Raw genomic sequence first — 56225 nt, forward strand, 5'->3', positions numbered from 1 at the left:
GGCTTGGTGGTCAGGGGAATGGCGTCGCCCTTGTTCACGGCGCCGGAGATGGTGACCTTCTGGCTACCGAACTTCAGCACGCTGACGTCGACCTGGGGATTGTCGATGAAGGTGGCCAGACGACGGGAAATGTCGGTACGGATCTCTTCCAGGGTCTTGCCGGCGGCGCGCACGGTGCCGACGTAGGGATAGAAGAGGGTGCCATCCGGACGTACCAGGCGACCGTTGGCTTCCAGCTGCTGCTGGGCGCCGGACGGAGCGGTCAGTTCGGGGTGATCCCAGACGGTGATGTAGAGCAGGTCGCTCGCACCGACGCGGTAAGCCTGCGGCTTGTAGTCCAGCAGGGGCTTGAGGTCGGGAGCCTTGGTCAGGGCCGCGGAATCCTGACTCATCAGCAGCGAGCTGGTGATCGGGATCAGCTGGACCTTGGTACCCTGGATGCTTGGATCGCTCTTGAGGTCGTCCTGGTCCAGGTACTGACCCGGGGAGTAGGCACAACCCTGCAGGACGATGCCAGACAGCAAGGCCAGAGCGGTAAATTTGGTTTTCATGTCATTCGTCCTTGATTGCTGATTGAGTGTGAGCAAGAGGAATAAATCGGAAGGTAGAAGCAACGAGCCGGTTATTCATGGTGTTCCTTCGCGAGACGAGGCACTTCTCGACAGTGGACCGGTTTCCATGCGGCTAGCCTGCCCAGCGTGCGAGAGAACTCGAGGTCTCAGCTTTTAGTTGTACGAGCACCTGAGTCTGCTGGTCTAGGACTGGCCTTTAGCCATCGAGTTCAGCGACCCCGGAGCGGAAAAAGGTGACGCCGTTCGAAATCTGTCACATCTCCCTCAACGAGGTCCTATGACCTGGCAGTCATGCCGGTTCAGGTGTTTTTCCAGCAGCGCCGTCTGGGGCTTTTCCACGCCGTTCTTCGGTTCGATGGCCAGGGGATAGTCGCCCCAGCCCGGACCGGCCGCCCAATAGGCGCTAGGTACGCACTGCTCGCCCAGATAGCTCAGCAGATTGTCCATGGCTTCCAGCCACTGTGGGTGTGCAGGTATCCCATATTCGCCAATGAAGCCGCGCAAATTGTGCTTTTTCAGCCACTCGATGAAGGGCCGGGTTCTTTCCACGCCGATCATGGGATGGACACCCTTGGTGCCGGAGGCATAGTTGCCGCTGGAGTCCTCGTCGAAGTAGATGTGGGCTTCGTAGATCAGGTTGTCCGCCGGATCCTTGATCAGCAGATCGCCGTTCGCCTGGGGCCAGCGCTGGGCGCTGGACCAGCTGTCACCGGCGATGAAGATCGGCGTCTTCATGTCGACGCTGCGGATGCTGTCCACCGCCGTCTGCGCGGCCTGAGGCCAGAGGCCTTGGGTGTCATGGGGTTCGTTCATGACGTCGTAGCCGTACAGCGCCGGATGCTTCTGGAAGGTGGTGGCCAGGCGCTTCCAGGCATCGGCATAGCTGGCATAGGGCACCTGCGGCGAGCCGATCAGCTGACCGCGATAGCGCGCGTAGTTGTGCATGTCCAGGATCACCCGGATGCCGTACTTGTCGGCGAAATCCAGAGTGCGCTGCAGCAGGGCGACCTGGGCCTGGTCCAGCTCACCGCCCAGCTGGGGCTGCACCCGTTCCCAGAGGAAGGGGAAGCGGATGAAGCGGAAGCCCTTGGCCGCGTAGCGGCGGAAGTAATCCTCGGTGGGATAGAAGTAGTTGGTGCCTTCCACGCCCGGCAGGACCTGACCCGCGAAGCCGGCGGCCGACATGTTGATGCCGATCAGATCCACCTTGGCTGTCGCCGGCGCTGCCTGCGCCTGGCCATAAAGCGCCGCGGACAGTAATACGGTGGCCAGCAGGCCACCACCGATACGACGTTTCACTCGTGACACGGACAGCACCTCTCGTGTATTGCGGACGTTCGTCTAAGCAGAGCGCCCTCAGGGACTCTGCTGATAGACGGGTGTGGGTTGCAGCGGCGGCGTGCGCCGAGCGAAGTATTCCAGCGCCAGGTAGTCCACGGTTACCCGGATGGTCCAGGCAATGGCGGCGCCCATGATGGAAAAATGCTGGATGCACACCACCAGCAGGCCCAGATAGGGCAACAGCTCGGCGAGATGGATCATCGCGGTGGTCCGCGAATGGCCCCGGGCCTGAATCTTGGCGAAGGGAATCTGCGCCAGGGCGTTGAAGATGAAGCCTACCACCAGAATACGCAGGATCTGCGCGGCATCGCCGCCGTACTCCGGACCCATCCACACCGTCATGATCCAGGGCGCCAGCACCAGGATCGGCAACACCATCGCCAGGCTGATCAGCAGCAGACCCCAGAACGCCTTGTTGGCCTGGCGCGCGGCGTCTTCGCCGCTCTTGCTCAGGAGTGGGAACACCACCCGGGCCACGGCATTGGGGATGATCAGCATCCGCGACACGGCCTCGGCAGGAGCGGTGTAGAAGGACACCCGGCTGGCGCCGACCATGTGCGACAGCACGAAGCGGTCGAAATAGACCATCAGCGGACTGATGATGTTGCTCACCGTCATCCAGCTGCCGAATTTCAGCAGTTCCTTGAACACCTCGACCTTGAAGGTGCGGATGCCTTCCGGGAAGTCCTTGTGCAGCGGCCAGTAGGCCAGCGCCATGGACACCACCCGGGCCAGCACCAGGCCGATCACGGTGGCGGAAAAGCTCGGTTCGATCAGCACCGCGATCAGCGGCGCGATCGCCAGCAGACTGTTGGAGAAGGTCCGCAGGATGTTGAATTCCCCAAAGCGCTCGTTGCCCTCCAGGTAGGCGAACCAGACCGTCGCCAGCAGGAAGGGCGGTACGCACAGGCTCAGCCAGCGAAAGCCGGCCACGGCATTGTCGAAATGCTCGGGCGAGACGTGCAGCAGACTCACCACCTTGCCCGCGCCGAACCAAAGCAGCAGCGTCGCCAGCAGACTCAGACCGATGACGGCGCCGGTGGCCGTGCCCATGACCAGTCGATTGAGCCCCTTGTCGCCGTGGTGCATGGCGACGGCGCGGATCACCGCACGCGACAGGCCGGCATCGAACAGGGTGGCATAGCCGACGATGGCGAAGGCCAGGGTGAACAGGCCGAACTGCTCGACACCGAGCAGACGCGACAGCACGCCCATGGTGGGCAGCGCGATGGCACTGGGAATGACGACACCCAGGATGTTCCAGGTGCTGTTTTTGATCATCGACATCGTGGGGGTGAAAACTCCTTGGGGCCGCCCGGCGGACGCCGGGCGGCACGAGGGATCAGACCGAACGAGCCAGCTGGCTGCTCGGACGCGGGTAGGGGCTGCTGACGTAGGTCTCCTGGACAGGTGCGGAGCTGTAGTGATGCAGGGCGCGTAGCGCCTGGATCACCATCAGGTAGCAGATGGTGGCCTGGAGATACTCGAAGAAACCGGCCAGCGGCCAGATCACCAGCTGGGCCAGGGTGGCGGTCACCACGAAACCGGTATCGGGGTGCAGCATCTTCGCCCAGCGATAGTAGAGGAACAGCGACACCGGGATGATGATGAAGGCCAGGAAGCCAAAGCGGAACACGGTGCCGAACACGCCTACGTCGGACAGGAAGAAATACTCGCCGAAGTAGGGAATGAAGCCGTTGTTCCACATCAGCGACAGCGAGCCGCTGGGCAGCCAGTGGTTCTGGCTGAGGTGGGAGAAGATGTAACCGATGGTCTGCTCGCGCACGCCATCGGTGGGGCCGTCTTCCACCGACTGAGCGTAGAAGTCCAGATTCAGCCCCAGCACCTTCATCAGGTCCGGGAAGATGAAGAAGGGCGACAGCAGCAGGGCGGAGACGCAGATCCAGACGATCGACTTGCTCTTCAGGCAGAACACGGTGAAGCAGAGTGCCAGCACGATGAGCTGCCGGGTCTGGGTGCCGAACACCAGGGTCAGCAGGAAGAACATGGCCAGCACGATGTGCACGGTCTTGCTGCGCGCCGAGCCGTCGATCGGCGAGATGCCCTTGTTCCAGGTCTGGATACAGTAGAAGTAGGCCAGGCACAGGGCCGGAGCGCCGATGGAAGAACGGTCCGGACGGTCGAAGGAGGACTGCTTGTCACGCAGATCCGGCAGCGCGCCGAACTTGAACATCCAGGCCATGACCGCTGCCAGCAGCGCCGTGATCAGCAGGGCTTTCTCGAATTGCGAGGCGCTCATGTTGCGCCCGAGGAACATCAGGGTGGCGAAACCGAAGCTGAACAGGATCCGCCGCTCTTCGATCAGGCCGTAGAAGATCGGCTGACCGTAGAACAGAAAGGAAAAGATCGCCGGCAACCCGATGAAAACCGCCGACGAATAGACGGCGTAGGTCATCAGGATCTTGAATTCGCGCTGCTGGGTGCCAATGCTGGTCAGCAGGTAGAAGAAGGTGAAGGCCATGCAGATGGCCAGATACAACTCGTTCAGATAGAGGATGCCGACCGGGTTGTGCGGGCTTTCGCCGAACACGTCCAGGTGCAGGATCAGCAACGGGATCAGGAGAACGAAGGAAACGGTACTTTTACGGAGAATGCTCATAGACCTACCCATCCAGACGGGACCACCGGACTGCTTGTCCGGTGGTCATCTTCCTTGCGGCTGAGAATGCTGCGGGGGCAGCGCCTCAGGTGCGTCGACTGCTGCGTTCCTTGAGATAGATGGGCAGGATGCTCAGGGCATCGTGCACGTAACGCTTGGCCAGCCGCTTGGGCTCCGAACACATCCGGTGCAGCCATTCCAGCTTGGCCTTCTGCATCCAGCGCGGGGCACGCTTGACGGTGCCGACGGCGAACAGGATGGAGGCGCCAATGCACAGGCCGACGCCGGTACGCTTGCTGCTGTCGATCTGCCGTGCGAGCTTTTCCTGGCGCGGCGCGCCGACGGCATAGAGGATGAACTCGGAAGGGTTCTGCATCACGAAGTCGACGCATTTCTGCGTCTCCAGCGGATCGTTGATGAAACCCATCGGCGGGTTGTAGTGCGCCAGCTGGATGTGCGGATACATCCGGCGCAGCTTGCCCACGTCATTCTCGCTCGAACCGATCAGCACCACCGACAGGCGCTCGTCGTTGGCCTTGCGCAGAATGCTCAGGGTGAGATCGCTGCCGGTGATGACCTCGGGCACGGCGACGCCCAGCGACTTGAGGATGGGCATCAGGATCCGGCTGTCGCAGATGCGTTTGCCGGCGCGCTGATAGGACTCGCGCATGTCCGGATTGCTCTGCAGCTGCACGACATGGTCGATGTTCGGTGTGACGATGTAGCTGTAGGGACGATGGATGTCCTGGCTGATCGAGCTCATCAGCTCGTCCTTGGTACCGGTGAAGAAGTCGATACCGAAGGCTTGGTTGCTTAGGTTAGACATGCATCGTCGCTCCCTTGAAGGCACCCTTGACGCCGGACCAGGCCAATTTCGGATTCTTGAATTCCTTGAGCACGGTGATGCCGGACAGGAGCACGGCGGACACCAACGCATAGGGAGTGCCATGGAATTTACGATTGAAGCGGGTCGCCGCACGATTACGGAAGTAGTGATAGAAGGCGCTGCGACCGCCCGAGCTCATGGAGCCGTAGTGATAGAGCTGGCTCTCGCGTGAGACCTTGAGCACGACGCCCTTGCGTTTGGCCTGGTGCTGCCAGTCCACTTCCTCGGAATACATGAAGTAGGCTTCGTCCATGAAGCCGATCTCGGTCAGCAGGCTGGCGCAGAAGGCCATGCTGCAACCCATGATGTAATCGGGTTCACGGTCCAGCTGGGAAATCTCGCTGACGTCGATGTCCTTGCCCAGCAGCTTGGACTTGCCCAGCAGTGGATAGAGGATGCCGCCGCCATAGCATTCCAGGCGCCCGGTCTGGGAGCTCAGGATCACCGAGCCGACGATGGTCTTGGGCGCGCGCTGCAGCTCGGCCAGCAGCGGGGCGAAGGCATCGTCCTTGACGTAGGCGTCGTTGTTGACGACCCAGAAATGCTTGACCGCCAGATTGTCCAGCGCCCAGCGCATGCCGTAGTTGTTGCCGCCGGCATAGCCGTCGTTGCGCGGGCTGGCGAGCACGGTGACCTGGCTCAGGGCGTTGTCGGCCTGCCAGCGTTGCAGGACGTCGATGGAGCCGTCCTGGGAATCGTTGTCCACCACCACCGCGTGATCGATGGACGGGCAGTGCTTGAGGATGCTCTCCACGCAACTGATGGTTTCGTTGGGGGCCTTGTAGTTGAGCACCATGACTACGTTCATTGGCGTGTTCCTATTCTTCAGAATCATCAATCCGGTACAGCGTCGAGATGCAAGGCTGCCAAGCGTGGCCGGGTTCAGGAGGAAACCCTTCGAAATCGCTGTGTGAGGTAGTTTCTTGTTCGATGCGCCTGTACGAATACTGCCGCGATCCCTGAAGGGATCGGCTGGACGGCGATCAGGCCGTCCAGCCGGGGTAGTGCATCAGCTCTTGGCGTTCTGCTCGTAGGAGTAGTGGTAATTGCCATAGGAGCCGTAGTTACTGGCCTTGCGCTCCACGGCGTTGAAGATCACGCCCTTGAGCGGAATGCCGTTGAGGTCGAAGCGGCGCTTGGTCGCCTCAAGCTCCTTGACACTGTTCACGCCGAAACGTGCGACGATCAGGCTGGTACCGGCGTGACTGCCGATGATGCCGGCCTCGGTCACCGCCAGGATCGGCGGGGTGTCGATGATCACGATGTCGTACAGCTCGCTGAATTTCTTCAGCACGGTGGTGAAGCGGAGGCTCATCAACAGTTCCGACGGATTCGGCGGGAACTGGCCGCAGGAGACGAAATCCAGGCTGCCGACTTCGGTCTTCTTGATGGCATCGTTCAGGGCGATACGACCACTGAGCAGATCGGACAGACCGTCCTGCTGCTTGGTGTTCATCAGCTTGTGCAGATAGCCCTTGCGCATGTCGCCGTCGATCAGCAGCACGCGTTGGCCGGACTCGGCGATCACCGCGGCCAGGTTCGAGGACACGAAGGACTTGCCGACGCCCGGGCTGGGACCGGAGATCATCAGGATGTTGTTCTTGGCCTCGATCATGGCGAAGTGCAGGCTGGTACGCAGGCTGCGCAGCGCCTCGGTGCTCAGATCGGTCGGGTGGGTGAGAGCGGTCAGCGAGGATTCGCCCGGCTGCTTGGTGCCCAGTACCTTGGTGGTGTCCGCCTGGTTCTTGCTGTAGGGGATCGAGGCGTAGACCGGCAGACCGATCTGCTCGATGGCTTCCGGCGTCTCGACACCGCGACGCAGGGTGTGACGGGTGTAGACGATGGCCAGGCCGACGATGCCGCCCAGGATGATGGCGACGGCGATGATCAGCGGCTTGTTGGGGGCGGACGGGTCATCGACGTTGGCGTTGGCGTTGTCGATGATGCGCACGCTACCCACGGTACCGGCGCGAATGACTTCCAGCTCCTGAGCCTTGTTCAGCATCAGCGCATAGGTCTGGCCGGTCACTTCGATGTCGCGGTTCAGGCGCAGCAGTTCCTGCTGGGTTTCCGGCAGTACTTCGACGCGCTTCTGCAGCTTGGCCCGCTCAGCTTGCAGCTGACCCAGCTGGCTCATCAGCGCCTGGTAGGCCGGGTGCTGACGAGTGAACTTGCGATCCATCTCGGTGCGCTTGAGGTTCAGCTCGGAGATCTGGTTGTCCAGCGCAACGGTCTGCTCCAGGACGCCCTTGGTCTCGCTGTCGATATCGACCGACTTCTTGTTGGTCTGGTAGTAGTTCAGCGCGGACTGGGCCTTTTCCAGATCGGATTTCACGACCGGGATCTGGGCGCGCAGGAATTCCAGGCTCTGGGTGGACTCGGCGGCGTTGCGATCGATGTTCTGCTGAACATAGATGTCCGCGACTTCCTGGACGATGGCCTGGGCCTTCAGCGGATCCGGATCCTGCAGGCCGACACCGATGATGCCCGACATCTTGCCGCGCTCACCGGCGACGATGCGACCCTGGTATTCCTGGATGGTCTTGGAGAAACGCTTCTTCATGATGGTGAATTCGGTGCCCGGGCGAGCCTGCAGCGTGGCGACCTTGATCTGGTAGCCCGCATTGCTCACCGGCTGGCCGAGGCCACCGTGCAGCACCACTTCGTCATCGGCATTGAAGACGGTGAAATTCTGGTTGTCCTCGACTTTCAGCTTCATCGGCTTGTCGAGGTTGCTGTCAGGCACTTCCAGCTGGTCGAGGACCAGTTTCTCACCGCCCCAGGCAAAGCTGTTCAGACCCAGCAGGGGCGAGGCCACGTCGGTCTCATTCTGCGGCTCGAAACGACGCGCGACGAAGTTGCCAATCAGCGGGAAATAGCGCGGCTTGACCTCGATATCCAGCTTGAGGTTCTCGATCGCCTTGCCGATCACGGAGCGCGACTTGAGCAGCTCGATCTCGGTCACCGCCTCGGGCATGGGCGGCGGCATGCCGCTGGTCTGATCGGTCAGTCGGGTAACGCCCTTCTTCTCCATTTCGATCTGGATCATGGCGTTGGACGAATACATGGGCGTGGCCAGGATGGCGTAGCCAATACCGAGCGCGGCGAAAATACCGATTACCGACAGGAGTTGCCATTTGTAATCGATCAACATACCGAAGAGTGCGGAAAAGTTGATATCCGACTCATTCTTAACTTCGGGAGTAAAGCGAGGCATCGTGGTCATGAAATTCCTTCTTCCCTATTTGATGTATGGAAGCCAACTGTTTACACAGCGCGTCAAAAGTATGTGGACATTTTGAAACATCTCTTTAGAAAGGCGATAAGGGTCTGGTACTTCTTGATTGCTCAACCATTTCCCGATCAGAAAAACCTTACCCCTGACTTCAGGAGCAATACTTTCGACGGAGCGTGAGTGAAACTCTTCCATGGTCAAAATCAAATCCGCCTTGCGCAGCATCTCTGCATCCGCTTGGCGAGCTTGGTGGGTGGTGAAATCTATGCCGTTTTGCCGTAGTACCTCTTGTGCGTTCTTCTCGATGCCATGGCCAACCAGTGCCCTGATGCCAGCGGAACCGACCTGGACGTCACGGCCTTCCAGCGCCTTGGCCAGTAGTGCTTCTGCGACCGGGCTGCGGCAGATGTTCCCTTCGCATACAACCAATATCGACTTGATCATTCTTCAAAACCTTCCTGTTGTCCGGACAACAGGTATCGACGGCAGATAGCCAGCGATGCCTGTCTCCAGGGATCGCTTGCTGCCGATGTAATTAGGGTCGGGAGTCCAGGCTCCAGATCGTCGTGCTGAGGGGCGGGCCAATGGCCCCGGCCGGTCTCAGTATGCGTTCTTATTGATGAAGCCTTTGAACAGCGTGAGGAAGATGATCTTGACGTCCCACCAGAAAGACCAGTGGTGGATATAGTCCAGATCGAACTCGACCCGCTTCTGCATCTTGTCCAGGGTATCGGTCTCGCCGCGCCAGCCATTGACCTGAGCCCAACCGGTAATACCGGGCTTCATCTTGTGGCGGAGCATGTAGCCCTGCACCAGCTTGCGGTATTGCTCGTTGTGAGCGACGGCATGGGGTCGGGGACCGACGATGGACATTTCGCCGCGGAGTACATTAATGAATTGAGGCAATTCATCGAGAGACGTACGTCGTAAAAATGCACCAAACGGGGTGATGCGGGTGTCATTCTTGGTCGCCTGGGTGACCTTGGCGCCATTTTCCATGACCTTCATGCTGCGGAATTTCCACACTTCGATCGGCTTGCCATCCATGCCGTAGCGCTTCTGCTTGAAGAAGATCGGACCGGGCGAGGTGATCTTGATGCCGATGGCGATGGCCAGCATGGGCAGGGAGATCATGGCCAGGATGATGGAAGACAACACGATGTCCTCGATCCGCTTGACGATGTGGCTGGCGCCATCCATCGGGGTATCGAAGATGCTGATGCTGGGCAGGCCATCGAGGCTTTCGCTGCGGGCATGCAGCAGGTGGAACATGAAGATGTCCGGGATGATGTAGACGGACGCCGTGGTGTCGCTCAGCTCCTGGACCAGCCAATTGATCTTGCTCTGATCGGCCATGCCGAGCGTGATGTAGACCTTGTCGACCTGGCCGGAGCGGACGTCCTGCATGAGCCGGTCGAGACCGCCATTCAGCACTGGGCTGGGCACGCCTTCTTCACCGGTGTCCTGGTTGTCGCTGTAGAACCCGGCGATGCGCAGGCCCATCCAGGGCGCGGTGCTGATGGTGTGCGCCAGGCGCTGGGCGACCATGCCGTTGCCGGCGATGGCAACGTTGCGGGTGTTGATGCCGGCCTTACGCAGGGAGTGCATGATCGAGCGCAGCAGCACGCGATAGCCGCACAGCGTACCCAGCGTCAGGCCCAGCCAGCCCTGCATCACGCCAGGCGAGAGGTAGGACTGGTCGAAGAAGAAGTAATCGACCATGAACACGGTCGCGAAGGTCAGCACCCAGTAGGTGGCGATCTTGAGCAGTTCATCGGTGATGCGTTCACCGCGCCAGGAACCATAGACGTGGTTCAGCTCGGTGAGGAAATGGAAGATCAGCAAGGACAGGAAGATGACGACCCAATGCTCGGGACGCATGCCGGTTTCCGACGCCCAGGTACCTGCCACGTAGGCGCTCAGCGTGATCACGGCGAGGTCGAGCAGGCGGTGTGCGAGCGAGATTGCCGAGGAATTCGTATGCAAAATGCCGCGTTCTTTCAAATTCATGGTTCCATCCTTGTGCGTATACCGTGCACGAACTTTCAACTGGGCGAGGCAGCTACCAGCGTCTGAAATGTTCACTATGGCGCTCTAGGACCGATGACTGGCCACCGATCGCTAAATGCCATGATGGCTGTAGCGACGTTAGGACTCGGCACTGATTAAGAGGTTCACACGGTAGAAAGGCGGGGAGGCGCTGTCGAGCAAGCCCAAATCAGGGCAAATAGCACGCCAGACGAGGTGCGGCAGGAGAGGGGATGTAAAGAAGGAGGGAGTGCGTCACAGTGCGGGCGGACGGCCGGCACACTTCTCTCGTCGCAGGGTGCGATGAGCGGTTTGTCCGGGCAGCAGAAGGGAGGAAAACGTTCCGTCGGACTTTAATGCGGGATACGGGATTTGTGCGCTGCTTCACCAAACAATGAGACAGCCAGACCCGTCAGGTTGGGTGTAGGCCAGTCCCTGGCCTGGAGCACGCCTCAATGGCGATGATGGGACTGAAAGCTCAAGGGGGAATTGACGGGGAGGGTGGAGATCTTGGAATGCCAGGCTGAATTCCTTGCGTTGTCGTGCGAGAACAGCAAGAAGGACCAGCTGACGAGGAGGGAGGCCACCGCAAGCCAGGGCAGCTGGGCTTGGGCGAAGACGAGGCAACCGGCAACGCCGGTCCAAACGGGCAGGTAGTAGCGCATTTTTGTTATTCCTGCTTTTTTTGCGAGATTGCAATCTAACTATTGTGCAGACTTTGTGAGAAGTCCATCACCAAAAGGTATTTTTTACATTTCGTCGCGCAGATTCCGACAAACGTGCAGGATAGAGCGGCTGTGAGCCTAGGCCGAGTGGGGTTTTTCCGCCGTCAGCAGCAGGTTGCGCGGTGTCAGGTGGGCTGGACAGAAGGTCCCCAGCGTCACTCTGTAACCTTGCTCCTGTAGGAACAGCGCCTGATCCAATACCAGCCAGAGCTCCAGGGGGCGGCGGAACAGGCCGCGCAACAGCTCGAGATTACGAACTTCCGCCAGCCGCTGGAAGCCTCGCCTTTCCCAGAGCGGCCAGTCGATTCCGTTCGGCAGCAGCAGATCCTTGCGTCTTGCCAGCTCTTCACCGAAGGCGGCGAAGGGCTGGCGCAGCCAGTGGCTGGGCAGTGGCGGCGTATTGAGATAGACATCGTGCCCCGTGACCTCGCGTTGCAGCAGATCGAAGCCCAGCCGTCGCGCCATGGACAGGTCTCTATCCCGGCGTACCCGTTGCCCGCCGGTGATGGTTTCACAGAGGGCCAGACGCAGGGCTTCCCGGTCCAGCCGCAGTGCCGAGGCCTTCGCCGGCGCGGACAAGGGGCCATACACTTCGGCGGAGATGCGGTCATAGCAACAGGGCGCCAGGGCCAGTTGCTGACAGCCGCGCGCTGCCGTCACCCTGAGCAGCTGGGTGTGCAGGTCGCCGCAGGCATGCAGGGCGACGGGTGTGTCGCGGCTGCCAAGCTGGTCGCCTGCCAGCCTTTGGAGCACATCGGCCTGATAATGGTGCACGGAGGCCCGGGCCCGGTGGCTGAGCCTTGCGCCTTCCGCGACGAGAGCCGCATCGACCTCCAGGCAGACCGCTGGTGCACCCTGATAGGTCAGGTGCCTGGCGAGATGGCCCTTGCCCGCGCACCAATCGACCCAGCGCCGCACCGGTCGCTGGAAGTCCAGCTTGCGGCTGAAGGCCTCGATCTGCAGCCACTTGCGCCCCGGTACGTCGACGTCTTGCCTGCCGGACAGATTGCGGCCAGGAGCGTCTTGGTATTCGGGGACCTGAGTGAGCGCCAGCGAGGTCTTGGCCAGGGAGTGGAAGGGTTCAGGTGCAGCCAGGAGCTGAGGGGTATTATGGGCCGCCTCCGCCGCTTCCAGGCTGCGGGCGCGCAACCAATCGGCCAGTTCCGGGCAGCTCGACTCCCAGGGCAGCTCACGTTCGACGAAGGGTCTGGGCCGCCACAGGTGCTGATGCCGAGTCAGGAAAAGATCCAGGGCGGTGAAGCGGTCTAGAAAATCGGCAGCAAGCATGATGGCATTGGGCAATGACGGGATTGGCAGAAAGGCTGAGCCTGGCCACTATTGTCACTTTGCCCGGGCATGCTTGGGTATCGAAATCTCCAGCGTCTGGCCAAGCGGCGGGTTACCCGGGCTGATCCGTTCTCCGCGAGTTTCGACCTGTGGCTTGCGGCGCCTGAGCGGCGAGGCCGAACGGCGACCGTGGGTCAGTTGGATGAATCGATTTATCTCAAAGCCGGACATCTGGTCGTGTGACCACTACTTGTCGCGCTAACATTGTCTGTTCGGTTTATCCCAGAAGGAAAATTCTATGAAGCCAACCTCCCCGCACAAGCTGCGCTTAGCGTTCAGAGCCCTGCTGAAATCGGACAGCTGCTACCACACGGCGTCCGTCTTCGATCCCATGTCGGCGCGCATCGCCAACGACCTCGGTTTCGAAATGGGCATCCTCGGCGGGTCGGTGGCTTCCCTGCAGGTGCTCGCCGCTCCGGACTTCGCCCTGATCACCCTGAGCGAATTCGTCGAACAGGCCACGCGCATCGGCCGGGTCGCCCGGCTGCCCATCATCGCCGACGCCGATCACGGCTACGGCAATGCCCTGAACGTCATGCGTACCATCACCGAGCTCGAGCGCGCCGGGGTGGCTGCCCTGACCATCGAGGACACCGTGCTACCGGCCGGCTATGGCCGCAAGTCCACCGACCTGGTGAGCGTCGAAGAAGGCATCGGCAAGATCAAGGGCGCGCTGGAAGCCCGTATCGACGAAGCCCTGAGCATCTTTGCCCGCACCAACGCCACCGAACTGAGCACCGCAGAGGTCATCTCCCGTACCAAGGCCTATGAGGCGGCGGGCGCGGACGGCATCTGCATGGTCGGGATTCGTGACTTCGATCATCTGGAAGAGATCACCCAGCACTTGAGCGTGCCGGTGATGCTGGTGACCTACGGCAATCCCCAGCTGCGCGACAACGCCCGTCTGGCCAAGGCCGGGGTGCGGGTGGTGGTGAATGGTCATGCCGCCTACTTCGCGGCGATCAAGGCGACCTACGATTGCCTGAGAGAGCAGCGCGACATCACCGCGTCCGACCTGTCCGCGTCCGAGCTGTCCACCAAGTACTCGACACTGCAGGAGTATCGAGTCTGGGCGCGGGAATTCATGGACGTGAAGGAGTAACGATCAGGCGGTGCTCAGCGAACTCGGCTGCAGACCCTTGCTGGGAAAGGGCGTGACGATCTCCAGATCCAGGTCGGCGGGCAGATGCAGCGCGGCAACCCGGGCTTCGACGAAGGCACGCATTTCCTGACGGAAACGCTTGGTGGCGAAGCGCTCGGCATTCTGCCGGCACGCCTGCTGGCTGATCGGCGTTTCCAGGGCTTCGAACTGGCGCACGGCGGCGCACAGCGAGGCGACGCTCTGCTCCGGATAGAAGACGCCGGTGGGATGGGGCGCATCCAGGCCGCGTACGGTTTCCAGCACGCCACCCCGGCCATAGGCGATGACGGGGGTCCCGCAGGCCTGGGCTTCGATGGGGGTGATGCCGAAGTCTTCCTCGGCGGCGAAGACGAAGGCCCGCGCTCGGCGCATGTGGTCGAGCAGGCAGTCGAAGTCCTGGTAACCCAGCAGGGTGACGTTGGGACCGGCGACCTCCTTGGCCTTCTCGAATTCGGGGCCGGCGCCGATCACCATCAGTTTCTTGTCGGGCATCGAGCTGAAGGCTTCGACGATCATGGGCATGCGCTTGTAGGGCACCATGCGCGAGGCCGTCAGGTAGAAGTCGTCCTTGCCGCCGCTGGGCGTGAAGCGACTGATGTCGACCGGCGGATAGATGACCTTGGCTTCGCGGCGATAGGCCTTGCTGATGCGCCGGGCGATGAAGTGGGAGTTGGCGACGAAGGCATCCACGCCGGCGGCGGTGCGCTGATCCCAGATGCGCACATAGTGCAGGATGACGCGTGCCAGCTTGCCCTTCAGGCCGCGATCGAGCCCGGCTTCCTTGAGGTACTGGTGCTGCAGGTCCCAGGCGTAGCGGATGGGCGAGTGGACATAGCTGATGTGCAGCTGGTCCGGACCGGTCAGGACGCCCTTGGCCACCGCATGGCTGCTGGAGATGATCAGGTCGTAGCCGGACAGGTCGAGTTGCTCGATAGCGTGCGGCATCAGCGGCAGATAGGTCTGATAGCGCTTCTTGGCCTGCGGCAGGCGCTGGATGAAGGTGGTCGTCGCCTGCTTGCCCTGCAGCTGCGCCCGATCTTCGTCCGAAAGGAAGTCGATCACGCTGAACAGGTCCGCCTCCGGCCAGATATCGAGGAGTTCAGCAAGCACGCGTTCGGCGCCAGCAAAGGTTACCAACCAATCGTGAACGATGGCGATTTTCATGTCGTCTTCCTTAAGCGTGAAATGAAATCAAGTGCTGGTGCTGAATCATGGAGTGCGGGTCTTTCTGGTCACTGCATATCCCCAGGGCAGCCGGGTGATCTCGATGTCGTCCGAAGCGCTGTCGAGTTCGTGCAACTTGATGGTTGGGCTTTTTGCAAAGACGGCGTCTGTTGCAGGCGTTTCGAAACATTCAGCGCTCTCTGGGCGCTCCGCGGTCTCTGCCGCGGTGTCGTCCGAGCTGCTGCGCAGAAGGTGGCAATCAGCGACCTGAAGGACGCGCCCGGACACGTTCGATTCGTCGAGTGTCAGGGGTACAGAGGAACGGCGCTGGCCAGCCATGGCTTTGCTTGTCTCTTCCATGAGTTCTTGATCGCTGAATTGTTGTTGTGGGGTCGTTTCAGGCGGCCCTGGCCGCGGACTTCGTGGTGGTCGCCAGGGCGCTGTCCAGCAGGTCGGAGACCTTTCTCGCGGAGGTCTGCCAGTTGAAGCGCTGGATGTTGGCCAGGCCCTTGGCGCGGAGCGCCTCCCTGAGCGGTGCGTCCTGCAGGATGGTGCGCATCGCCTGGGTGATGCTGGCCGTCTCGTAGGGGTCGAAATAGAGGACGCTGTCCTGCAGCACTTCCGGCATGGAGGCGGTATTGGCCGAGATCACCGGGCAGCCGCAGGCCTGGGCTTCCAGGGGCGGGATGCCGAACCCCTCGTAGAGCGACGGAAAGACGAAGGCGGTGGCCTGGCGATACTGGCGCGCCAGTTCGGCATCGTCGATGCGGCCGAGCAGCTTGACCCGCGAATCCCGGGCGGCCAGGGTCGCCAGGTCGCTCTGGCCGAACACGGCGTGGCTGTCGCCGACGATGCGCAATTCGACCTTGAGGTCCCGCGGCAGGGCGGCGAAGGCTTCCAGCATCCGTGAGAAGTTCTTGTGGTAGCTGGGCGAGGACACCGCCAGCAGATAGGGGGTGTCGACGCTGTCGATCCGCGGCGCCAGGGTGAAGGCGTCGGCCACGGCGTTGGGCACGACAGTGATCGAGTCGCTCGGGTAGCGATAGAAGCGCGAGATCTCGTCGCGGGAGAATTCACTCACGGTGATCAGGGCGTTCGAGCGCTTGAGCAGCATGGGAATCAGGCAGCGGTACGAGGTGCGGAATTTCCACGAGTAACTCTCGGGAAAGCGCACGTAGTTGATGTCGTGGTGGGTGGCGATCTGGTTGCTGTAGAGCAGCGGCGCCGTGCTGCACAGTGACAGCAGTAGCGGACTGCCCTGGCTCTTCAGCCAGTTCGGCAGGTCCCATTGCTCCCAGCGCTGGCCCTGGCGGGTGCCGATGACTTCGATGCCCAGCCGTTTGGCCACCTCGGGCCTGACGGCGCCGGGCGGCGCGACGAAGCGCAGGTCGGATCTCAGCTTCGCCAGCTCCAGCGAGATGCATTCCGCGAAGCGCTGGACGCCGCGAAGATCCTGGGTGATGAAGCGGGAATTGACGATGATCATGATTCTGCCCGTTGCCGTGACCTGGGTGGATCAGTTGGAAAGCTGTGTGTGAGGGACGTGAAGCTGCTTGGTGGCGCCGTGCTGCGCCTTGCCCAGCACGTCCTCGAAGAGCGCCTGGTACTGGTCGAGCATGGTGTCCATGCTCAGCAGATCGATCACCGCGGTGCGGCTCAGCAGACTCAGCCGCTGGCGCAGCTCGGCATCGTCATGCAGGCATTGCAGGGCGCGGCCCAGGGAGTCGCGGTCGTCGGCGTTGCAGAGCAGGCCGTTGACACCATCCCGGACGATCTCCGGCAGGCCGCCCATGCGGGTGGCGATGACCGGCTTCTGGAAGGCGCAGGCCTCGACGGCGACCATGCCGAAGGGCTCGGCCCACAGCGACGGCGCCACGAAGACGTCGATGTTCCGGTAGAAGTCCTCGGGCTTCTGATAGCCGACGAAGCTGACCTTGTGCGGATCGGCCATGGCCTTGAGCTGGGTTTCGTAGTCCAGCTGGCCCTTGCCGGCGATGGTCAGGGTCGCGTTGAGCGACAGCCGCTGGAACTGCTCGATCAACCAGCCCACCCCCTTGTTTTCCGACAGGGTGCCCATGTAGCCGAAGCGGACGACACCGTCCGGATTGGGGGTCGCTGTCTCGGCATTGCTACCGGCGATCAGGCTGGCGTTGTGGATCACCTGGCGCGGCACGCCGCCGAAGTAGCCCTTGTTGACGATGGTGTCCAGCAGATAGCGGCTGACGCCGACGACGGCATCCACCTTGGCGGACTGCTCGGCGTGGGGCCGGCGCAGGGCGGCGCAGCTGCCACAGAGTTTCTGGCAGCTCTGGCCCTTCTTGAACAGGGTGTTCTTCGGGCACAGCAGATACATGTCGTGCAGCACCTGCACGATGGGGACGCCGCTGGCGCGGATCTCGTCCCAGGCCGCTACCGACCAGCCGGACAGGTTGTGGCATACCACCAGATCCGGCTTTTCCCGTTGCAGGACCTGGCGCAGGGGGGGCCGCATCGCGCTGTTGTACTGGTCGCGAAAGTGCCAGCCGAAGCGCGCCAGCGGACCGGGGCGCTGCTGGGTCAGGGGCCAGTAGAAGTTCTTCAGCCTGGCGCGATAGACGCGGACGTCGTTCACCGTCTCCTCATGCACACCCTGCTCGGGACCGGTCACCAGCACGGCGACGTCGTGGCCACGCTGCTGGAAGCCTTCCACGCTGCGTTGCAGGATGAGCTCCGCACCACCGCCCACATGGGGCGGATAGAAGCTGTTGAGAAAGAGCAGTTTCATAGCGGATAGCTGCGGTTTATCCCCAGCGCGCCGGTTTCGCCGTCCTGGACCGCCTGCCGGATCAGCGCCAGGCGCTGGCGACTCTTGTCATCACGGGCGAACCACTTGAGCAGGGTGTGGAAGACGTAGCGGTTGAGGTTGTACATCGGCCGCGAGCTGGCCCAGACGTTCTTGTCGAACCAGGCCTGGTTGCGCGCGGCGTAGTAGGCGCGGAAGTCCGAGCCGGCCTGCAGGTAGTTCTGGTAGACGTTGCTGGTGCCTTCCTTGATGTTCCAGGAGTGCTCCAGCTCTTCGAGTTCCGCCTCGGTGACCATGAACAGCTTTCCGCCGGCCTGGGTGATGCGGTAGGTGTACTCGGTGTCGTCGGAATAGAGCACCAGCTCGCGCAGGGGCAGGCCGATGCGCTCATAGAGGCTGCGGTGGGCGAGCATGCCGCCATAGGGGGCGAAGGGCAGCTCGACCAGGGCTTCCGGCTGGCCACCGCGCGGACGGCCCCAGGGCAGGCGGCGCCAGATCTTGTAGGGAATGCGCGCCACGTGGAAGCCGAAGTAGCTCGAACGCGGCTGGGTGATCATCTTGGTCGGGATGCACTGGGCGATGTCGGCCTGCTGGGTCGGCCGATAGCCGAGCACGGCGACCTTGTCGCGGCCATGGACGGCGCCGAGTTCGTCGAGGCGGCGGTGCAGCACGTCGAGGGCATCGCCCAGGGGGGCGTTGTCGTCGTCCATCATCCAGATATGGGTGGTGTCGCTGGCCAGAGCGGCTTCCAGGGCCACGGCGTAACCGTTGGCGGAGCCGGTGTTCTCGCTCAGGGCGATCACCTTGACCTGACCGGGCCAGCGGGTTTCGAGGCTATCCAGCGATACCGTCGCCGCATTGCTCACCACGACGACCTGGTGGATGGTGCGTTCGGCCAGGGCGCGGGTGACCAGCTGCTCCAGATAGCCGAGGCGATTGCCGTAGGTGACGGTCACGACCGTGGTCTTGCATTGCATGAATAGACTCCTCCAAAGGGTCTTACAGTTCTTGGTCAGGCGCGCAGCCGTTGGTTGACGGGAGCCGCTGCCGACAATTGATCAAGAGCGACGCTGACCCGTTGTTCGCGTTGCAGGATGCGCAGCAGGATGATGGCCCGCTCGTTGCCATCGGCACTCAGGAACACCGCGTCCATTTCCAGCTCCTGGCTGTACTGCACCCGCACGGTCGCGCCGGGCTGGTGGGCGGGCGCAGGTTCCGCCAGGGCGGCGAGTCGCTGGCGGATGTCGTCGATGATGCCTTCGCTCACCGCCGTCGGCTGGGTGCCGAAGCTGACGATCCGATTGACGCCGCGCGTCGAGCGGATGGGGTACCAGTTGTCGTTCACGTCATTGAGCTGAATGAACAGATACCCCGGGAACAGCGACTCGCTGCCAACCGCACGACTTCTGCCGGACGCCTTGCGCTCGCGCTGGGGCCGGAAGCAGACATAGCCCTGTCTGCTCAGGTTTTCTTCGGCCCTGGCTTCCTGATTGGGCTTGGTCTGCACCAGATACCAGTGACCGGTGGGAGGGGCGAGCGTCATGGGCGAGTTCCTTCTCTAGGGGCGATCTGTTGCGGCGTATCAGGTACGGGGGCCGTATTCGTAGTAGCCGTAGACGCCATCGTCTTCCATGGACGTCGAGGCCTTGCGCTGCACGCCGTTGAGGATGGCGCCCTTGATGGTGATGCCGTTCTGGGCGAAGCGCCGGCGGGAGTTCTCCACCGCCTTGAGGGTGCTCTGGCCGAAACGGGTGACCAGCAGCGTGGTGCCGGCGAGACGACCCACCAGGGCGGCATCGGTCACCGCCAGGATCGGCGGGGTATCGATGATCACCAGGTCATAAAGGCCGCCCACTTCGTCCAGCAGACGGGAGAAGTTGGCGTGCATCAGCAGCTCTGAGGGATTCGGCGCGGACTGACCACAGCTGATGATGTCCAGTTGGGCGATACCGCTCGGGACGATGGCTTCACGCAGCTTGCTGCGACCGGTCAGCAGCTCGGACAGGCCGGCTTGCGGCTGCAGGCCGAACACGCGGTGCAGATAGCCCTTGCGCATGTCGGCGTCGATCAGCAGCACGCGCTGACCCGACTGGGCGACCACCGCGGCGAGGTTGCTGGAGACGAAGGATTTGCCGACGCCCGGGGTCGGGCTGGAAATCATGATCACCCGGTTCTTGGCTTCCAGCATGGCGAAGTGCAGGCTGGATCTCAGGCTGCGCAGGGACTCCACCGCCAGGTTGGCCGGCTGCACCACGCTCAGCAGATTGGGTTCGCCGGTACGGGTCTTTTTCTTCAGGCGACGGTTCAGGCGCTCCTGGTCCTTGGTGAAGGGCAGGGTGGAATAGACCGGCAGGCCGATCTGCTCGACGGTGTCGGGATTCTCGATGCCCTTCTGGAAGGCCTGGCGGACAAAGACCACCACCACGGAGGTCACCAGACCCAGCAGCAGCGACAGGATCAGCGCGATCTTGCGGTTGGTGGCCGGCTCGTCGAGGTTGACGTCGGCGTTGTCGACCAGGCGCACGTTGCCGATGGTGCCGGCGCGGATGATGTCCTGTTCCTGGGCCTGGTTGAGCAGCAGCTGATAGGTCTGGTTGGTGACCTTCATGTCGCGATTCAGACGCAGCAGTTCCTGCTGGGTGCTGGGCAGGGCTTCCACCTTGCGCTGCAGGCTGCGCTTTTCCACTTCCAGCTGGGCGAGCTGGTTCAGCAGGGTCTTGTAGCTGGGGTGATCGCGGGTATAGAGGCGATCGTATTCGGCCTGCTTGAGCTTGAGCTGGGAGATGTTGGTGTCGAGGGTGACGATCTTGTCCAGGACCGCCTTGGTTTCCAGGCTGATGTCCACGGAGCGGCTGTTGGTCTGATAGCTGTTCAGGGCCGCTTCGGCGCTTTCCAGGTCCTTGCGCACCGCCGGCAGCTGGCCACGCAGGAAGTCCAGGCGCTGGGCCGCTTCGGCCGAGCTGCGCTCGACGTTCTGCAGCACGTACAGGCGGCTGATCTCGGACAGCACGCTCTTGGCCAGGTCGGGATTCTCGTCCGCCAGGGACAGATAGATGATGCCCGATTCCTTGCCCGCTTCGCTGGTCTTGATGCGGTTCTGATAGAGCTGTGCGGTGGTGATGACGCGGTTGCGGGTCACCTTGAATTCGGTGCCGGGGCGCGCGGTCAGGGTCTTGATCTGCATGCGGTAGCCGTTACCGCTGGCCATCTGGCCGACCTGGCCATCCAGCAGCGGCTGCTTGTCCTTGTCCAGCAGGCGATAGCGACCGTTGCTGCCGGCGACCACCGTCAGGGTCTCGCCGTACATGTCGTCTGGGACATCGAACTGGAAGACGTCGATCTTTTCGCCGCCCCAGGCGAAGCCGCGCAGTTGCGGCCAGCTGTCCGCCAGCTGACCCGGCTTGTCGGCTTCGTAGGTGCGCCACAGGTAGTGACCGATCAGCGGGAAGAAGCGTGGCTTGGCCTCGATGTCCAGGCGCAGGTTCTCCACGGTCTTGGCCAGCACCGCGCGGGATTTCAGCAGCTCGATCTCGGCCACGGCCGGCGAGGCCGAGTTGGGGCGCACCACGGTCTCGGCGACCGCCGTGAGCGCATTCTTCTTGGGTTCGATCTGGATCATCGCCCCGGCGATGTACTGCGGGGTGGACAGCACGGCATAGGTGATGCCCACGGCGAGAAAGCCCGCGGTGATGCCCGCGATCAGCTTCTTGTGATCAAGAAGCGTGAGGGCCATCGTCTTGAGGTCCAGGTGTTGTTCTTCGTGTTGTTCGAACGAAGAGCGCTGCATGACGGTCATTGGGGTCCCTTCCTTTTAGCTGGATACAGCGCAGCCGGAAAACTGCTCTGTGTACGTTCAGTAGGTGACGCGTTTGGGGGCGAAGCGTCGGCCGATGTTGAGGGTGATGTTGCTTACCGCCCGCAAGAGCGCCTTGACCTTCTGGGTCGGCGGAATCGAGGACAGCGAAAGACTCAGGACCTGGCGCAGGAAGAAGACATGCAGGTCACGCTCGCCCAGCCGGTAGTAATAGTTGGCGAGGCAGTACTGGGTGTGGAGATCCATCTGCAGGCGCTTCTGGCTGGCGCGCATGGAAAAGATCCCGTTCTCGTGCACGCGGTAGGCGGCGGGGCGGATCTCGTCCATGAACTTGCCCTTGCCGTGGGCACCCAGCAGCGACCACCAGACGATGTCCATGAGCGCAGCGGTTTCCAGCTCCGGCGGCAGTTCCCGTAGGACATTGCGGAAGCAGGCGGTCAGGGTGGACAGCGGCAGGGCCTTCTTCAGCTCGGTTTCGCTGCGGTCGTAGTGATCCTGGCCACTGAAACGCTGCGGATTGACGATCCCCTTGCTGTTGAAGGCATAGGAGGCGTGGAAGGTCAGGGCGTAGTCCCGATTGCGCTCCAGGAAATCCACCTGCAGCTGCAACTTGCGCGGGTCGTTCCAGTAGTCGTCACCTTCGCAATAGGCGATGTAGTCGCCGCGGGCGTGCTGGAACACCGGCATGCCATAGGGCTTGCCCTGGCTGTACTGGTTTTCCTTCTGCAGGATCAGACGGATCAGCCGGGGATAGCGGCGCTCGTAGTCCTGGAGGATTTCCCGGGTGCCATCGGTCGAAGCGTCATCGTTGATGATGATTTCGAAGGGAAAATCGGTCTGCTGGCGCAGAAAGCCATCGATGGCCTGGCCGATGTAGTCGCGATGGTTGAAGGTCAGGCAGACGATGCTGGCGACCGGCCGACTGCAATCCGTCGGCCAGTTCTTCATGATCTCTGCTTCGGTCCGAGCGTCCATGTCAGATACCTGCTTTGTAGAGTTGGGAAAACAGGCGCGAGCGGGTCTGTTTCGGAGAACAGAGCACATAGCTCAGCGCCATCAGCACCAGGGTCAGGCCACCGCTCAGGGCAAGGGTGGCGAGAATGGCAAACCGCTCCTGCGGTTGAATCTCTTGGTACAGCAACTTGCTCAGGCCCACGCCGATGGCGGTCACCACCACGGCCACCAGCAGGTCCTGGTTCCAGTAGCGCTGCAGATTCGGCGCGAAGCGGCCGTGGACGATCATCGGCCAGATCACGAAGGGGATCAGGCGCATGAAGAACCAGGCCAGCGCCGCGCCGTAGGCGCCGTAATGCAGGACCACCAGGATCACGATGGGCACCGAAATGGCCGCGGACACCAGGCTGTACCAGACGTGCAGGCGCAACTTGCCGTAGGCGTACTGCAGATAGAACTGGAACTGACTGAGAGCCAGCAGCGCCGAGCCCAGGGCGTACCAGAACAGGATCGGTTCGCTCCAGTGGGCGGAGACCTTGTCGCCGGTCCAGGCGAAGATCAGCGCCTCGCCATGGAAGGCCACCATGGCCGCCAGCGGCAGCAGGATGGCGAAGGCGAAGCGCGCCGCGTTGCGATAGAGGCGTTCCAGTTCGAGCGGTTTGTCCTGGGACACCAGCACCGTCATGCGCGGCAGCAGCGCCTGCACCAGGGGATTGGTCAGGGTCACGATGCCGGTGGAGATCAGCGCCACCAGGCTGAAGTAGCCGTACTCGGCCAGGGGCAGCGCCTTGGACAGCACCAGCTTGTCGAGCTGGGTCAGGGCGATCCACAGGATCGAGGTAAAGGACATGCTCAGGGCGAAGGGCACGATGGGCTTGACCCGCTGCCAGTCGAAGCCGCTCCACCAGGTGGGGTTGGGCAGCAGGCGATAGGCCTTGAGCGCATAGACCAGCATCTCGAACACGGCGACGAAGGCCTGGAACACGAAGAAGTCCAGCGGCTCCTGGGAAATCCACATCACCAGGATCAGGCCGCCGAAATAGCGCACCGTGGCGATCAGTACGTTGACCAGATTCAGCCAGCCGTGCAGCTCGACACCCTGGACGCCGCTCTTGTACAGCGTCGACAGCAGGCGGAAGGCGATCATCAGCCCCATCAGGCCGATGCAGTGGGCCACGGTCTCCGTGGGCAGGCCCTGGACGTTGAGCCAGTGGCCCGCCATCCATTCCGAATTCAGCTCGATGGCGACGAAGGCCAGGGTCGCCAGGGGGATGAAGATGAATTCCAGCGAGCGCAGCAGCTGGCCACGGGTACGCCCCGCGCCGGTCTGGCCACGGCCATGGGCGACGTCACGTACCAGCGAGGCGGAAATGCCCACGTCGAGGAGTTGCAGCCAGGTCTGCAGCACGGCGAAGAAGCCGATCAGACCATAGGTTTCGGCACCCAGATGACCGAGATACATCGGCTGGATCAAGATGCCGATCAGCAGCGCATAGGCTTGGCCGGCATAATTGATCAGGGTGTTGCGCAACACCGACACTTTCGCGGGACTGGTCATGGGAGATAGCGGGCCAGGATCAAGTTAGAACAGGAGAGGAGTCGCCGGGAAAATCCCAGCTCGGCAGTAGCTGTGCCGGGGTGATGAGTGCCCGCAGGGATTCCATGCTGGTCTTCTTCTGTTGTGCCAACAGCAGGGTGTCGATCAGCAGGTCCTGGGTCGCCTGCGGCAGGTCCGGATAGAGCGGCACGCAGAGGATGCGGTGGCTCAGCTTGCGCGAGACCGGCTTGATCGCCTGAGGCTGCAGGTAGTCCAGGGTTTCCAGCGACGGATAGAAGTAGCGGCGCGGATTGATGCCGACGGCGTTCAGGGCCTTCTTGGTGTCCAGCAGACTCGGCTCGTCGCGCAGGCCCACCGGGAAGTAGCTGTAGTTCAGCTGGCTGCCGTAGGTGGGGCGCTGCAGGTCGAAGGCGCCCTGCAGGCGTCGCTCATAGTGCTGACCGATGACGGCGCGGCGGGCCAGGATGTCTTCCAGCTCGTCGAGGATGCACAGCCCCATGGCCGCGGATACCTCGTTGAGCTTGGCGTTGATGCCCACGCCTTCGATGCGCTCGGCATCGACGATGCCGAAATTGATCATGCGGCGGACGCGCTCGGCGAGCTCGTCGTCTTCGGTGATGATCGCGCCGCCTTCGATGGTGTGGAACAGCTTGGTGGCGTGGAAGCTGACGGTGGTGATGTCGCCCCACTGCAGCACCGAGCGGCCTTCGAAGCGGGTACCGAAGGCATGGGCGCCGTCGTAGACGACCTTGAGGCCGTGGCGGTTGGCGACCTGCTGCAGGCCACGGACATCGCAGGGATTGCCGAACACGTGGGTGGCGACGATGGCCGAGGTGTCAGGCTCGATGGCGGCTTCGACGTTGGCCGGATCCAGGTTCCAGGTTTCCGGGTGGATGTCGGCGAAGACCGGGCGGATCCCTTCCCAGTGCAGGGTGCTGGTGGTGGCGACGAAGCTGAACGGCGTGGTGATAGCGCTGCCGGACAGGCCCAGGGCGCGATAGGCGACCTGCAGGGCCAGGGTACCGTTGTTGACCAGGATGATGTTTCTGACACCCAGATAATCGCGCAGGCGCTCTTCGAGCTGAGCGTGCAGAGGGCCTTGATTGGTGATCCAGTTGTTGGCGTAGATCTTGTCGATATACGCCTTGAAGCGTTCCTTGTCGCCCAGGTAGGGCTTGGTCACATTGATCATGATCCGGTACCTGCTTATCGAGTCCTTGATACGTGTCGGTTCGGTCAAGCGTGTTCGGCGACGGGGCTGGCCATCGGCCGGAAGGGGACGCCGGGCTTGTCCAGCCGCTCCAGAACCGATTCGAGGGCCTCGCGACTGGCATCGTTGTGGAACTGCCAGACCCCATAGATGCGTCCGGAAAAGGACGCTTCGCTGCCCAGTCGGGGGTCGACCGCCAACCCCGAACCCAGGCCGAACAGGTGCAGGCCCTTGAGGCGCTGGCCGTGCTGGTCCAGCGGGCTGCCGGCCGCGTCGGAATCCAGACCGCCGCGCAGGGTGCGCAGGGTCAGCGGACGACCGTCCTGGCAGCGCAGCTCGGGCACTATGGGTTGGTAACCCATGCCCTGAACCAGCAAGGCGGCGCTGTCGAACAGCGTCTGGGCGCTGGCGAGGCGCTCGGCGCTGCCATCCAGTTGCAGCGTCTTCACCTTGACCGGAGTGCCGCCGATGGCCTGACCGGCCAGGACCTGGCGACCGATCTCGTGGGCTCGGTAGCGCAACCCGCCCGAGCGGTTGACCCGCTTGGAAATGGGGCAGATATCCTGCAACGGGTCGAAGTCATAGCCGGCGGCCAGGGCTTCGGCAGCGGTCTCGTAGAACAGTCGGATCGGCGAGCGATGGACCAGGGTCAGTTCGCGCAGGCCGTCGTGGTGCAGGGCACTGGCCAGGTTGTCCAGGGCGGAAAAGGCGCTGTGGGACCCGCCCACCACGCAGATCGGACCGCCATCCTTGAGCCGGGCACGATAGCGCTGGCGCAGGGCCTCGGGTTGCAGGCGCAGCAGGCTGTCGGAGCTGTCGATCGAGGCGCTCTGGGGCAGCTGCAGACCCATGGCCTGGCTGCTTTCCTCGAAGCTGGAGCGGGTCTGCTTGCCGCCCAGGTTCAGCACCAGGCTGGAGGTGCGCACGCGGCGGATGGCGCCAGCCTGTTCCAGCCAGACGACATAGCTCGAACCTTCGCAGGTGACCTCGGTGATACGGGTCTGGCGCCAGGTGGGGATGCCGTACTGGCGTTCCAGCCAGGGCAGGATCAGGCCGGCGGCCTGCTGGAAGAGCTGGCCGACGATGGGCAGCGCCGGCGCTTCCTGGGCATTCAACTTGAGGTGGCGAAAGGTCGGCGAGGCCTGCAGCGGCGCCAGGATGGGCGCCAACAGGGGGTCGCGCAGACAGTCCAGGAAGACGTCGCTCACCGAGTTGGCGATGATCTGATAGTCACCCAGCTTGCCGGCACCGAGTTCGGTCCCGGCGTCGACGATGATGGTGCCCGCCTGGGCCAGCTGCTCCAGGGCGCCACGCTTGATGGCATTGAACAGGAATCCCAGGCCCGCCGGACCAGCGCCGCCAATTAGACATCCTAATGTCGCTTCCGATAGATCATTCCTTGCCATCGGGGCATCCTCTCCGTGCGCCATCAGGGCGCAATTAACGTGGTTGAAACTGGCTTTCGCCGTGCCCGGCAGTCAGCAAAAAATGCAGCAGAGCTTTTTAATCTTTATTGAATAAATGACCGTCTGATGAACGTTGGTCAGGGCCCGCGACAGCCAGTGCGGATAACTAATGCTTGGTTGTCAGTGCCAGGACTTCGCCAACTTGCTCGAGACTGTCTAGCGAGCGCTTTCCACTCTTTTTCGAACTGATCCGAACCAGCACGCAGGGCGCTGAAGCCCGCGGTAGCTTGTTTGCCCGCACCGCCATTCGCTTGCCTGTTTCAGGCAAGACCGAAGTTGCGTGAGCAAAGAGAATTAAGTCCAGTTCAGATGACATCCATGTAGTCCTGCAGGTGCTCGCTGGCACGGTGATCGTCCCGCTCTGTCCAGCGCCTGGGCATGGCTACCGCACAGGTTTACCGCGTCTTGGCTGGTAACTGGTCCGGTTCGGACATGGCTACCGCACGGGTTTGCACCTGGACGGAATGAGCAGAGGGTTTAGTTACCGATATCAAGGCCTGACAACGCAACGTCCAGAAACTTGAGAAACCATCGGCGAGACGCAGAGGAGGGGGAGGTAATGCTGTCTTCCCTGACCTGTACGGCAGCAGATTCAGCGCGCAATCCCAGCGCTACTTCGAATCTGCGGCAATGATTGTCAAAAGGGTTTGGACTGTCAACGCGAGGTCCGGCAGGGGAAGTTGGTCAGCGAGACGGCCATTACTGCTGTTGTTCTTAGGGAATAGACGGCCAAATGAGGTGTGCTTGGCAAAAAACCGTCGGCTCCCGAAGTTTTTGGTGAAGGGGGTCGCAAAGCACCTGCTAATGCGGGCTGCAAGTGTGACGAATATTTTGACGATTGGTTAACAGAATCGAAGGAGCAAGCAGACGGCTGGCAAGCGCGAAAAACTCAGCTTTTCATTATTTAGTATTACTATTTTTCGGTCTGCCTGACCATCCCTCCAGCACGGCGGGAAGCTCGCTCAGGCTGCGGACCTCCGCATCCGGTTTGCCGGGGCCCTGCCAGGGATGCTGCAAGGGGTTGAACCAGACCGCGCGGATACCGGCGCGCTGGGCGCCCTCGACATCATCCACGGGGTTGTCCCCGACGTGCACGGTGGCCTCGGCGGGAATGCCGGTGAGGCGCAGGGCTTCGCGAAAGGGCGTGGGGTCGGGCTTGCCGACACCCAGTTGCTCGGCATTCAGGGCGAAGCGGAAGTAGTCGGCCAGGCCGATGGTCTGGACGTCCGCATTGCCATTGGTAAGCACGCCCAGGGTGTAGCGATCGGCCAGTTGCTCCAGGGTGGGGTGGACGTCGTCGAACAAGGTGACCTGCTGGCGGGCGGCCAGGTAGACCGCGAAGCCCGCTTCGGCCAGCTGGGCGGCCTCGGGTTCGCCATAGCCGGCATCGAGCAGTGCCTGGTGGATGACCCGGCGGCGCATCTCGCTGACCCGGTGCTTGAGCCCGGCGTCCTGCTGCAGCAGGCGATCACGGATCGCCCAGAGGTGCTCCACCGGAACGCTGCCCAGCCGCGGAGCGGCATCGGCGAACCAGTCGCGCAGCAGGGCTTCCGCGGAATGAATGACGGGAGCGATTTCCCAGAGGGTGTCGTCGAGGTCGAAGGTCACGAGGCGAATCGTCATCGGCTGGCCTTGCGCTTGGCGCGGGGGTGCGCCTTGTCATAGACCTCGGCGAGCTGGCCGAAGTCCAGGTGGGTGTAGATCTGGGTGGTGGCGATGTCGGCGTGGCCGAGTAGCTCCTGCACCGCGCGCAGATCGCCGGAGGCGCTGAGCATGTGGCTGGCGAAGCTGTGCCTGAGCATGTGCGGATGCAGGTGCTGGCCCAGTTCGCGGACGCCGGCCTCGCGCACCCGCAGCTGCACCGCGCGGGGCGTCAGCCGCAGACCGCGCTGGCCGATGAACAGGGCATCGTCACGCGGGGCGGCCTGGAGTCTGACCTTGAGCCAGGTCTCCAGGGCGTCGCGGGCCTTGCTGCCGATGGGCAGCACCCGTTCCTTGTTGCCCTTGCCGCGCACCTGAACCAGGCCCTGGGCCAGGTCCACATCCGCCAGGTCCAGACCCACCAGTTCGGACAGCCGCAGCCCGGAGCTGTAGAAGAGCTCCAGCAGGGCCTGGTCGCGCAGGGCGAGAAAGTCGTCTTCCACGGCGCCGTCGAGCAGCTGCATGGAGCGGTCGACGTCGAGCACCTTGGGCAGGGCCTTCTGGGCTTTGGGCGGCGAGAGCCCGTGGGCCGGGTCCTGGCTGCAGTGACCTTCGCGGATCAGGTAGAGATAGAAGCCGCGACAGGCTGAAAGCAATCGCGCCAGGCTGCGGCTGGAGGCACCGGCCCGGTGCAGCTGGGCGATCAGGGCGCGCAGGCGGCGACTGTCCAGGCCGCCCCAGTCGCTCAGCCCCTCGGCTTCGACGAAGGTCAGCAGCTTGCGCAGATCGCGGCGGTAGCCGTCGAGGGTGTGGGGCGAAACCTGGCGTTCCAGGCGCAGATGGTCGAGATAGGCATCGAGCTGGATCTGCATGCTCCGCTCCCGGGCTCAGCGCACCGTGCGCAAGGGGACGGGGAAGCGGGGCAGTACCCGCGCCAGGACTTCCGCCACATGGCTCAGGAACAGCGTGCCCAGGCTGCTGCGATAGTGCTGGGGGTCGGGGCTGCCGATCGCCAGGACCCCATGCAGGCCCTGGTGGGAGAGGGCGGCGACGGCAGCCGAGCCGACTTCTTCCTTGGCCGAGTCACCGAACAGGAAGGCCAGTTCGTGGGCGCGCAGGACGCCACTGGTGGTCTTCTCACCACCCAGCAGGCCGCCGATCACCTTTTGCGCTTCGGCGGGGGTGACGCTGCGGCCGACCGGCAGCGGGTGCTCGTGGAACAGGATGAGGCCGACGTAGGGCACCTTGAACTCATGACGCAGGCTGTCCTCGACGGTGCCGATCACCTCTTCGAGGCTGTTGGCGTCCAGCAGGCCGATGATCAGCCGGCGGGTCTTGTCGAACAGCCGGTCGTTGTCCCGGGCCACGTCCATCAGGTGGGCCAGGCGATGGCGCATCTCGCCGTTGCGATCGCGCAGCAGGCCGAGTTGCCGCTCGACCAGGGAGATGGCGGTCCCCCGCTGGTGGGGGACACGCATCTCCGCCAGCAGCTCTTCGCGATCGGCGAAGAAGTGCGGGTGGTCCAGCAGCCAGTCGGCGACCTGGTCCGCGGTCAGTTCGGGGGTATCGCTCATACTCTTACCTGGCCTTCATAGACACGGGTGGCCGGACCGGTCATGAGCACCGGTTGGCCGACGCCGTCCCACTCGATGTTGAGCAGACCGCCTGGCAACTCGATGCTGACCGGCGATTTCAGCCAGCCCTGGCGAATCCCGGCCACGGCGGCGGCGCAGGCGCCGGTACCGCAGGCGCGGGTTTCGCCGACACCGCGCTCCCAGACCCGCAGGCGGGCGCGCTGGGCGTCGATGATCTGCAGGAAGCCGATGTTGGCCTTTTGCGGAAAGCGCGGATGGCACTCCAGCTTGGGCCCGAGGGTGAGCACCGGCGCCTGGTCGACGTCGGCGACCCGCAGCACACCGTGGGGGTTGCCCATGGAGACCACCGCCAGCTCGACCGTCTCGCCCTCGACCTGGACGGCATGGCTCAGGGTCTCAGCCTCGGCGATGAAGGGGATCTCGGCGGTCTGCAGGCGCGGTGCGCCCATGTCGACACGCACCTGGCCATCGCCCTTGAGGTGCAATTCGATGATGCCGCTCTTGGTTTCGACGCGGATCTGTTTCTTGACCGTCAGGCGCTTATCGAAGACGAAGCGGGCGAAGCAGCGGGCGCCATTGCCGCACTGTTCGACCTCGGAACCATCGGCGTTGAAGATGCGATAGCGAAAGTCCACGTCCGGCGTGGTCGGGGTTTCGACGATCAGCAACTGGTCGAAGCCAATCCCGGTGTTTCTATCTCCCCACAGACGGACGTGCTTGGGCTGGATGTGCGCGTGCTGGCTGATCAGGTCGAGGACCATGAAATCGTTGCCCAGACCGTGCATCTTGGTGAAGCGCAGTTGCATGGAACTCCCCTCAGGCCGGCAGCCGGCTCTCGCCTGTGAAGAGTTCTTCCAGCGTCTCGCGCCGACGGACCAGGTGCACCTGATCGCCATCCACCATCACCTCGGCCGCACGGCCGCGGGTGTTGTAGTTGGAACTCATGGTAAAGCCATAGGCCCCGGCGGAGCGGATGGCCAGCAGATCGCCTTCGGCCAGCACCAGCTCGCGGTCCTTGGCGAGGAAGTCGCCGGTCTCGCAGATGGGACCGACCAGGTCGTAGCGGCGGGCTTCGCCCTGGCGCGCGACCACCGGCTCCACCGCCATCCAGGCCTGGTACAGCGCCGGACGGATGAGATCGTTCATCGCCGCGTCGACGATGGCGAAATCCTTGTGGGTGGTGTGCTTGAGGTATTCCACGCGGGTCAGCAGGACGCCGGCGTTGGCCACGATGAAGCGGCCCGGCTCGAACACCAGGGTCAGGCTGCGCCCGGCGATGCGCTCGCGGATGGCCTGGATGTAGTCGCCGGCCAGCGGCGGTTGTTCGTCGCGATAGCGCACGCCCAGGCCGCCGCCGAGATCCAGGTGGCGCAAAACGATGCCGCGCTCGGCGAGGCGATCGATCAGCGCCAGGAGTCGGTCGAGGGCGTCGAGGAAGGGCGGCAGGGTAGTGAGCTGGGAGCCGATATGGCAGTCCACACCGAGGATTTCCAGGTTCGGCAACGCGGCGGCGCGGGCGTAGACCGCCTCGGCGTCGGCGATGTCGATGCCGAACTTGTTTTCCTTGAGACCGGTGGAGATGTAGGGATGGGTGCCAGCGTCGACGTCGGGATTGACCCGCAGCGAGATCGGCGCGACCACGTTCAGTTCGGCGGCCACCTGCTGCAGCCGTTCCAGCTCGTCGGTGGATTCGACGTTGAAGCAGTGCACGCCCACTTCCAGGGCGCGGCGCATGTCGTCACGGGTCTTGCCGACCCCGGAGAACACCACCCGGTGCGGATCGCCACCGGCGGCCAGGACGCGCTCCAGTTCGCCGCGGGAAACGATGTCGAAGCCGGCGCCGAGGCGGGCCAGGACATTGAGCACGCCGAGGTTGGAGTTGGCCTTTACGGCGAAACAGACCAGGTGCGGCAGACCGGCCAGCGCATCGGTATAGGCGCGGTACTGGCCCTCGATGTGCGCTCGCGAATAGACGTAGGCGGGGGTGCCGAATTCCTGCGCCACAGCGCTCAGGGCTACCCCTTCCGCATGCAGTTCACCTGCACGGACAGCGAAGACTTCCATGATGGCTCCCTAGAACACGTCGTGGCGGTGTTCTTTGGCGGCTTTCTGGTCGTCGGGCAGGTACAGCGGGCCTTTCTGACCGCAGCCGGCCAGCAGGCAGGCGCAGGCGATGAAGAGGAGAGACAGGCGCTTCATGACGCTAAACCTATGCGAAAAGATGATATTGCACCGAGTATAACGGGGTTGAGCGACTCTTTGACACGCCCGGATGGCTGAAGCGCAGCTGCCGGCAACAGCTGCGACTGGACGCCATCTGGGCGGCCCGCTACCGTGCGGCGATTGTTTCCCTTCTTTCGAGGATCGTCATGAGCCGGCTCAGCGAAGCGCAATTCCATCACCTCGTCGACCAGACCCAGCGCCAGGTCGAAGACGCCTATGACGACAGCGGGCTGGACCTCGATCTGGAAAATGCCGGTGGCGTGCTGACGATCAAGTTCGACAACGGCAGCCAGGTGATTCTCAGCCGCCAGCCCCCGCTGGTGCAGCTCTGGGTGGCGGCGCGGTCGGGTGGCTATCACTTCGACTGGGATGGCCAGAGCTGGATCTGCGACACCTCGTCCGAGACCCTCGGTGCGCTGCTGGTGCGGGTGACCCTGGAGCAGACCGGCGAGAGCGTCGCCTTACCCGGGCTCTGACGACCTGCGGTCGGTGCGGCTTGACCGCTGCCGCGACCCTTGTGCTAGCGTGACCTGACGGCGCCTTTCGAGCGCCGTTTTCTTTTGCCGCCCCTGTCGCGGCTTCCCACTGGGCGTCCGTTGCCCGTCATCCCGTTGGTCCGCCGCTGCTCGCGGCAGGGGCCGCGTCGTCTTGTCCTCCAGGAGTCCGCCATGCGCCATGCATCGCCCATTACCGTTTCCGCCGTCGATCTGTCCCGTCTCGAAAGGCTGCTCGACGCCCTGCCCGAATTCGGGCCCGTGGCCGAGGCCCTGGACGAGGAACTGGCCCAGGCGCGGGTAGTGGCGCCCGAGGAGATCGGTGCGGTGGTCACCATGAATTCGCGGGTGCGTTGCCGCGAGACCGATACCGGCAAGGAGTACCAGGTGGTGCTGGTCTATCCGGAGGACGCTGGTGGCGAGGGGCGGGTCTCGGTGCTGGCGCCGGCCGGCAGCGCGCTGCTCGGCGCGACGCCCGGCGAGCGCCTCAGCTGGCCGGTACCCGGCGGCAAGGAGCAGCAGGTGGAACTGCTGGCGCTGGAGCCGGCCGAGGCCTAGTCGTCCGCGACCTCGGGCAGTTCCGGTAGGGCCCGTAGCAGGCGCTCGTAGTGGGCGCCGTCGAAGGGACGGTCGGCGTCGAGCATGGCGGCGATCTCGTAGGACAGCGCCTGGGCCATCAGCAGCACGGCCTCTTCGCGCTCGTAGCCGACCAGGGTCAGCTTGTTGAGTACGGCCTGGACATAATCCGGCTCGCCGGCGGCGAGCTGGTTCTCCACCGCTTCGATCAGATGGGAGGAGACAAAGGATTCTTCGTCATCAGCGTGGTCAATCATGTCTGGATACCTTTTGTTACAGTGCGACCCCTGATTCTGGCCTGGAGTCTTCTCGATGATCACCTGCTATCGCCTGTCCGCCGACGAGCTGGTCGCGCAGCCCTTGTCGCCGGGAGACCCGCTGCCCGCGGATCTGCTCTGGGTCGATCTGCTCGATCCCAGTGAGGCGGAAGAGCGCTATCTGGAGCAGGCACTGGCGATGGACATCCCCACCCGGGAAGAAATCGCCGAGATCGAGGAATCCTCGCGACTCTATCAGACCGACCAGGCCCTGCACCTGACCACCACCGTGGTCAGCGGCTTCAGCGAGCATCAGCCGCAGGCCTCGGTGGTCAATTTCGTGCTGACGCCCGAGTGGCTGGTGACGGTGCGCTACGCCGAACTGGCCGCCTTCAAGACCTTTCTCGGCAAGGCCCAGCAGCAGGCGAGCCAGCACTGCCGCAGCGATGTCATCTTCGCCTCGCTGCTGGACAGCCTGGTGGACCGCGTGGCCGACATTCTCGAATCGGTACAGGCGCATCTCAATCGTCTGGCCAAGGCGGTGTTTCGCGAACCCCTGGACCCCCATCAGGCCAAGCAGCCGAAGACCGACCTGCAATCCATCGTCAAGCAGCTCGGTCGCAGCAACCAGCTGCTGGCCCAGCTCAGCGAGAGTTTGCTGGGCATCAATCGCATCGTTTCCTACCTGCGGCGCGCGGGTGCCACCTGGATCTCCGGCACGGCCAAGACCTGGTTCAAGACGCTGGAACGCGACGTCCGCTCGCTGAGCGATTACCAGGCCAAGATGAACGGCGAGATCGGCTTTCTGCTCGACGCCACCCTGGGCCTGATCAGCGTGGAGCAGAACAACATCGTCAAGGTGTTCACCATCGCCTCGGTGCTGTTCCTGCCACCGACCCTGGTGGGCACCATCTACGGCATGAACTTCAAGGTCATGCCGGAGCTGGACTGGCACTTCGGCTATCCGCTGGCGCTGGGCGCCATGGTGGTCTCGGCGTTGATTCCCTATGCCTGGTTCAAGTTTCGCCGCTGGCTGTAGCCGGCGGCATCCATCGCACCTCGAGGAGGCAACACTATGCGTATCGGATTCATTGGCCTGGGTGGCATGGGCCAGGGCATGGCCGCCAATCTGCTCAAGGCCGGTCATGAGGTCGTGGTCTGGAATCGCTCCCAGGCGCCGGTCCAGGTGCTGGTCGAGCAGGGTGCCCGCGCGGCGGCGACGCCGGCGGAGGCCTTCGACGTGGAGGTGGTCTTCAGCATCCTGGCCAATGACGCCGCCACCCGCGAGGTGATCCTCGACAGCGGCGCCCTTGAGCAGGCACGGGTCGGGCTGATCCACGTCAGCATGGCCACCCTGTCGGTGGCCCTGGTGGACGAACTGGTCGCGCGCCATGCCGAGGCCGGCCTGGGCTATGTGGCGGCACCCGTCTTCGGCCGCACCGACGTAGCTGCCAGTGGCCAGCTCAACATCGTGGTGGCCGGCGAGCCCGAGGCGATCCAGCGCGTCCAGCCGCTGCTCGACGTGCTGGGACGCAAGACCTGGCCGGTGGGCGCGGAGCCGCGCCAGGCCAACGTGGTGAAGATCGCCGGCAACTTCATGATCGCCAGCGCCATCGAAACCATGGGCGAGAGTACCGCCCTGGCCCGCAGCTATGGCGTGGAGCCGGCAGCGCTGCTGGAGATCCTCACCAGCACCCTGTTCGCCGCCCCGGTGTACCAGAACTACGGACGCCTGCTGACCGAGCGACGATTCTCGCCGGCGGCCTTCAAACTCAGCCTGGGGCTCAAGGACGTTGGCCTGGCCCTGGCGGCCGGGCAGGAGAAGGCGGTGCCGCTACCCTTTGCCAGCGTCCTAAGGGACAACCTGCTGGAGGCCGTCGCCCAGGGCGAGGGCGATCTGGACTGGATCGCGCTGGGGCAGAGATCGCACAAGAAGGCCGGCCTCGACTGAGAACCTGTTTACGATCTCCTGGCCGTCGGCCATACGGCGTTAGAAACAGCTTCGGAATGCTCATTTGCAACTTGTAAACTGCGCTTCCTCAGCTGTTTTTGCCTTGTCTGGCTCTAGTCCAAAAGATCGTAAACAAGTTCTGAGCGCCTGCTCAAAATCCGCTGCGCGTCGGCCAAGCCGCGTTGGGCGTGGCTCCCGCTCGCGCGACCTGACCCAGATCCCGCGCCATGGCTACTTGCAGGCGGTGCCCAGTGCCGCCAGCGACAGCGGGTAGAACTGCAGGTTGTAGCCCGAGGTCTTGGCCTGGCTGCAGCGCTTGGTGCTGTAGAGACCGTAGTCGATGATCATCACCGGCTTCTTCTGGGTGCGGAAGTAGCTGTAGGCGTTGCACTCGGCGTAGTCGTAGCAGCTCTCGTTGAGGGCGAAGTCGAACTTGGTGTAGAGGCTCGGCACCAGGTCCACGGCATTCTTCAGACCCACCAGCAGACTGCGCCTGTGCGCCTCGTCGGCCAGCCAGTTGAGGAAGTCCAGCTGCTGGGCTTTGGTCAGCTTGAGGCCGTTGGGGTTGGAGTAGCCGTCGACGTTGTCCGGGTCCACCCCTTGGCAGCCCTTCTGTACCGCCAGGTCCAGGCGCTTGGCCAGCAGCACGCGGACGTCGGCGCGACGGATGTCCAGCCAGCGCTCGCCCGGCCAGGCGTCCAACGCCTTGCCCAGGGCCGCCTTGGGATAGAGAGCGGCATCGGGCCGCCAGTCTTCCCAGGTGCCAGCGCTGAAATAGCAGATCACCGTCTTCCCATTGCCCTTCAGATTGGCGATCACCGCCTTGCTGGTGTCATAGAGATCGATGTCATAGAGGGTGCGATTGGGCTTTTGCAGCACGCCGTTCAGCTGGACATGCCAGGTGAGCGTCTGTGGCAGCGGCGGCGGCAGGGCGGCCTGGCTGGAAGCCGCGGCGAACATTCCGCAAAGCAGGATGGAGCAGGCTGAAAGGCGCATGAGACTTGACTCGAACGGCTGGTCAAGTCTCCAGTATCGGCCGCCTGGTCACTGTCCTGAGTGCCGGTGGTCGTACCTATCGACGGCTGGTCGGCGGCCGCTTAGTGGCCTGCCAAGGCCTTCAGCCAGAGAGCCGTGTCGTAGACGGATTGCAGGTGGGCATAGTGCCGCCAAGGCCGTACGGCCTGGCTCTCCGGCAGGCAGAGCCGTCCGATGGACGGCTGGACGGCTTGCCTGCTCCCGGGCAACCACCGCTGAGAGGCGGTGGGGAGCGCAAGACAGCTTTCAGCGCTTGGCCAGCAGCTCGCGGCCGCGCTTCACGGCGGCGCGGACCTGGGCCGGTGCGGTGCCACCGATGTGGTCGCGGGCATTGACCGAGCCTTCCAGGGTCAGGACGGCGAAGACGTCCTGCTCGATCTGATCGCTGAAGCGACGCAGTTCGTCCAGGCTCATCTCGGCCAGGTCCTTGCCGGTATCCACACCGTACTTCACCGCATGGCCGACGATCTCGTGACAATCGCGGAACGGCAGGCCCTTGCGCACTAGGTAGTCGGCAAGGTCGGTGGCGGTGGAGAAGCCGCGACGCGCTGCCTCGCGCATGATCTCGCGCTTGGGCTTGATGGCCGGGACCATGTCGGCGAAGGCACGCAGGGAGTCTCGTAGGGTATCGGCGGCGTCGAACAGGGGTTCCTTGTCTTCCTGGTTGTCCTTGTTGTAGGCCAGCGGCTGCCCCTTCATCAGGGTCAGCAGGCCGGTAAGGGCGCCAAACACCCGGCCAGTCTTGCCGCGGACCAGCTCGGGGACGTCGGGATTCTTCTTCTGCGGCATGATCGAGGAGCCGGTGCAGAAGCGATCGGGCAGGTCGATGAACTGGAACTGGGCGCTGGTCCAGAGCACCAGCTCCTCGGAAAAGCGCGACAGGTGCATCATCGCCAGGGAGGCGGCGGCGCAGAATTCGATGGCGAAGTCGCGATCCGAAACGCCATCCAGGGAGTTGCCACCGATGGCCTCGAAGCCCAGCAGCTCGCAGGTGACCTGGCGCTGGATGGGGTAGGTGGTGCCGGCCAGGGCCGCGCTGCCCAGGGGCATGCGATTGACGCGCTTGCGGCAGTCGACCAGGCGCTCGTGGTCGCGGGAAAGCATCTCGAACCAGGCCAGCAGGTGGTGGCCGAAGGTCACCGGCTGGGCGGTCTGCAGATGGGTGAAACCGGGCATGATGGTGTCGGCTTCGGTCTCGGCCAGTTGCAGCAGGCCGGCCTGCAGGCGATTCAGCTCGACGAGGATGGCGTCGATCTCGTCGCGCAGCCAGAGGCGGATGTCGGTGGCCACCTGGTCATTACGGCTGCGGCCGGTGTGCAGCTTCTTGCCGACCACGCCCAGGCGCTCGGTCAGGCGCGCCTCGATGTTCATGTGCACGTCTTCCAGATCGACGCGCCACTCGAAGGTGCCGGCCTCGATCTCGCTGCGGATCTCGTCCAGCCCCGCGACGATGGCGTCGCGCTCGGCTTCGCTGAGCACGCCGGCCTGGGTCAGCATGCGCGCATGGGCCTGGCTGCCGAGGATGTCGTGGCGGTAGAGGCGCTTGTCGAAGTCCACCGAAGCGGTGAAGCGGGCGACGAAGGCGTCGACGGGTTCGCTGAAGCGTCCGCCCCAGGACTGGTTGGTTTTTTCGCTGCTCATGGATCGGCCTGCTGCTGGGCTTGTCGGTGGAAGTGAGAGGGGGCCGATGATAGCAGTCCTGAGCGGGTTCCGGCCCGATTCAACGGAGCCGACTTGCCGACGAGTGGTATCTGACCCACACTGGCTCCATGATACTCGAACGCCGCAAAACCCCTCGGCCGGTCAAGGTCGACGACTTCTTCGTCCCGGCGCTCTGCGAACCGGAAGCCCTGCTCGTGCTGGTGGTGCTGGCCGAGCTGCTGGTGCTGGTCCTGGTCCTGGCGGAGCCCTTCACCCTGCAGTTCAACTGGATCCGCCTGGCGCTGGTGTCGCTGTTCGTGCAATGGATCGTGCTGCTGTCGGCGGCGCTGCTCTGTCGCCTGCGGCCCTGGCTCGCGCGGCATCGCCCGGTGGTGGCTGGCGGCTTCTGCTGCGCCATCGTGGTGGCCCTGACCCTGCTCTGCACCCTGGTGGCCGACTGGCTGCAACTGGCCGGCCCGCTGCAGCGGACCGGCGAGGTGCGGCTGTACATGCGCCATGCACTGATCGCCCTGATCATGTCCATGCTGCTGCTGCGCTACTTCTGGCTGCAGAGCCAGTGGCGCCGCCAGCAGCAGGCCGAACTGCACGCGCGTATCGAGTCCCTGCAGGCGCGCATCCGTCCGCACTTCCTGTTCAACAGTCTGAACAGCATCGCCAGTCTCATCGCCCTGGATGCGGACAAGGCCGAGCGCGCGGTGCTGGACCTCTCGGCCCTGTTCCGTGCCAGCCTGGCCCAGCCTGGCACCAAGGTGCGCTGGTCCCAGGAGCTGGAGCTGTCGCGCCGCTACCTGGAGATCGAACGCCTGCGCCTGGGTGATCGCCTGCAACTGCAGTGGGACGTGGACGGAGTGCCGGCGGATCTGCCGATTCCCCAATTGACTCTGCAGCCGCTGCTGGAAAACGCCCTGATCTACGGCGTCGCGCCGCGTATCGAAGGCGGTTTGGTAACCATCTTCGCCACCTACCGAGAAGGGGTGTTCGAACTGGTGATCAGTAACCCCTACGATCCCGAGGTGGAGCAGCAGCCCCGCCCGCCAAAGGGTACTCGTCAAGCTTTGAGCAATATCGAGGCGCGATTAACGGCACTTTTCGGACCAGCTGCGAGTCTCAAAATCGAACGCCGCGACCAGCGGCATACAACGTCTCTTCGCTATCCATGCGAGCGACTCATGCGGGAAGCCTGAGCTTATGAATGTCCTGATCGTCGATGACGAACCCTTGGCGCGCGAGCGTCTGGCCCGTCTGGTGGGGCAACTGGACGGTTATACCGCCCTGGAGCCAACAGCCACCAACGGTGAGGAAGCCCTCGCTTTGGTCGAAAACCTCAAGCCTGACATCGTCCTGCTCGACATCCGCATGCCGGGTCTGGACGGTTTGCAGGTGGCCGCGCGACTTTGCGAGCGCGAATCGCCGCCCGCGGTGATCTTCGTGACCGCTCACGATGAATACGCGCTTGACGCCTTCCAGGTGAGTGCCGTTGGCTATCTGGTCAAGCCGGTGCGCCAGGAAGACCTGGCTGCCGCCTTGGGCAAGGCCCAGCGTCCGAACCGGATGCAGCTTGCCGCCCTGACCAAGCCGCCGGCCAGCGGTGGTCCGGGGCCGCGCAGCCATATCAGCGCCCGGACCCGCAAGGGTATCGAGCTGATTCCGCTGGACGACGTGGTTTACTTCATCGCCGATCACAAATACGTGACCCTGAGACACTCGGGTGGCGAGGTCCTGCTGGACGAACCGCTCAAGGCCCTGGAAGACGAATTCGGCGAGCGCTTCGTGCGTATCCACCGCAATGCGCTGGTCTCTCGCGAGCGCATCGAGCGTCTGCAGCGCACCCCTCTGGGCCACTTCCAGCTGTTCCTCAAGGGCATGAACGGCGATGCGCTGACCGTCAGCCGCCGCCATGTGGCCGGTGTGCGCCGCCTGATGCACAGCATCTGACGTCGCTTCCGGGTCGATGACTGGCGCGTAGCGGGGGAGGGGCGCCGGTCGACCTGCTATCATGGCCGGCAATCTGACGTGCCGGTAATGCCCATGCTCCGCGAAATCCGTATCGCCACGCGCCAGAGTGCCCTGGCACTGTGGCAAGCCGACTATGTGAAAGCCCGCCTCGAAGCGGCGCATCCGGGATTGCGGGTGAGCCTGCTGCCCATGACCAGTCGCGGCGACAAGCTGCTCGACGCGCCGCTGGCCAAGATCGGCGGCAAGGGTCTGTTCGTCAAGGAGCTGGAAAACGCCCTGCTCGACGGCAGCGCCGACATCGCCGTGCACTCCATGAAGGACGTGCCCATGGAATTTCCCGCGGGCCTTGGGCTATACGCCATCTGCGAGCGGGAAGACCCGCGTGACGCCTTCGTTTCCAATCGCTATGCGCGACTTGCCGATCTGCCCCAGGGCAGCGTGGTGGGTACCTCCAGCCTGAGACGCCAGGCCCAGTTGCTAGCCCTGCGGCCGGACCTGGAGATCCGCTTCCTGCGCGGTAACGTCAATACCCGCCTGGCCAAGCTCGACGCCGGCGACTATGACGCCATCATCCTGGCCGCCGCCGGCCTGATCCGCCTGGGCTTCGCCGAGCGCATCCGCGAATCCCTGACCGTCGAAGACAGCCTGCCCGCGGGTGGCCAGGGTGCCGTGGGCATCGAATGCCGCACCGACGATGCCGAGGTCCATGCCTTGCTCGAACCCCTGCACCATTTCGACACCGAGCGCCGAGTCGCTGCGGAACGCGCCCTGAATCGTCGCCTCAACGGCGGTTGCCAGGTGCCCATCGCCTGCTATGCCGTGCAGGAAGGCGAGCTGCTCTGGTTGCGTGGGCTGGTCGGCCAGCCCGATGGCGGCCTGCTGCTACGCGCCGAAGCCCGTGGTCCCGTCAACGATCCGGCTGGTCTCGGTGTAGCCGTGGCCGAGGACCTGCTGGCCCAGGGCGCCCAGGGCATTCTCGACGCCGTTTACGGGGCCTCCGGCGCATCATGAGCGCCTGGCGACTGCTGCTGACCCGGCCGGCGGAGGAGAATCCACCCCTGGCCACCGCCCTGGCCGCGGCGGACATCGCCAGTGCCAGTCTGCCGCTGCTGGAACTCCAGCCGCTGGCGGAAACCCCCGAGCAGCGCACCCTCTGGCTCGATCTGGACCGCTATGCCGCCGTGCTGGTGGTGAGCAAGCCGGCCGCTCGCCTGGGGCTCGCCGCCCTGGACCGCTACTGGCCGCAACCCCCGTTGCAGGCCTGGTTCGCCGTGGGCGCGGCCACTGCCGCCGTGCTCGAAGACTATGGACTGCAGGTGCATCATCCCCAGCGCGAAGACAGCGAAGGCCTGCTGGCGCTGCCGGCCTTGCAGGAAGCCCTGCAGCGCCCGGAACCCGAGGTGCTGCTCCTGCGCGGGGAGGGCGGCCGTGATCTGCTGGTCGAAACCCTCACCGCCCGCGGCGCGCGCGTCGAGGTACTCGAACTCTATCGCCGCCAGTGCCCGGAGTACCCGCCAGGGCAGGTCCTAGAGACCCTGGCAGCGGAACGCCTGAATGCCATCATGGTCAGCAGTGGGCAGGGTTTCGCGCATCTGCAGGCCTGTGCGGGTGCGGACTGGCCCGCGGTGCGCCGTTATCCCCTGCTGGTACCCAGCGCCCGTGTGGCCGAACTGGCTCGCGCCAGCGGCTGCGAACTCATCATCGAGTGCCAGGGCGCCAGCGTCAGCGCCTTGATCACCGCGCTTGCCCATCACCATCCGGATTGACCCTACAAGGAATTCCCGTGAGCGAAACTCAAGCCCCCCGCGCCGACGACGTCTCTCCCGATCCAGTCGTGACTCCCGCCTCGCCGCCGCCGCCCCCCCCTCCGGCGGGTGCGCGCCGCAAGGGGTCGGGCAAGGCGTCCGGTCTGGCGCTGCTGGCCCTGCTGGTAGCCGCCGGTGGCCTGGGTGTCGGTGGCTGGAGCGTCTGGCAACTGCAGCAGGTGCGGCAGGCCGAGCAGGGCCAGGCCGCCCAGGCCGAGGATCTGCGCAGCCAGCTGCGCCAGCTGGAAATGCGCAACCAGGCCTTGAGTGCCGATCTGGGGCGTCTGCCTTCGGCCAACGAGCTGGAAGAGCGTCGCCGTCAGTTGGGCGCGCTGCAGGGCGATCAGCAGCACCTCGCCGAGCAGTTCAAGGAGGTGGTCGGCCAGAGTCGCCAGGCCTGGCGCCTGACCGAAGCCGAGCACCTGCTGCGCATGGCGACTCTGCGCATGGTCGCGCTGCAGGATGTGCCCAGCGCCCAGAATCTGCTGCAGGGCGTCGATGACATCCTCAAGGCGCAAAACGATCCGGCCGCCTTCAACGCGCGCCAGCAGGTGGCCAATGCCCAGCAGACCCTGCGTCAGTTGCCTGATCTGGATCGTACCGGGCAGTTCGTCCAGTTGGCCTCGTTGCGCAACCAGGTACAGAGCCTGGAGCCCCTGCCGCCGCGCTTCTCCACCACGGTGGCCGACCAGCCTGGCGTGGAAAAGGCCGCGGTTCCGCCAAGCAACGCCCTGCAGCAATGGTGGCAGGATTTCCGCCAGCGCATCTCCAGCTATTTCCGCATCGACTTTTCCGCCGACCAGCCGATCCGTCCGCTGCTGGCCGAGGAGTCCCTGGCCCAGGTGCGCCTGGCCATGAGCCTGGCACTGGAGCAGGCGCAGTGGGCCGTGCTCAACGGCAATCAGGAGGTCTATCGACTCGCCATCGAGCAGGCCGAAGACGTCCTCGCCGCCCACTTCAACAACCAGAATCCCGACAGCCGTGCGGTCAAGCTGCGCCTGCAGGAGCTGGCCGAGCGGCCGGTCACCTTCGAAGCGCCTGACCTGACGCCGGCCTTGACCGCGCTGCAGGCCTACATCGCGCAACGTCAGCAAATCCAGCCGAACAATGCCGCCGCCGGCGCGGCTCAGGAGAATCGCCCATGAAGCGCCTGTACCTGCTGTTCCTGTTCGCCCTGCTCGTCGGCCTGGGCGTTGCCGTGGTGCTGGCCAAGGAGCCGGGCTACGTACTGCTGTCCTACAGCAACTTCCGCTATGAATCGAGTCTCTGGGCCTTCCTGGCCCTGCTGGTGGCGGTCTGGCTCGCGCTCTACATCCTCAAGCTGGTGCTGGGCGCCCTGGGCCTGACCGGCAAGGTGCTCAATCCCTGGTCACGGCATAACCGCCAACGCCGTCTGGAGCAGGCGCGCCACAAGGGCCAGCTGGAACTGGCCGAAGGCAACTGGAGCGGTGCGCTCAAGCACCTGAAGGGCGCCGCCGAGCACGCCGACCAGCCGCTGTTCGTGCTGCTGGGCGCGGCCCGCGCCGCCAACGAACTGGGCGACCTGGAAGAGCGCGATCGCCTGCTGCGCCAGGCCCGCGAGCGTGAGCCCCAGGCCGACCTGGCCATCGGCCTGCAGCAGGCCCGGCTGCAGATCGATCGTGGCCAGTACCTGGAAGCCCGCGACAGCCTGGCGCCGTTGCAGGCCAAGTATCCGAAGAATGGCGAGGTGCTGCTGCAGCTGCAGCGCCTGCAGGTGACCCTGCGCGACTGGCCGGCGTTGATCGCCCTGTTGCCACAGCTGCGCAAGCAGCAGGTCTTGCGGCCCCAGGAGCAGGACGACCTGGAGCGCAAGGTCTGGATCGCCACCCTCGACGAGGTCCCCGCCCAGGGCGCGGAATCGGCGGTGGATGCCCGGTGGCAGCAGGTACCGACGGCGCTCAAGGGTGATGCCTCGGTGGTGCTGGCCTATGCCCGTCAGCTGCGTGCCATCGGCCGCGACGATCTGGCCGAAGAGGTCTTGCACATCACCCTCAATCGCCAGTGGGACGAGCGTCTGGTCGAACTCTATGGCCAATTGCGTCCCCGTGACGCCAGCCGGCCGCTGCACCATGCCGAAGGCTGGCTCAAGGATCGGCCCCAGGATCCGGTGCTACTGCTGGCCCTGGGGCGGCTGTGCATGAACAACCAGCTGTGGGGCAAGGCGCGGGAGTACCTGGAGCGCAGCCTGGCGCAGCGGCCGTCCGCCGTTACCGCCGGCGAACTGGCCCGGGTGGCCATCCAGCTTGGCGATGTGAACCGCAGCCAGCAGCTCCTGCAGAGTCAATGGCGCGAGTCGGATGCCACGTCGCTGCCGACCCCCAGGGTCTGACGGCGCGTCTCGTCTACCCGGGTCCTTGAAAGGTGCCCGGGCTTTCACTACCGTAACGTCCCAATTCCTTGCTGGAGACGGCGCGTCCGTGAATAGTCCCCGCTTCATCTTTCTGTTCATGGCCGCCACCTGTGCGGTGCTCATGGGTGTCGGTCTCTATCTTGAACACGTGGTCGGCCTCGAGCCCTGCCCACTGTGCGTCGTGCAGCGGATCTTCTTCATCCTGGTCGGGGTGGTGGCGCTGATCGCGGGCATCCAGGCGCCCGGCAAGCGTGGGCGGCGCATCTATGGCGTGGTCCTGCTGCTGCTGGCCGCGGCCGGCGCCGCCACCGCGGGTCGTCAGGTCTATCTGCAGACGGTACCGGCGGAAGAGCTGGCGGCTTGCCTGCCGAGCCTGGACTACATGATGCAGGCACTGCCCTTCCAGGAGATCATCCGCCTGGTGCTGCACGGCACCGCCGACTGCGCCGAGGTCAACTGGACGCTGTTCGGCCTGAGCATCCCGGAATGGAGCCTGCTGGCCTTCGTGGTGCTCATGGCCTTGAGCCTGATCAAGATCTTCCGCCGTCGCTAGTGTGGTGTTTCTGAAGTTCGCGCAAGAGTTGGCGAGTGATTTTTGTTCGGTTCGGCGCCCCGAATGGACTAGGCGCCGGGACGAGTCATAGCAGGGCTATGGCGAGGAGTGGCAACGACGTCCAAGGCGGTCCGCCGCTGCGGAGAAAAAGCGCCGCCAAAATTGTGTAGGTAACTTCTGAAACACCACACCAAGCCTTTCTCCGAGCAACGGCACTCGCCTGGCGGGACGATGTCGGTATAGTTCCTGATAACAGCCGGGTGCCTGCGCCCGGATCGTTTCGCCCGCATAGAGAGCTGCCGTCATGCTAGAAACCTGCCGCAATGCCCAGGAACGCTGGGGTGGGGTCCACCAGCTGATCGACCGCTGGCTGATTGCCCGCCGCGAGCTGGTGACCGCTTATGAAACCCTGGACATGGAGCCCCTGCTGGCACCGGTACGCGAGGTGAGCGAACTGGAGCGACTCTGCGACATGCTGGTCGACTACATGTCCACCGCGCATTTCGAGATCTACGAGCAACTGGTGGCCGAAGCCCGGGAATTCCAGGACGAGCGCGCCATCGAGTTCGCCGACAGCGTCTATCCGCGCCTGCAGGCCCTGACCGACGCCGCGCTGAACTTCAACGACAGATTCGAGCGCGGGGCCTATCGCGACCCGGGTCTGCTGACCATCGAACTCAAGCTGTTGGGTGAAACCCTGCGCGAGCGCTTCGAGCTGGAAGACTGCCTGATCGAGGTGCTGCACACCTCGCACCAGCAACCGCGGCTGGCGTCAGTCTAGACCCGGATCGCTCGTGCCGCCTCGGCCAGCAGGTCGAGGTCCGCTGGCACTGCCTCGCGCGGTGCCAGTGCATGCAGCCAGCCCCTTGAGTCCTGCGCATCGCGGCACGGCCAATGTCCGGCCAGTCGCGCCAGGCGGGCGAGCTGTTCACGCTCCGCGGCCAATTCCAATCCCTTGAGCTGTTCGCGCAGCGCCGCCAGGCGTTCGTCGGCGCCGGACGGCGCCTTCCAGGCCTGCCGCAACTGGCGCAGGGGGCGCACCACCGTGTCCTGCCAGTGCTGCGAGGCGCGCTGCAGCCGGGTCAGCCCCTCGGCATCCAGGGCGCTGGCGCGCCGATCCAGCCAGAGCGCCGTCAGCACCAGGCAGACATCGGCACCGGCTTCCTGCAGACGCAAACAGGCGCCTTCCACGCCGGGCCGGGCGTATACTGCCAACGCGAATTCCCACAGGTCCTCTTGCATGTCCGCCTCCCCATTCGTGGGTGGTGGAGCTGCTACACTCCGCCGCCATGATCCGACTACAGAACCTTACTCTACAGCGTGGTCCACAGCGTCTGCTCGAAAGCGCTGAGCTGACTCTGCATCCCGGCCAGAAAGCCGGTCTGATCGGTGCCAATGGCGCCGGCAAATCCAGTCTGTTCGCCCTCCTGCGTGGGCAGCTCGGGGCCGACGCCGGTGACTGCCACATCCCGGCGGCCTGGCGCATCGCCCACATGCGCCAAGAGGTGGATACCCTGGAGCGGCTGGCGGTGGACTATGTGCTGGACGGCGACATCGACCTGCGCCGCATTCAGCGCGAGCTGGCGGCGGCCGAAGCCGCCCAGGACGGCAACGCCCTCGGCCGGCTGCATGCCGACTTCGAGGCCGCCGACGGCTATACCGCCGATGCCCGGGCGCGCAAGCTGCTGGCCGGTCTGGGCTTCACCGCCGCGCAGATGGAGCGCCAGGTTGGCGACTTCTCCGGTGGCTGGCGGATGCGCCTGAACCTGGCCCAGGCGCTGATGTGCCCCTCGGACCTCCTGCTGCTGGACGAACCCACCAACCACCTGGATCTGGACGCCATCCTCTGGTTGGAAGACTGGCTCAAGGGCTATCCCGGCACCCTGATCCTGATCTCCCACGACCGCGACTTCCTCGATGCCGTGGTCGATCATGTGGTGCACCTGGACCAGCAGAAACTGGTGCTCTATCGCGGCGGCTATTCCAGCTTCGAGCGCACCCGCGCCGAACGCCTGGCGCAGCAGCAGCAGGCCTACGACAAGCAGCAGGCCCAGCGCGCCCACATGGAGAAGTACATCGCCCGCTTCAAGGCCCAAGCGACCAAGGCGCGCCAGGCACAGAGCCGGATCAAGGCCCTGGAGCGTCTCGAAGAGCTGGCGCCGGCCCATGTCGACTCGCCCTTCGAGTTCGTCTTCCGCGAGGCGGACAAGCTGTCCAGCCCACTGCTCGACCTGGCCGAGGGTCGGCTCGGCTACGGCGAGACCACCATCCTGCATCCGGTCAAGCTGCAACTGACGCCGGGCGCACGGATCGGCCTGCTCGGCCCCAATGGCGCCGGCAAGTCGACCCTGATCAAGACCCTGGCCGCGGAACTCGAACCCCTTGGCGGCCGGCTGCAGCGTGGTGAGAACCTGGCCATCGGCTATTTCGCCCAGCATCAGCTCGATTCGCTGGACGCCAAGGCCAGTCCGCTGCTGCACCTGCAGCGCATCGCCCCCGGCGAGCGCGAGCAGAGCCTGCGCGACTTTCTCGGCGGCTTCGATTTCCGCGGGCCGCGCTGCGACGAAGCGGTGCTGAATTTCTCCGGTGGCGAGAAGGCGCGCCTGGCCCTGGCGCTGATCGCCTGGCAGAAGCCCAACCTGCTGCTGCTGGACGAACCCACCAACCACCTGGACCTGGACATGCGCCTGGCCCTGACCCTGGCCCTGCAGGAGTTCGCCGGGGCGGTACTGGTGGTCTCCCACGACCGTCACCTGCTCAAGAGCACCACCGACGAATTCCTGCTGGTGGCCGATGGCAAGGTGCAGGCCTTCGACGGCGATCTGGACGACTACAGTCGCTGGCTGGTGGATTTCCGCGCCCGTCAGGAGCCAGGCCTCGCCGCCGGCGAGGGCGCCGCGGTCGACAAGACCGATCGCAAGGCCCAGCGCCAGGCCGCTGCCGCCCTGCGCCAGCAGCTGGCGCCGCTGAAGAAGACCGCCGACAAGCTGGAAGCCGAACTCGGCAAGCTGCAGGAAAAACTCGCCGCCCTGGAAGCTCGGTTGGGTGACAGCGGCCTCTATGACGCGGCCCGCAAGGAGGAGCTGCGCCAGGCGCTGGCCGATCAGGCCGCCGCCAAGACCCGCGAGGCCGAACTGGAAGAGCAGTGGCTGGAGGCCTTGGAACGGCTGGAAAGCCTGCAAGCCGAACTCGAGGGGGCCTGATGATCGAGTGGCTGCACACCTGGCTACCGGGTTGGGGCGACTACCTGCTGGTGGCCGGCCAGGTCGCCCTGGTGCTGCTGATCGGCTACGTGCTGCAGCGCATCGTGGCCCGCACGGTCACCGGCCTGGGCGAGCGCTATCCGCTGCCGCCGCAGATCGTCCTGGGGCTGCGCGGGACCCTGCGCTGGTTGATCATGGGCAGCGCCATCCTCATGGCCCTGGAGCGCTTCGGGGTGTCCGCGGCGGTGCTCTGGACGGCTATCTCCGGTTTCGTCGCCGTGGCCGCGGTGGCCTTCTTCGCCATCTGGAGCGTGCTCTCCAACCTGTTCTGCGCAGTGCTGATCTTTACCGTCGGACCCTTCCGCCTGGGTGATCGCATCGAGGTGCTGGACGCCTCGGACAAGCCCGGCATCAAGGGCCGGGTGGTGGCCATCAACATGCTCTTCGTGACCTTGCAGGAACTGGACGACAACCAGGAGGGCGCCCTGGTGCAGATTCCCAACACCCAGTTCTTCCAGAAGTCAGTACGCCGCTGGCGCGATGCCGATGGCTCCTTCGATTTCCATCTCGACAGGTGAACCCATGAGTCTGCAGGTCTGGACCGGCTTCTTCATTGCCTGCTGGATGATCAGCCTCTCGCCGGGGGCAGGCGCGGTCGCCTCCATGAGTGCGGGCGTCAACCACGGTTTCCGGCGCGGCTACTGGACGGCGCTGGGCTTGCAGCTAGGGCTGGCCCTGCAGATCGCCGTGGTCGCCGTGGGCGTCGGCGCCTTGCTGGCAACCTCGCAGCTGGCCTTTACCCTGATCAAGAGTTTCGGCGTGGCCTATCTCGCCTACCTGGCCATCCGCCAATGGCGCGCCGCGCCGCTGGACCTGGGTGAGCAGCTGGTCGGCGAACGTCTGCCACCGCGGATCGGCGCCCTGGTCATGCGCGGCTTCCTGGTCAACGTGAGCAACCCCAAGGCGCTGATCTTCCTGCTCGCGGTGTTGCCGCAATTCGTCGATCCCCACGCGCCCCTGGCTGCGCAGTATCTGCTCATCGGGGTGACCATGGTCACCGTCGACCTGATCGTGATGGCCGGCTACACCGGTCTGGCCGCCCGGGTGCTGACCCTGCTGCGCACGCCAAGACAGCAGCGCATCACCAACCGGGTATTCGCCAGCCTGTTCCTCGCCGCGGCCGCGTTGCTGTCCACGGTGCGCCGCGCCGCGGTGTGAAGCCAGGCGCTACCAGACTACCGGGTGCCCCTGCCAATCCCAGAAGCTGCCGGTTTCGGCCGGCGTGCGCGCGGCCAGCACCTCCAGCAGTCGCTCGGCCGCATAGGCGGGCGTGAACAGCTTGTCGACCGGTACCCGCGCCTGGAAGGGGCGGGACAAGGCCGTGTCGGTGGTGCCGGGGTGCAGGGCCAGCACGCAACTCTGAGGGTTGAGCCGGGCGAGTTCGATGCTGGCGCAGCGCAGTCCCTGGTTGAGCGCGGCCTTGGCCATCCGGTAGCCATACCAGCCACCCAGATGATTGTCGCCGATGGAGCCGACCCGTGCCGACAGCGCGGCGATCTGACAGGGGTGCTGACCCTTGAGCAGCGGCGTCAACTGGCGGATCAGCAGCAGCGGCAGTACGGCATTGGCCAGATAGCTTTCCAGCAGGCCGGCCTGATCCACCTGCGCCAGGCTCTTCTCGGCGCGCGCCCGCTCGCCCTGCAGCAGCCCAGAGGCGCACAGCAGCAGATCCAGGCGTGGCGTCTCGTCCGCCAGCCGGGCCGCCAGGTCGGTTGCGGCCAACGGATCGAGGTCGAGCCGCCGCAGCCGCGGGCCATGTCGCCGTGCCAGTGCGGCCAGGGCTTCATGAGTCTCGGCGTGGCGCGCGCAGGCCCAGACCCGCGCGACGTCGTCGCGGGCCAGCAGCTGCTCGCACAGGGCCAGGCCAAGGCCGCCGGTGGCGCCATACACCAGCGCCTGGGCAGGTTGCTCCAGGCGTTGCCAGAAGGTCATGGGGAGCTCCAATCCGATCGCTATCCCTGTCCGACCGCACTGCTGCGCTGGGGTGCGTCGCCGCGGCGCGGTATCCTGGGCTTTTGCCGGAGAAATCCCTCGTGATCCTGTGGATCGATGCCGATGCCTGTCCACGCGCCGCCAAGGAGCTGGTCTGCAAATTCGCCCTCAAGCGCAAGCTGGAGGTGGTGCTGGTGGCCGGTCAGCCGCAGATCAAGCCGCCCTTCGCCTGCGTACGCCTGGTGGTGGTCCCCAGCGGACCGGATGCCGCCGACGACCACCTGGTCGAGCAGGCGCAGCCGGGTGACCTGGTGATCTGCAGCGACATCCCCCTGGCCGATCGGCTGGTGAAGAAGGGCGTGGTCGCCCTCGATCCGCGTGGCCAGGAATTCGATGAGCGCAACATGGGCCAGCGCCTGGCCATGCGCAATCTGATGACCGATCTACGCGACCAGGGGCAGATGGGTGGGGGCCAGGCCGGCTATGGTGAGCGTGATCGCCAGGCCTTCGCCAATGCCCTGGATCGACTGATCACCCGCCTCCAGCGCAGCGCCGCGGGCTAGCTGCAATCTGCAGCCGGCTAGGCCGGCACGGACGCGATGGCGGATTGCTGCAGCCAGGTGCGCAAGTGCGGCAACGGCATGGGTCGTCCGAACAGGTAGCCCTGCATGAAGTTGCAGTCATTGGCCTGCAGGAACTGGCGTTGCTCGACGGTTTCCACCCCTTCGGCGACGACATTGAGGCCCAGCTTGTGGGCCATGGCGATGATCGCCGCGGCGATGGCCATGTCGTTGCTCTGCTTGGGAATGGTGCGGACGAAGGCGCGATCCACCTTGAGCGAGTCCACGGGCAGCCGGCTCAGGTAGGCCAGGGACGAATAGCCGCTGCCGAAATCGTCGATGGACACCCGCACGCCCAGGGTACGGATTTCGTTGAGTACCTCAACGGCGACGTTGAGGCTGTGCATCAGCGCATTCTCGGTCACCTCGAGAATCAGTGCCGACGCCGGCAGATCCTCGGCCTGCAGCGTCCGGGCGATGGCTTGAGGCAGCAGCCGATCGCTCAGATTCAGCGCCGAGCAATTTACCGATACCCGTAGGGCCGCATGGCCTTCGCGATGCAGCTGGGCCAAATCGGCGCAGGCCTGGCGCATCACCCAGCCATCCAGGTCGGCGATCAAGCCGGTCTCCTCGGCGACGCGGACGAAGCGTTCGGGACTCAGCGGACCCAGCACCGGATGCTGCCAGCGGACCAGGGCCTCCAGGGCCACCGGAGCACCGGCGGGATCGACGATGGGCTGATAGGCCACATGCAGGCCGCCCTGGCTCAGGGCATGGCGCAGGTCCATCTCCAGGCTGAGCAGGTCGTCGGCATCGCGCTGGAGTTCGGTGGTGAATCTCTGGCTGCGATTGCGCCCGCTGCGCTTGCAATGGCCGACCGCAAGGCCCGCACTGCGCAGCAACTGGCCGGCATTGGCACCGTCCTGGGGATAGTGGGCGATACCCAGGCTGAAGGTCATGGCGATACGCTGTCCGGCCAGCTCGAAGGGCGGTCGCAACTGCTCCAGCAGGCGCATGGCCAAGGGCTGGCTGTCGCCGCGCTGGCCGAGGGGCAGCAGCAGGCTGAATTCGTCACCGGCATAGCGGGCCAGTGGCAGATCGTTGTCGAGGACCGCGCGGATCCGCTGCGCCATCTGGATCAGCAGTTCATCGCCCAGGGCATGGCCGAGACTGTCGTTGATACGCTTGAAGTGGTCGATGTCCAGCATCAGCAGGGCGAACTGCTCACCGGTGCGGGCCTGGCCGATGGCCCGGTCGACGGTCTGGATGAAGCTGCCGCCGTTGAGCAGGTGGGTGAGGGGATCGTGCAGGGTGATCTGGTCGAGGGTGGTCGAGACCCGCTCCAGCCGCAGGCGCTGGGCATGGAAGCGTTCGCCGGCCCAGGCCGCGAGTAGGCCCACCATGATGATGAACAGGGTGCCGAGGGCGATGCCCATGCCCAGCTCCAGGTGCTGATTCACTTCCGCCAGGCCGTCGGGTTCGAAGCCGATGGGTACGGCCAGGGTGAGGGCGGCCATGCCGGTGAAGTGCATGGAGACGATGGCGAAGCCCAGGACCAGGCTGCCCAGCAGGCGCAGCCAGAAGGTCCTGATACCGGTCCTGCCACGCAGGCGGAAGGCCAGCAGCAGGGCGCCCAGGGAGGCGAGGCTGGCGATCATCACCGAGACCACCACCAGCAGCGGATCATAGAGCTGCACGGCGACCGATTGCATGGCCAGCATGCCTGTGTAGTGCATGGTCGCGATGCCCAGGCCGGCAGCCAGGGCGGCGAGCAGGTATTGAGGTGCGGTGAGGGATTCACGCCCGATCAGATGCATGACCGTGTAGGACACGGCGATGGCGATCAGCAATGAGGCCAGGGTCTGCCACGGCGCGTAGTGCACATGGATGCCGATCTTGAACGACAGCATCGCGAGGAAGTGCATCGACCAGATGCCGCCGCCCAGGGCGATGGCGCCGATCAGCTTGGCCAGCTCGCTGCCGCGACGGGAGCGGCTATTGGTGACCCAGTCGGCCATGGCCAGGGCGGTATAGCCCGCCGCACTGGCGATAAGGTAGGACAGCACCACCAGTACGCCTTCGTACGTGTTGGCAGCCAGGACCTGATGGCCGGGGGGAAGCAAGGTGGAGAAGTTCAGCATGCTCGATCGCCAGCTTGCCGCACGGGGCGTTGAAAGAGGTTGATGCTCAGGGCATCGGCAGCGCTGACCGAGCCTTTAATCCGGTTTCGATAGACGTACCGAGTAAAGAGCTGGCTGGCAATCAGGTCTTGGGCGTACGGCTGCGTCGCCACAGCCAGAGCAGCAGCCCGATGACTACCAGACCGCCCAGCACCATCAGTTCATAGCGCTTGAGATTGCCCAGCACGCCTTCGAGGACGGCACCGAAGTGGTAGGCGGCATAGCCTAGCACCGTGGCCCAGACAATGGCGCCGATGCCATTGAGGATCAGGTAGCGCGCCGGGGGATAACCCGACAGGCCGATCGCCACCGGCATCACCGTGCGCAGGCCATAGACGAAGCGAAAGCTGAGCACCCAGAGATCCGGGTGGCGCCGGATATGCGCCAGGGCCTTCTCGCCAGCTGCTTCCCATTTGGGTTTGCGCGCCAGCAGTTTGCGCCCGTGGCGGCGGCCGAGGAAATACCAGAGCTGATCGCCGGCGTAGCTGCCGCAGAAGGCGACCAGGATGACCGTCTGGATGTTCATGTAGTCGCGAAAGGCAAGAAAGCCGGCCAGCACCAGAATGGTTTCGCCCTCGAAAAAAGTACCGAGAAAAAGGGCGAAATAGCCGAAATCGTGGAGGAATTGCTGGAGCATTCGGCGCTACACGAGGTGGATAAGGATGGCGCAGCCTACCCCGGTTGGCGTCTGGAAAGAAAGTGTGACGAACTTCCGTCCGCCGGGTGCCAGACGGTCAGTCCGCGATTTCCATGCGACTCTGTGTCACGCCGGGTCCAGCCGGCGTCTGCCTTGGATAGCACCTATAGGCACACCATATTGTCATCCGTTGTTACCAATCGGTCATGATTGTGGCCTATAACCCCTCACACTGACCCGTGATCCGGGTCCGGGAGTCGATCGTGAGTTTTACCCCCATCAACCGTAGCTATCCTGCCACTCGCATGCGTCGTCAGCGCCGTGACGAATTTTCCCGTCGGTTGATGCGCGAGCATGTGCTGACGGTGGATGACCTGATCCTGCCGGTCTTCGTGCTCGACGGTGAAGGCCGCCGCGAGGCGATCCCCTCGATGCCTGGCGTCGAGCGGCTGTCCATCGACCTGCTGCTGGAAGAGGCCGCCGAGCTGGTGGCCCTTGGAATCCCCGCGGTCGCCCTGTTCCCGGTCACCCCTACCGAGCGCAAGTCCCTGGACGGTGCCGAAGCCTACAACCCCGACGGCATCGCCCAGCGCGCCACCCGTGCCTTGCGCGAACACTTCCCCGAGCTGGGGGTGATCACCGACGTGGCCCTGGATCCCTTCACTACCCACGGCCAGGACGGCATCCTCGACGAGCGCGGCTACGTGCTCAACGACATCTCCGTCGAGGTGCTGGTCAAGCAGGCGTTGTCCCACGCCGCCGCCGGGGCCCAGGTGATCGCGCCCTCAGACATGATGGACGGTCGCATCGGCGCCATCCGTGCCGCCCTGGAAGACGCCGGTTATCACAACGTGCAGATCATGGCCTACTCGGCCAAGTACGCCAGTGCCTACTATGGGCCGTTCCGCGACGCCGTTGGCTCGGCCGCCAATCTGGGTAAGGGCAACAAGGCCACCTACCAGATGGATCCGGGCAACAGTGACGAGGCGCTGCACGAGATCGCCGGCGATCTGGCCGAGGGTGCCGACTCGGTGATGGTCAAGCCGGGCATGCCCTATCTGGACATCGTCCGCCGGGTCCGCGAGGAATTCCGCGTGCCGACCTTCGTGTACCAGGTGAGCGGCGAGTACGCCATGCACATGGCCGCGATCCAGAACGGCTGGCTGTCCGACGCCGTCATCCTCGAGTCGCTCTTGGCCTTCAAGCGTGCCGGGGCCAACGGCATCCTCACCTATTTCGCCAAGCGCGCCGCCCAACAACTTTGCCAGGGGCCTTCGCGTTCCTAAGGAGCTTCAATGAGTAGCCAGGATTTCGTCGAAACCGATCTGCAACAGTCCGTCGCCGCCGAGTCTCCAGAATCCACGGAAGAGACGCTGGCGCTGGACGCCGAGGTGCCGGCCCCCGCCGAATTGCCGGCCGTGCCTAGCGTGCCGGCGGCCAATGTGGATGACAGCAGCCTCTACATCCATCGCGAGTTGTCGCAGCTGCAGTTCAACATCCGGGTGCTGGAGCAGGCCCTCGACGAATCCTATCCGCTGCTCGAACGGCTCAAGTACCTGCTGATCTTTTCCAGCAACCTGGACGAGTTCTTCGAGATCCGCGTGGCGGGCCTGAAGAAGCAGATCACCTTCGCCCGTGAGCAGGCCGGCGCCGACGGCCTGCTGCCGCACCAGGCGCTGGCGCGCATCAGCGACATCGTCCACGGCCAGGTGGAGCGGCAGTACGCCATCCTCAACGATGTGCTGCTGCCGGCCCTGGCCAAGCAGCAGATCCGCTTCATCCGCCGGCGCTACTGGGACGTCAAGATCAAGGCCTGGGTGCGCAAGTTCTTCCGCGACGAGATCGCGCCCATCATCACCCCCATCGGCCTGGATCCGACCCACCCCTTCCCGCTGCTGGTGAACAAGAGCCTCAACTTCATCGTCGAGCTGGAGGGCATGGACGCCTTCGGCCGCGACTCGGGCCTGGCCATCATCCCGGCGCCGCGCCTGCTGCCGCGGATCATCCGGGTGCCGGAGGAAGTCGCCGGTCCCGGGGACAACTACGTCTTCCTGTCTTCGATGATCCACGCCCATGCCGACGATCTGTTCCCCGGCATGAAGGTCAAGGGCTGCTTCCAGTTCCGTCTTACCCGTAACGCCGATCTCTCGGTGGACACCGAGGATGTCGAAGACCTGGCCCGCGCCCTGCGCGGCGAGCTGTTCTCTCGGCGCTATGGCGATGCGGTACGGCTCGAGGTGGTGGACATCTGCCCGAAACACCTCACCGACTACCTGCTCAAGCAATTCGGCCTGGGCGAAAACGAGCTGTACAAGGTCAACGGCCCGGTCAACCTGACCCGGCTGTTCTCCATCACCGGCCTGGACAGCCACCCGGAGCTGCAGAACGCCCCCTTCACCCCGACCATTCCCAAGCTGCTGCAGAAGAAGGACAACCTCTTCAACGTGCTGGGCAAGCTCGATGTGCTGCTGCTGCACCCTTTCGAGTCCTTTACCCCGGTGATCGACCTGATGCGCCAGGCGGCCAAGGACCCCAACGTCCTGGCGATCAAGCAGACGCTCTACCGCAGCGGCGCCAACTCCGAGATCGTCGATGCCCTGGTGGACGCGGCGCGTAGCGGCAAGGAGGTGACCGCGGTCATCGAATTGCGCGCGCGTTTCGACGAGGAATCCAACCTGCAGCTGGCCAGCC

The 56225-nt window shown here is 64.3% G+C and carries 54 protein-coding genes (2 of these 54 running past the window's edge); 19 read left to right on the top strand and 35 right to left on the bottom strand.

The window, feature by feature from the left end; translation table 11 throughout:
• From NRG74_RS18525 to NRG74_RS18575, 11 genes are all read right to left on the bottom strand, one after another.
• Window positions 1-551: the 5' portion of a polysaccharide biosynthesis/export family protein gene (locus NRG74_RS18525; protein WP_017639358.1), read on the bottom strand. 562 nt of this gene lie to the left of the window's left edge; only the first 551 of its 1113 coding nucleotides appear in the window; its start codon is at window positions 549-551; its stop codon lies beyond the left edge, outside the window.
• A 285-nt stretch (window positions 552-836) separates the two neighbouring features.
• Window positions 837-1871 carry a glycoside hydrolase family 5 protein gene (locus tag NRG74_RS18530; RefSeq protein ID WP_017639359.1) on the bottom strand — a complete coding sequence of 345 codons (1035 nt, stop codon included), beginning with the start codon at window positions 1869-1871 and terminating at the stop codon, window positions 837-839.
• A 57-nt stretch (window positions 1872-1928) separates the two neighbouring features.
• Window positions 1929-3200 (bottom strand): flippase, encoded by a 1272-nt coding sequence (locus tag NRG74_RS18535; protein WP_068384637.1) that lies wholly within the window; start codon window positions 3198-3200, stop codon window positions 1929-1931.
• A 55-nt stretch (window positions 3201-3255) separates the two neighbouring features.
• On the bottom strand, window positions 3256-4533 hold the full coding sequence (locus NRG74_RS18540; protein WP_160922058.1) for a hypothetical protein: 1278 nt from the start codon (window positions 4531-4533) through the stop codon (window positions 3256-3258).
• An 85-nt stretch (window positions 4534-4618) separates the two neighbouring features.
• Entirely contained in the window at window positions 4619-5359 is a 741-nt protein-coding gene (locus tag NRG74_RS18545) for a WecB/TagA/CpsF family glycosyltransferase (RefSeq protein ID WP_017639362.1), read from the bottom strand.
• Entirely contained in the window at window positions 5352-6227 is an 876-nt protein-coding gene (locus tag NRG74_RS18550) for a glycosyltransferase family 2 protein (protein WP_017639363.1), read from the bottom strand. The genes NRG74_RS18545 and NRG74_RS18550 overlap by 8 nt, the downstream gene beginning before the upstream one ends.
• A 201-nt stretch (window positions 6228-6428) precedes the next feature.
• Window positions 6429-8645, bottom strand: coding sequence for a polysaccharide biosynthesis tyrosine autokinase (locus NRG74_RS18555; protein ID WP_093253333.1), 2217 nt, complete (start codon window positions 8643-8645; stop codon window positions 6429-6431).
• A 15-nt stretch (window positions 8646-8660) separates the two neighbouring features.
• The gene (locus NRG74_RS18560) at window positions 8661-9098 is read right to left on the bottom strand and encodes a low molecular weight protein-tyrosine-phosphatase (RefSeq protein ID WP_017639365.1); all 438 of its coding nucleotides are present in this window, start codon (window positions 9096-9098) and stop codon (window positions 8661-8663) included.
• A 156-nt stretch (window positions 9099-9254) separates the two neighbouring features.
• Window positions 9255-10664: an undecaprenyl-phosphate glucose phosphotransferase gene (locus NRG74_RS18565; RefSeq protein ID WP_017639366.1), complete on the bottom strand. Its 1410-nt coding sequence runs from the start codon at window positions 10662-10664 to the stop codon at window positions 9255-9257.
• Between the two features lie 470 nt (window positions 10665-11134).
• Window positions 11135-11347: a hypothetical protein gene (locus NRG74_RS18570; RefSeq protein WP_017639367.1), complete on the bottom strand. Its 213-nt coding sequence runs from the start codon at window positions 11345-11347 to the stop codon at window positions 11135-11137.
• 138 nt (window positions 11348-11485) lie between these two features.
• Window positions 11486-12694 (bottom strand): methyltransferase, encoded by a 1209-nt coding sequence (locus tag NRG74_RS18575; RefSeq protein ID WP_173148617.1) that lies wholly within the window; start codon window positions 12692-12694, stop codon window positions 11486-11488.
• 298 nt (window positions 12695-12992) lie between these two features.
• On the opposite strand from NRG74_RS18575, the gene NRG74_RS18580 reads away from it, so the two are divergent.
• The gene (locus NRG74_RS18580; protein ID WP_017639369.1) at window positions 12993-13856 is read left to right on the top strand and encodes an isocitrate lyase/PEP mutase family protein; all 864 of its coding nucleotides are present in this window, start codon (window positions 12993-12995) and stop codon (window positions 13854-13856) included.
• 3 nt (window positions 13857-13859) lie between these two features.
• Here NRG74_RS18580 and NRG74_RS18585 read toward each other — a convergent pair whose 3' ends face one another.
• The 17 genes from NRG74_RS18585 to lptM all read right to left on the bottom strand — a co-directional run bounded on the left by NRG74_RS18585 (window position 13860) and on the right by lptM (window position 32278).
• Window positions 13860-15059 carry a glycosyltransferase family 4 protein gene (locus tag NRG74_RS18585; RefSeq protein WP_257705020.1) on the bottom strand — a complete coding sequence of 400 codons (1200 nt, stop codon included), beginning with the start codon at window positions 15057-15059 and terminating at the stop codon, window positions 13860-13862.
• A gap of 45 nt (window positions 15060-15104) precedes the next feature.
• Window positions 15105-15419 carry a hypothetical protein gene (locus tag NRG74_RS18590; RefSeq protein WP_257705021.1) on the bottom strand — a complete coding sequence of 105 codons (315 nt, stop codon included), beginning with the start codon at window positions 15417-15419 and terminating at the stop codon, window positions 15105-15107.
• Window positions 15420-15456: 37 nt separating this feature from the next.
• Window positions 15457-16545 carry a glycosyltransferase family 4 protein gene (locus tag NRG74_RS18595; RefSeq protein WP_257705022.1) on the bottom strand — a complete coding sequence of 363 codons (1089 nt, stop codon included), beginning with the start codon at window positions 16543-16545 and terminating at the stop codon, window positions 15457-15459.
• A 30-nt stretch (window positions 16546-16575) separates the two neighbouring features.
• Window positions 16576-17823, bottom strand: coding sequence for a glycosyltransferase family 4 protein (locus tag NRG74_RS18600; RefSeq protein ID WP_257705023.1), 1248 nt, complete (start codon window positions 17821-17823; stop codon window positions 16576-16578).
• The gene (locus NRG74_RS18605; protein ID WP_017639374.1) at window positions 17820-18818 is read right to left on the bottom strand and encodes a glycosyltransferase; all 999 of its coding nucleotides are present in this window, start codon (window positions 18816-18818) and stop codon (window positions 17820-17822) included. Before NRG74_RS18605 ends, NRG74_RS18600 begins: the two co-directional genes overlap by 4 nt.
• A gap of 35 nt (window positions 18819-18853) precedes the next feature.
• A complete protein-coding gene (gene rfaH, locus NRG74_RS18610) occupies window positions 18854-19384 on the bottom strand; it encodes a transcription/translation regulatory transformer protein RfaH (RefSeq protein ID WP_017639375.1) in 531 nt (176 codons plus the stop codon).
• Between the two features lie 39 nt (window positions 19385-19423).
• Window positions 19424-21637 (bottom strand): polysaccharide biosynthesis tyrosine autokinase, encoded by a 2214-nt coding sequence (locus tag NRG74_RS18615; protein WP_017639376.1) that lies wholly within the window; start codon window positions 21635-21637, stop codon window positions 19424-19426.
• Window positions 21638-21694: 57 nt separating this feature from the next.
• The gene (locus NRG74_RS18620) at window positions 21695-22630 is read right to left on the bottom strand and encodes a glycosyltransferase family 2 protein (protein WP_017639377.1); all 936 of its coding nucleotides are present in this window, start codon (window positions 22628-22630) and stop codon (window positions 21695-21697) included.
• A gap of 1 nt (window position 22631) precedes the next feature.
• Entirely contained in the window at window positions 22632-24167 is a 1536-nt protein-coding gene (locus tag NRG74_RS18625) for an oligosaccharide flippase family protein (protein ID WP_026083658.1), read from the bottom strand.
• Between the two features lie 19 nt (window positions 24168-24186).
• The gene (locus NRG74_RS18630) at window positions 24187-25359 is read right to left on the bottom strand and encodes a DegT/DnrJ/EryC1/StrS family aminotransferase (protein ID WP_017639379.1); all 1173 of its coding nucleotides are present in this window, start codon (window positions 25357-25359) and stop codon (window positions 24187-24189) included.
• A gap of 44 nt (window positions 25360-25403) precedes the next feature.
• On the bottom strand, window positions 25404-26783 hold the full coding sequence (locus NRG74_RS18635) for a hypothetical protein (protein WP_017639380.1): 1380 nt from the start codon (window positions 26781-26783) through the stop codon (window positions 25404-25406).
• 960 nt (window positions 26784-27743) lie between these two features.
• Complete coding sequence (locus NRG74_RS18640; protein WP_064307777.1) at window positions 27744-28466, bottom strand: HAD family hydrolase; 723 nt, start codon at window positions 28464-28466, stop codon at window positions 27744-27746.
• On the bottom strand, window positions 28463-29356 hold the full coding sequence (xerC, locus tag NRG74_RS18645) for a tyrosine recombinase XerC (protein ID WP_257705024.1): 894 nt from the start codon (window positions 29354-29356) through the stop codon (window positions 28463-28465). The genes NRG74_RS18640 and xerC overlap by 4 nt, the downstream gene beginning before the upstream one ends.
• A gap of 15 nt (window positions 29357-29371) precedes the next feature.
• Window positions 29372-30058: a DUF484 family protein gene (locus NRG74_RS18650; RefSeq protein WP_017639383.1), complete on the bottom strand. Its 687-nt coding sequence runs from the start codon at window positions 30056-30058 to the stop codon at window positions 29372-29374.
• On the bottom strand, window positions 30055-30885 hold the full coding sequence (gene dapF / locus NRG74_RS18655; protein ID WP_257705025.1) for a diaminopimelate epimerase: 831 nt from the start codon (window positions 30883-30885) through the stop codon (window positions 30055-30057). The genes NRG74_RS18650 and dapF overlap by 4 nt, the downstream gene beginning before the upstream one ends.
• 10 nt (window positions 30886-30895) lie before the next feature.
• Window positions 30896-32143 carry a diaminopimelate decarboxylase gene (lysA, locus tag NRG74_RS18660; protein ID WP_257705026.1) on the bottom strand — a complete coding sequence of 416 codons (1248 nt, stop codon included), beginning with the start codon at window positions 32141-32143 and terminating at the stop codon, window positions 30896-30898.
• 9 nt (window positions 32144-32152) lie between these two features.
• Window positions 32153-32278 (bottom strand): LPS translocon maturation chaperone LptM, encoded by a 126-nt coding sequence (gene lptM, locus NRG74_RS18665; protein WP_007161378.1) that lies wholly within the window; start codon window positions 32276-32278, stop codon window positions 32153-32155.
• A 170-nt stretch (window positions 32279-32448) separates the two neighbouring features.
• Between lptM and cyaY the strand changes: the two genes are divergently transcribed.
• Together cyaY and rnk are read left to right on the top strand one after the other, a co-directional pair.
• Window positions 32449-32778 carry an iron donor protein CyaY gene (gene cyaY, locus NRG74_RS18670; RefSeq protein ID WP_059316577.1) on the top strand — a complete coding sequence of 110 codons (330 nt, stop codon included), beginning with the start codon at window positions 32449-32451 and terminating at the stop codon, window positions 32776-32778.
• Between the two features lie 192 nt (window positions 32779-32970).
• Window positions 32971-33354 (top strand): nucleoside diphosphate kinase regulator, encoded by a 384-nt coding sequence (gene rnk, locus NRG74_RS18675; RefSeq protein WP_160922048.1) that lies wholly within the window; start codon window positions 32971-32973, stop codon window positions 33352-33354.
• On the opposite strand, the gene NRG74_RS18680 is transcribed toward rnk, so the two are convergent.
• Window positions 33351-33629: a hypothetical protein gene (locus NRG74_RS18680; RefSeq protein ID WP_257705027.1), complete on the bottom strand. Its 279-nt coding sequence runs from the start codon at window positions 33627-33629 to the stop codon at window positions 33351-33353. The genes rnk and NRG74_RS18680 overlap by 4 nt on opposite strands.
• Before the next feature lie 55 nt (window positions 33630-33684).
• Here NRG74_RS18680 and NRG74_RS18685 point away from each other — a divergent pair, with 55 nt between their 5' ends.
• Together NRG74_RS18685 and NRG74_RS18690 are read left to right on the top strand one after the other, a co-directional pair.
• Window positions 33685-34668, top strand: a complete 984-nt coding sequence (locus NRG74_RS18685) for a magnesium transporter CorA family protein (RefSeq protein WP_133860443.1) — start codon at window positions 33685-33687, stop codon at window positions 34666-34668.
• 36 nt (window positions 34669-34704) lie between these two features.
• Window positions 34705-35580, top strand: coding sequence for an NAD(P)-dependent oxidoreductase (locus tag NRG74_RS18690; protein ID WP_017639390.1), 876 nt, complete (start codon window positions 34705-34707; stop codon window positions 35578-35580).
• Between the two features lie 231 nt (window positions 35581-35811).
• Here the strand turns inward: NRG74_RS18690 and NRG74_RS18695 are convergent, their stop codons facing one another.
• Window positions 35812-36576, bottom strand: a complete 765-nt coding sequence (locus NRG74_RS18695) for an endo alpha-1,4 polygalactosaminidase (RefSeq protein WP_242455144.1) — start codon at window positions 36574-36576, stop codon at window positions 35812-35814.
• A 285-nt stretch (window positions 36577-36861) separates the two neighbouring features.
• The gene (gene argH, locus NRG74_RS18700) at window positions 36862-38256 is read right to left on the bottom strand and encodes an argininosuccinate lyase (RefSeq protein WP_257705028.1); all 1395 of its coding nucleotides are present in this window, start codon (window positions 38254-38256) and stop codon (window positions 36862-36864) included.
• A 128-nt stretch (window positions 38257-38384) separates the two neighbouring features.
• Here argH and NRG74_RS18705 point away from each other — a divergent pair, with 128 nt between their 5' ends.
• From NRG74_RS18705 to NRG74_RS18740, 8 genes are all read left to right on the top strand, one after another.
• Entirely contained in the window at window positions 38385-39461 is a 1077-nt protein-coding gene (locus NRG74_RS18705; RefSeq protein WP_017639393.1) for a sensor histidine kinase, read from the top strand.
• A gap of 4 nt (window positions 39462-39465) precedes the next feature.
• Window positions 39466-40212, top strand: coding sequence for a LytR/AlgR family response regulator transcription factor (locus NRG74_RS18710; RefSeq protein ID WP_017639394.1), 747 nt, complete (start codon window positions 39466-39468; stop codon window positions 40210-40212).
• Between the two features lie 93 nt (window positions 40213-40305).
• Entirely contained in the window at window positions 40306-41244 is a 939-nt protein-coding gene (hemC, locus tag NRG74_RS18715; RefSeq protein ID WP_017639395.1) for a hydroxymethylbilane synthase, read from the top strand.
• The gene (locus NRG74_RS18720; RefSeq protein ID WP_257705029.1) at window positions 41241-41999 is read left to right on the top strand and encodes a uroporphyrinogen-III synthase; all 759 of its coding nucleotides are present in this window, start codon (window positions 41241-41243) and stop codon (window positions 41997-41999) included. Before hemC ends, NRG74_RS18720 begins: the two co-directional genes overlap by 4 nt.
• Before the next feature lie 17 nt (window positions 42000-42016).
• A complete protein-coding gene (locus NRG74_RS18725; protein WP_017639397.1) occupies window positions 42017-43183 on the top strand; it encodes a uroporphyrinogen-III C-methyltransferase in 1167 nt (388 codons plus the stop codon).
• Window positions 43180-44388, top strand: a complete 1209-nt coding sequence (locus NRG74_RS18730) for a heme biosynthesis HemY N-terminal domain-containing protein (protein ID WP_257705030.1) — start codon at window positions 43180-43182, stop codon at window positions 44386-44388. The genes NRG74_RS18725 and NRG74_RS18730 overlap by 4 nt, the downstream gene beginning before the upstream one ends.
• A 118-nt stretch (window positions 44389-44506) precedes the next feature.
• A complete protein-coding gene (locus tag NRG74_RS18735; protein WP_051226133.1) occupies window positions 44507-44962 on the top strand; it encodes a disulfide bond formation protein B in 456 nt (151 codons plus the stop codon).
• A 304-nt stretch (window positions 44963-45266) separates the two neighbouring features.
• Window positions 45267-45743 carry an Rsd/AlgQ family anti-sigma factor gene (locus NRG74_RS18740; RefSeq protein ID WP_017639400.1) on the top strand — a complete coding sequence of 159 codons (477 nt, stop codon included), beginning with the start codon at window positions 45267-45269 and terminating at the stop codon, window positions 45741-45743.
• On the opposite strand, the gene NRG74_RS18745 is transcribed toward NRG74_RS18740, so the two are convergent.
• A complete protein-coding gene (locus NRG74_RS18745) occupies window positions 45740-46204 on the bottom strand; it encodes a TIGR02444 family protein (protein ID WP_257705031.1) in 465 nt (154 codons plus the stop codon). The genes NRG74_RS18740 and NRG74_RS18745 overlap by 4 nt on opposite strands.
• A gap of 47 nt (window positions 46205-46251) precedes the next feature.
• Here NRG74_RS18745 and NRG74_RS18750 point away from each other — a divergent pair, with 47 nt between their 5' ends.
• The 3 genes from NRG74_RS18750 to NRG74_RS18760 are packed head-to-tail and all read left to right on the top strand — an operon-like array spanning window position 46252 to window position 49383.
• Window positions 46252-48165 (top strand): ATP-binding cassette domain-containing protein, encoded by a 1914-nt coding sequence (locus tag NRG74_RS18750; protein WP_017639402.1) that lies wholly within the window; start codon window positions 46252-46254, stop codon window positions 48163-48165.
• Window positions 48165-48743, top strand: coding sequence for a mechanosensitive ion channel family protein (locus NRG74_RS18755; RefSeq protein WP_017639403.1), 579 nt, complete (start codon window positions 48165-48167; stop codon window positions 48741-48743). The genes NRG74_RS18750 and NRG74_RS18755 overlap by 1 nt, the downstream gene beginning before the upstream one ends.
• A 4-nt stretch (window positions 48744-48747) precedes the next feature.
• Complete coding sequence (locus NRG74_RS18760) at window positions 48748-49383, top strand: LysE family transporter (RefSeq protein WP_257705032.1); 636 nt, start codon at window positions 48748-48750, stop codon at window positions 49381-49383.
• Window positions 49384-49392: 9 nt separating this feature from the next.
• Here NRG74_RS18760 and NRG74_RS18765 read toward each other — a convergent pair whose 3' ends face one another.
• Window positions 49393-50157 carry an SDR family NAD(P)-dependent oxidoreductase gene (locus NRG74_RS18765; protein ID WP_257705033.1) on the bottom strand — a complete coding sequence of 255 codons (765 nt, stop codon included), beginning with the start codon at window positions 50155-50157 and terminating at the stop codon, window positions 49393-49395.
• A gap of 101 nt (window positions 50158-50258) precedes the next feature.
• On the opposite strand from NRG74_RS18765, the gene NRG74_RS18770 reads away from it, so the two are divergent.
• Entirely contained in the window at window positions 50259-50720 is a 462-nt protein-coding gene (locus NRG74_RS18770; RefSeq protein WP_064307793.1) for a YaiI/YqxD family protein, read from the top strand.
• Window positions 50721-50737: 17 nt separating this feature from the next.
• On the opposite strand, the gene NRG74_RS18775 is transcribed toward NRG74_RS18770, so the two are convergent.
• Window positions 50738-52858, bottom strand: coding sequence for a putative bifunctional diguanylate cyclase/phosphodiesterase (locus NRG74_RS18775; protein ID WP_257705034.1), 2121 nt, complete (start codon window positions 52856-52858; stop codon window positions 50738-50740).
• A gap of 121 nt (window positions 52859-52979) precedes the next feature.
• Window positions 52980-53534 (bottom strand): DedA family protein, encoded by a 555-nt coding sequence (locus NRG74_RS18780; protein ID WP_017639408.1) that lies wholly within the window; start codon window positions 53532-53534, stop codon window positions 52980-52982.
• A gap of 263 nt (window positions 53535-53797) precedes the next feature.
• Between NRG74_RS18780 and hemB the strand changes: the two genes are divergently transcribed.
• Together hemB and ppk1 are read left to right on the top strand one after the other, a co-directional pair.
• Window positions 53798-54820, top strand: a complete 1023-nt coding sequence (gene hemB / locus NRG74_RS18785) for a porphobilinogen synthase (RefSeq protein ID WP_017639409.1) — start codon at window positions 53798-53800, stop codon at window positions 54818-54820.
• A gap of 9 nt (window positions 54821-54829) precedes the next feature.
• Window positions 54830-56225 carry the 5' portion of a polyphosphate kinase 1 gene (gene ppk1, locus NRG74_RS18790; RefSeq protein WP_257705035.1) on the top strand. It continues 824 nt past the right edge of the window, so the window shows 1396 of its 2220 coding nt (coding positions 1-1396); the start codon lies at window positions 54830-54832; its stop codon lies beyond the right edge, outside the window.

This window comes from Pseudomonas oryzihabitans (assembly GCF_024652905.1).
Classification (GTDB): Bacteria; Pseudomonadota; Gammaproteobacteria; order Pseudomonadales; family Pseudomonadaceae; genus Chryseomonas; species Chryseomonas benzopyrenica.

Bases quoted from the DNA above. Each gene is read 5' to 3' on its own strand.
- NRG74_RS18730 (WP_257705030.1), top strand. From the start codon at position 43,180: ATGAAGCGCCTGTACCTGCTGTTCCTGTTCGCCCTGCTCGTCGGCCTG.
- NRG74_RS18615 (WP_017639376.1), bottom strand. From the start codon at position 21,637: ATGACCGTCATGCAGCGCTCTTCGTTCGAACAACACGAAGAACAACAC.
- lptM (WP_007161378.1), bottom strand. From the start codon at position 32,278: ATGAAGCGCCTGTCTCTCCTCTTCATCGCCTGCGCCTGCCTGCTGGCC.
- xerC (WP_257705024.1), bottom strand. From the start codon at position 29,356: ATGCAGATCCAGCTCGATGCCTATCTCGACCATCTGCGCCTGGAACGC.
- NRG74_RS18545 (WP_017639362.1), bottom strand. From the start codon at position 5,359: ATGTCTAACCTAAGCAACCAAGCCTTCGGTATCGACTTCTTCACCGGT.
- dapF (WP_257705025.1), bottom strand. From the start codon at position 30,885: ATGCAACTGCGCTTCACCAAGATGCACGGTCTGGGCAACGATTTCATG.
- NRG74_RS18740 (WP_017639400.1), top strand. From the start codon at position 45,267: ATGCTAGAAACCTGCCGCAATGCCCAGGAACGCTGGGGTGGGGTCCAC.
- NRG74_RS18550 (WP_017639363.1), bottom strand. From the start codon at position 6,227: ATGAACGTAGTCATGGTGCTCAACTACAAGGCCCCCAACGAAACCATC.
- NRG74_RS18760 (WP_257705032.1), top strand. From the start codon at position 48,748: ATGAGTCTGCAGGTCTGGACCGGCTTCTTCATTGCCTGCTGGATGATC.
- NRG74_RS18600 (WP_257705023.1), bottom strand. From the start codon at position 17,823: ATGAAACTGCTCTTTCTCAACAGCTTCTATCCGCCCCATGTGGGCGGT.
- NRG74_RS18685 (WP_133860443.1), top strand. From the start codon at position 33,685: ATGATCACCTGCTATCGCCTGTCCGCCGACGAGCTGGTCGCGCAGCCC.
- NRG74_RS18705 (WP_017639393.1), top strand. From the start codon at position 38,385: ATGATACTCGAACGCCGCAAAACCCCTCGGCCGGTCAAGGTCGACGAC.
- NRG74_RS18590 (WP_257705021.1), bottom strand. From the start codon at position 15,419: ATGGAAGAGACAAGCAAAGCCATGGCTGGCCAGCGCCGTTCCTCTGTA.
- NRG74_RS18630 (WP_017639379.1), bottom strand. From the start codon at position 25,359: ATGATCAATGTGACCAAGCCCTACCTGGGCGACAAGGAACGCTTCAAG.
- hemC (WP_017639395.1), top strand. From the start codon at position 40,306: ATGCTCCGCGAAATCCGTATCGCCACGCGCCAGAGTGCCCTGGCACTG.
- NRG74_RS18580 (WP_017639369.1), top strand. From the start codon at position 12,993: ATGAAGCCAACCTCCCCGCACAAGCTGCGCTTAGCGTTCAGAGCCCTG.
- argH (WP_257705028.1), bottom strand. From the start codon at position 38,256: ATGAGCAGCGAAAAAACCAACCAGTCCTGGGGCGGACGCTTCAGCGAA.
- NRG74_RS18560 (WP_017639365.1), bottom strand. From the start codon at position 9,098: ATGATCAAGTCGATATTGGTTGTATGCGAAGGGAACATCTGCCGCAGC.
- NRG74_RS18605 (WP_017639374.1), bottom strand. From the start codon at position 18,818: ATGCAATGCAAGACCACGGTCGTGACCGTCACCTACGGCAATCGCCTC.
- NRG74_RS18750 (WP_017639402.1), top strand. From the start codon at position 46,252: ATGATCCGACTACAGAACCTTACTCTACAGCGTGGTCCACAGCGTCTG.
- rfaH (WP_017639375.1), bottom strand. From the start codon at position 19,384: ATGACGCTCGCCCCTCCCACCGGTCACTGGTATCTGGTGCAGACCAAG.
- NRG74_RS18780 (WP_017639408.1), bottom strand. From the start codon at position 53,534: ATGCTCCAGCAATTCCTCCACGATTTCGGCTATTTCGCCCTTTTTCTC.
- NRG74_RS18775 (WP_257705034.1), bottom strand. From the start codon at position 52,858: ATGCTGAACTTCTCCACCTTGCTTCCCCCCGGCCATCAGGTCCTGGCT.
- NRG74_RS18535 (WP_068384637.1), bottom strand. From the start codon at position 3,200: ATGTCGATGATCAAAAACAGCACCTGGAACATCCTGGGTGTCGTCATT.
- NRG74_RS18575 (WP_173148617.1), bottom strand. From the start codon at position 12,694: ATGCTTGCTGCCGATTTTCTAGACCGCTTCACCGCCCTGGATCTTTTC.
- NRG74_RS18755 (WP_017639403.1), top strand. From the start codon at position 48,165: ATGATCGAGTGGCTGCACACCTGGCTACCGGGTTGGGGCGACTACCTG.
- NRG74_RS18695 (WP_242455144.1), bottom strand. From the start codon at position 36,576: ATGCGCCTTTCAGCCTGCTCCATCCTGCTTTGCGGAATGTTCGCCGCG.
- NRG74_RS18650 (WP_017639383.1), bottom strand. From the start codon at position 30,058: ATGAGCGATACCCCCGAACTGACCGCGGACCAGGTCGCCGACTGGCTG.
- NRG74_RS18640 (WP_064307777.1), bottom strand. From the start codon at position 28,466: ATGACGATTCGCCTCGTGACCTTCGACCTCGACGACACCCTCTGGGAA.
- NRG74_RS18570 (WP_017639367.1), bottom strand. From the start codon at position 11,347: ATGCGCTACTACCTGCCCGTTTGGACCGGCGTTGCCGGTTGCCTCGTC.
- NRG74_RS18595 (WP_257705022.1), bottom strand. From the start codon at position 16,545: ATGATCATCGTCAATTCCCGCTTCATCACCCAGGATCTTCGCGGCGTC.
- NRG74_RS18540 (WP_160922058.1), bottom strand. From the start codon at position 4,533: ATGAGCATTCTCCGTAAAAGTACCGTTTCCTTCGTTCTCCTGATCCCG.
- NRG74_RS18710 (WP_017639394.1), top strand. From the start codon at position 39,466: ATGAATGTCCTGATCGTCGATGACGAACCCTTGGCGCGCGAGCGTCTG.
- NRG74_RS18690 (WP_017639390.1), top strand. From the start codon at position 34,705: ATGCGTATCGGATTCATTGGCCTGGGTGGCATGGGCCAGGGCATGGCC.
- NRG74_RS18585 (WP_257705020.1), bottom strand. From the start codon at position 15,059: ATGAAAATCGCCATCGTTCACGATTGGTTGGTAACCTTTGCTGGCGCC.
- NRG74_RS18625 (WP_026083658.1), bottom strand. From the start codon at position 24,167: ATGACCAGTCCCGCGAAAGTGTCGGTGTTGCGCAACACCCTGATCAAT.
- NRG74_RS18720 (WP_257705029.1), top strand. From the start codon at position 41,241: ATGAGCGCCTGGCGACTGCTGCTGACCCGGCCGGCGGAGGAGAATCCA.
- NRG74_RS18555 (WP_093253333.1), bottom strand. From the start codon at position 8,645: ATGACCACGATGCCTCGCTTTACTCCCGAAGTTAAGAATGAGTCGGAT.
- NRG74_RS18765 (WP_257705033.1), bottom strand. From the start codon at position 50,157: ATGACCTTCTGGCAACGCCTGGAGCAACCTGCCCAGGCGCTGGTGTAT.
- rnk (WP_160922048.1), top strand. From the start codon at position 32,971: ATGCGCCATGCATCGCCCATTACCGTTTCCGCCGTCGATCTGTCCCGT.
- lysA (WP_257705026.1), bottom strand. From the start codon at position 32,143: ATGGAAGTCTTCGCTGTCCGTGCAGGTGAACTGCATGCGGAAGGGGTA.
- cyaY (WP_059316577.1), top strand. From the start codon at position 32,449: ATGAGCCGGCTCAGCGAAGCGCAATTCCATCACCTCGTCGACCAGACC.
- NRG74_RS18565 (WP_017639366.1), bottom strand. From the start codon at position 10,664: ATGAATTTGAAAGAACGCGGCATTTTGCATACGAATTCCTCGGCAATC.
- NRG74_RS18635 (WP_017639380.1), bottom strand. From the start codon at position 26,783: ATGGCAAGGAATGATCTATCGGAAGCGACATTAGGATGTCTAATTGGC.
- NRG74_RS18745 (WP_257705031.1), bottom strand. From the start codon at position 46,204: ATGCAAGAGGACCTGTGGGAATTCGCGTTGGCAGTATACGCCCGGCCC.
- NRG74_RS18680 (WP_257705027.1), bottom strand. From the start codon at position 33,629: ATGATTGACCACGCTGATGACGAAGAATCCTTTGTCTCCTCCCATCTG.
- NRG74_RS18735 (WP_051226133.1), top strand. From the start codon at position 44,507: ATGGCCGCCACCTGTGCGGTGCTCATGGGTGTCGGTCTCTATCTTGAA.
- NRG74_RS18620 (WP_017639377.1), bottom strand. From the start codon at position 22,630: ATGGACGCTCGGACCGAAGCAGAGATCATGAAGAACTGGCCGACGGAT.